This is a genomic window from Salipaludibacillus sp. CUR1 (genome assembly GCF_021028955.1).
Classification (GTDB): Bacteria; Bacillota; Bacilli; order Bacillales; family Salisediminibacteriaceae; genus Salipaludibacillus.
Genome location: NZ_JAIWPE010000094.1, coordinates 1 through 55,932, shown reverse-complemented (window position 1 = coordinate 55,932; position 55,932 = coordinate 1). Strand labels below are relative to the sequence as shown.

Annotated in this window: 71 protein-coding genes, 1 rRNA gene and 2 other annotated features (1 of these 74 only partly in view); of the genes, 1 reads left to right on the top strand and 71 read right to left on the bottom strand. The window is 43.8% G+C overall.

Annotation, left to right across the window (positions count from 1 at the left end; all coding sequences use genetic code 11):
• On the bottom strand, nt 1–130 hold the start of the coding sequence (locus K8O68_RS16005) for a hypothetical protein (protein ID WP_230897811.1). The gene continues 356 nt to the left of window position 1, outside the view; only the first 130 of its 486 coding nucleotides appear in the window; it begins with the start codon at nt 128–130; the stop codon falls past the left edge of the window.
• A gap of 438 nt (nt 131–568) precedes the next feature.
• Here K8O68_RS16005 and K8O68_RS16000 point away from each other — a divergent pair, with 438 nt between their 5' ends.
• Entirely contained in the window at nt 569–1,240 is a 672-nt protein-coding gene (locus K8O68_RS16000; RefSeq protein ID WP_230897810.1) for a DUF6944 family repetitive protein, read from the top strand.
• 11 nt (nt 1,241–1,251) lie between these two features.
• On the opposite strand, the gene rpsI is transcribed toward K8O68_RS16000, so the two are convergent.
• The 70 genes from rpsI to rrf form a co-directional block, all read right to left on the bottom strand.
• On the bottom strand, nt 1,252–1,644 hold the full coding sequence (gene rpsI, locus K8O68_RS15995; RefSeq protein ID WP_230897809.1) for a 30S ribosomal protein S9: 393 nt from the start codon (nt 1,642–1,644) through the stop codon (nt 1,252–1,254).
• 20 nt (nt 1,645–1,664) lie between these two features.
• Nucleotides 1,665–2,102: a 50S ribosomal protein L13 gene (rplM, locus tag K8O68_RS15990; RefSeq protein ID WP_093052571.1), complete on the bottom strand. Its 438-nt coding sequence runs from the start codon at nt 2,100–2,102 to the stop codon at nt 1,665–1,667.
• 149 nt (nt 2,103–2,251) lie between these two features.
• Entirely contained in the window at nt 2,252–3,028 is a 777-nt protein-coding gene (gene truA / locus K8O68_RS15985; RefSeq protein WP_230897808.1) for a tRNA pseudouridine(38-40) synthase TruA, read from the bottom strand.
• 14 nt (nt 3,029–3,042) lie between these two features.
• The gene (locus K8O68_RS15980; RefSeq protein ID WP_230897807.1) at nt 3,043–3,846 is read right to left on the bottom strand and encodes an energy-coupling factor transporter transmembrane component T family protein; all 804 of its coding nucleotides are present in this window, start codon (nt 3,844–3,846) and stop codon (nt 3,043–3,045) included.
• Nucleotides 3,839–4,720 (bottom strand): energy-coupling factor transporter ATPase, encoded by an 882-nt coding sequence (locus K8O68_RS15975; protein WP_230897806.1) that lies wholly within the window; start codon nt 4,718–4,720, stop codon nt 3,839–3,841. The genes K8O68_RS15980 and K8O68_RS15975 overlap by 8 nt, the downstream gene beginning before the upstream one ends.
• Entirely contained in the window at nt 4,681–5,535 is an 855-nt protein-coding gene (locus K8O68_RS15970; RefSeq protein WP_230897805.1) for an energy-coupling factor transporter ATPase, read from the bottom strand. Before K8O68_RS15970 ends, K8O68_RS15975 begins: the two co-directional genes overlap by 40 nt.
• A gap of 240 nt (nt 5,536–5,775) precedes the next feature.
• Nucleotides 5,776–6,138 (bottom strand): 50S ribosomal protein L17, encoded by a 363-nt coding sequence (gene rplQ, locus K8O68_RS15965; RefSeq protein WP_230897804.1) that lies wholly within the window; start codon nt 6,136–6,138, stop codon nt 5,776–5,778.
• A 72-nt stretch (nt 6,139–6,210) separates the two neighbouring features.
• On the bottom strand, nt 6,211–7,155 hold the full coding sequence (locus K8O68_RS15960; RefSeq protein ID WP_093052589.1) for a DNA-directed RNA polymerase subunit alpha: 945 nt from the start codon (nt 7,153–7,155) through the stop codon (nt 6,211–6,213).
• A gap of 177 nt (nt 7,156–7,332) precedes the next feature.
• Complete coding sequence (gene rpsK, locus K8O68_RS15955) at nt 7,333–7,725, bottom strand: 30S ribosomal protein S11 (RefSeq protein ID WP_230897803.1); 393 nt, start codon at nt 7,723–7,725, stop codon at nt 7,333–7,335.
• Nucleotides 7,726–7,747: 22 nt separating this feature from the next.
• Nucleotides 7,748–8,113: a 30S ribosomal protein S13 gene (rpsM, locus tag K8O68_RS15950; RefSeq protein WP_230897802.1), complete on the bottom strand. Its 366-nt coding sequence runs from the start codon at nt 8,111–8,113 to the stop codon at nt 7,748–7,750.
• Between the two features lie 21 nt (nt 8,114–8,134).
• A complete protein-coding gene (gene rpmJ / locus K8O68_RS15945; protein ID WP_003322638.1) occupies nt 8,135–8,248 on the bottom strand; it encodes a 50S ribosomal protein L36 in 114 nt (37 codons plus the stop codon).
• A 47-nt stretch (nt 8,249–8,295) separates the two neighbouring features.
• Nucleotides 8,296–8,514 carry a translation initiation factor IF-1 gene (gene infA, locus K8O68_RS15940; protein WP_010896341.1) on the bottom strand — a complete coding sequence of 73 codons (219 nt, stop codon included), beginning with the start codon at nt 8,512–8,514 and terminating at the stop codon, nt 8,296–8,298.
• A 4-nt stretch (nt 8,515–8,518) separates the two neighbouring features.
• Nucleotides 8,519–8,821 (bottom strand): KOW domain-containing RNA-binding protein, encoded by a 303-nt coding sequence (locus K8O68_RS15935; protein ID WP_230897801.1) that lies wholly within the window; start codon nt 8,819–8,821, stop codon nt 8,519–8,521.
• Nucleotides 8,822–8,834: 13 nt separating this feature from the next.
• Nucleotides 8,835–9,593, bottom strand: coding sequence for a type I methionyl aminopeptidase (map, locus tag K8O68_RS15930; RefSeq protein WP_230897800.1), 759 nt, complete (start codon nt 9,591–9,593; stop codon nt 8,835–8,837).
• Entirely contained in the window at nt 9,590–10,243 is a 654-nt protein-coding gene (locus tag K8O68_RS15925) for an adenylate kinase (RefSeq protein ID WP_230897799.1), read from the bottom strand. The genes map and K8O68_RS15925 overlap by 4 nt, the downstream gene beginning before the upstream one ends.
• 58 nt (nt 10,244–10,301) lie before the next feature.
• Complete coding sequence (gene secY / locus K8O68_RS15920) at nt 10,302–11,594, bottom strand: preprotein translocase subunit SecY (RefSeq protein ID WP_230897798.1); 1,293 nt, start codon at nt 11,592–11,594, stop codon at nt 10,302–10,304.
• Nucleotides 11,594–12,034 carry a 50S ribosomal protein L15 gene (rplO, locus tag K8O68_RS15915; RefSeq protein ID WP_230897797.1) on the bottom strand — a complete coding sequence of 147 codons (441 nt, stop codon included), beginning with the start codon at nt 12,032–12,034 and terminating at the stop codon, nt 11,594–11,596. Before rplO ends, secY begins: the two co-directional genes overlap by 1 nt.
• A gap of 27 nt (nt 12,035–12,061) precedes the next feature.
• Entirely contained in the window at nt 12,062–12,250 is a 189-nt protein-coding gene (gene rpmD, locus K8O68_RS15910) for a 50S ribosomal protein L30 (RefSeq protein WP_093052614.1), read from the bottom strand.
• A 14-nt stretch (nt 12,251–12,264) separates the two neighbouring features.
• Entirely contained in the window at nt 12,265–12,762 is a 498-nt protein-coding gene (gene rpsE / locus K8O68_RS15905) for a 30S ribosomal protein S5 (protein WP_093052617.1), read from the bottom strand.
• Nucleotides 12,763–12,787: 25 nt separating this feature from the next.
• Nucleotides 12,788–13,150, bottom strand: coding sequence for a 50S ribosomal protein L18 (rplR, locus tag K8O68_RS15900; RefSeq protein WP_230897796.1), 363 nt, complete (start codon nt 13,148–13,150; stop codon nt 12,788–12,790).
• Nucleotides 13,151–13,183: 33 nt separating this feature from the next.
• A complete protein-coding gene (gene rplF, locus K8O68_RS15895; RefSeq protein ID WP_230897795.1) occupies nt 13,184–13,720 on the bottom strand; it encodes a 50S ribosomal protein L6 in 537 nt (178 codons plus the stop codon).
• 31 nt (nt 13,721–13,751) lie between these two features.
• Nucleotides 13,752–14,150 carry a 30S ribosomal protein S8 gene (gene rpsH, locus K8O68_RS15890; protein ID WP_093052626.1) on the bottom strand — a complete coding sequence of 133 codons (399 nt, stop codon included), beginning with the start codon at nt 14,148–14,150 and terminating at the stop codon, nt 13,752–13,754.
• Between the two features lie 27 nt (nt 14,151–14,177).
• The gene (rpsN, locus tag K8O68_RS15885; RefSeq protein ID WP_093052629.1) at nt 14,178–14,363 is read right to left on the bottom strand and encodes a 30S ribosomal protein S14; all 186 of its coding nucleotides are present in this window, start codon (nt 14,361–14,363) and stop codon (nt 14,178–14,180) included.
• A 29-nt stretch (nt 14,364–14,392) separates the two neighbouring features.
• Nucleotides 14,393–14,932: a 50S ribosomal protein L5 gene (rplE, locus tag K8O68_RS15880; protein ID WP_230897794.1), complete on the bottom strand. Its 540-nt coding sequence runs from the start codon at nt 14,930–14,932 to the stop codon at nt 14,393–14,395.
• A 29-nt stretch (nt 14,933–14,961) separates the two neighbouring features.
• On the bottom strand, nt 14,962–15,273 hold the full coding sequence (gene rplX / locus K8O68_RS15875) for a 50S ribosomal protein L24 (RefSeq protein ID WP_093052794.1): 312 nt from the start codon (nt 15,271–15,273) through the stop codon (nt 14,962–14,964).
• A 63-nt stretch (nt 15,274–15,336) separates the two neighbouring features.
• A complete protein-coding gene (gene rplN / locus K8O68_RS15870) occupies nt 15,337–15,705 on the bottom strand; it encodes a 50S ribosomal protein L14 (RefSeq protein ID WP_093052635.1) in 369 nt (122 codons plus the stop codon).
• A 46-nt stretch (nt 15,706–15,751) separates the two neighbouring features.
• Nucleotides 15,752–16,015, bottom strand: coding sequence for a 30S ribosomal protein S17 (gene rpsQ / locus K8O68_RS15865; RefSeq protein WP_093052637.1), 264 nt, complete (start codon nt 16,013–16,015; stop codon nt 15,752–15,754).
• Nucleotides 16,016–16,036: 21 nt separating this feature from the next.
• Nucleotides 16,037–16,240, bottom strand: coding sequence for a 50S ribosomal protein L29 (gene rpmC / locus K8O68_RS15860; protein ID WP_093052640.1), 204 nt, complete (start codon nt 16,238–16,240; stop codon nt 16,037–16,039).
• On the bottom strand, nt 16,230–16,664 hold the full coding sequence (gene rplP, locus K8O68_RS15855; protein ID WP_093052643.1) for a 50S ribosomal protein L16: 435 nt from the start codon (nt 16,662–16,664) through the stop codon (nt 16,230–16,232). The genes rpmC and rplP overlap by 11 nt, the downstream gene beginning before the upstream one ends.
• 2 nt (nt 16,665–16,666) lie before the next feature.
• On the bottom strand, nt 16,667–17,326 hold the full coding sequence (rpsC, locus tag K8O68_RS15850; RefSeq protein ID WP_230897793.1) for a 30S ribosomal protein S3: 660 nt from the start codon (nt 17,324–17,326) through the stop codon (nt 16,667–16,669).
• 2 nt (nt 17,327–17,328) lie between these two features.
• Nucleotides 17,329–17,670 (bottom strand): 50S ribosomal protein L22, encoded by a 342-nt coding sequence (rplV, locus tag K8O68_RS15845; protein WP_093052648.1) that lies wholly within the window; start codon nt 17,668–17,670, stop codon nt 17,329–17,331.
• Between the two features lie 21 nt (nt 17,671–17,691).
• Nucleotides 17,692–17,967, bottom strand: a complete 276-nt coding sequence (rpsS, locus tag K8O68_RS15840) for a 30S ribosomal protein S19 (protein WP_093052651.1) — start codon at nt 17,965–17,967, stop codon at nt 17,692–17,694.
• A gap of 60 nt (nt 17,968–18,027) precedes the next feature.
• Nucleotides 18,028–18,858, bottom strand: a complete 831-nt coding sequence (gene rplB, locus K8O68_RS15835) for a 50S ribosomal protein L2 (protein ID WP_093052654.1) — start codon at nt 18,856–18,858, stop codon at nt 18,028–18,030.
• 32 nt (nt 18,859–18,890) lie between these two features.
• A complete protein-coding gene (rplW, locus tag K8O68_RS15830; protein WP_093052656.1) occupies nt 18,891–19,181 on the bottom strand; it encodes a 50S ribosomal protein L23 in 291 nt (96 codons plus the stop codon).
• Nucleotides 19,181–19,804 (bottom strand): 50S ribosomal protein L4, encoded by a 624-nt coding sequence (gene rplD, locus K8O68_RS15825; protein WP_230897792.1) that lies wholly within the window; start codon nt 19,802–19,804, stop codon nt 19,181–19,183. Before rplD ends, rplW begins: the two co-directional genes overlap by 1 nt.
• A gap of 26 nt (nt 19,805–19,830) precedes the next feature.
• On the bottom strand, nt 19,831–20,463 hold the full coding sequence (gene rplC, locus K8O68_RS15820; protein ID WP_230897791.1) for a 50S ribosomal protein L3: 633 nt from the start codon (nt 20,461–20,463) through the stop codon (nt 19,831–19,833).
• A gap of 38 nt (nt 20,464–20,501) precedes the next feature.
• Nucleotides 20,502–20,810: a 30S ribosomal protein S10 gene (rpsJ, locus tag K8O68_RS15815; RefSeq protein WP_230897790.1), complete on the bottom strand. Its 309-nt coding sequence runs from the start codon at nt 20,808–20,810 to the stop codon at nt 20,502–20,504.
• A 591-nt stretch (nt 20,811–21,401) separates the two neighbouring features.
• Nucleotides 21,402–22,592, bottom strand: a complete 1,191-nt coding sequence (tuf, locus tag K8O68_RS15810) for an elongation factor Tu (RefSeq protein WP_230897789.1) — start codon at nt 22,590–22,592, stop codon at nt 21,402–21,404.
• A 117-nt stretch (nt 22,593–22,709) separates the two neighbouring features.
• Nucleotides 22,710–24,788, bottom strand: a complete 2,079-nt coding sequence (gene fusA, locus K8O68_RS15805; RefSeq protein ID WP_230897788.1) for an elongation factor G — start codon at nt 24,786–24,788, stop codon at nt 22,710–22,712.
• 135 nt (nt 24,789–24,923) lie between these two features.
• Entirely contained in the window at nt 24,924–25,394 is a 471-nt protein-coding gene (gene rpsG, locus K8O68_RS15800) for a 30S ribosomal protein S7 (protein WP_093052675.1), read from the bottom strand.
• A 51-nt stretch (nt 25,395–25,445) separates the two neighbouring features.
• On the bottom strand, nt 25,446–25,865 hold the full coding sequence (gene rpsL / locus K8O68_RS15795; RefSeq protein WP_093052678.1) for a 30S ribosomal protein S12: 420 nt from the start codon (nt 25,863–25,865) through the stop codon (nt 25,446–25,448).
• Nucleotides 25,866–25,977: 112 nt separating this feature from the next.
• Nucleotides 25,978–26,226 carry a 50S ribosomal protein L7ae-like protein gene (locus K8O68_RS15790; protein ID WP_230897787.1) on the bottom strand — a complete coding sequence of 83 codons (249 nt, stop codon included), beginning with the start codon at nt 26,224–26,226 and terminating at the stop codon, nt 25,978–25,980.
• 81 nt (nt 26,227–26,307) lie between these two features.
• Nucleotides 26,308–29,922 (bottom strand): DNA-directed RNA polymerase subunit beta', encoded by a 3,615-nt coding sequence (rpoC, locus tag K8O68_RS15785; protein ID WP_230897786.1) that lies wholly within the window; start codon nt 29,920–29,922, stop codon nt 26,308–26,310.
• Nucleotides 29,923–29,958: 36 nt separating this feature from the next.
• Nucleotides 29,959–33,498, bottom strand: a complete 3,540-nt coding sequence (gene rpoB, locus K8O68_RS15780) for a DNA-directed RNA polymerase subunit beta (protein ID WP_230897785.1) — start codon at nt 33,496–33,498, stop codon at nt 29,959–29,961.
• Between the two features lie 392 nt (nt 33,499–33,890).
• Nucleotides 33,891–34,493: a class I SAM-dependent methyltransferase gene (locus K8O68_RS15775; protein ID WP_230897784.1), complete on the bottom strand. Its 603-nt coding sequence runs from the start codon at nt 34,491–34,493 to the stop codon at nt 33,891–33,893.
• A 156-nt stretch (nt 34,494–34,649) separates the two neighbouring features.
• Nucleotides 34,650–35,012: a 50S ribosomal protein L7/L12 gene (gene rplL, locus K8O68_RS15770; protein WP_230897783.1), complete on the bottom strand. Its 363-nt coding sequence runs from the start codon at nt 35,010–35,012 to the stop codon at nt 34,650–34,652.
• Between the two features lie 61 nt (nt 35,013–35,073).
• Nucleotides 35,074–35,574: a 50S ribosomal protein L10 gene (rplJ, locus tag K8O68_RS15765; RefSeq protein WP_230897782.1), complete on the bottom strand. Its 501-nt coding sequence runs from the start codon at nt 35,572–35,574 to the stop codon at nt 35,074–35,076.
• Between the two features lie 36 nt (nt 35,575–35,610).
• Nucleotides 35,611–35,757: a sequence feature (ribosomal protein L10 leader region), on the bottom strand.
• 37 nt (nt 35,758–35,794) lie between these two features.
• Entirely contained in the window at nt 35,795–36,538 is a 744-nt protein-coding gene (rplA, locus tag K8O68_RS15760; RefSeq protein WP_093052696.1) for a 50S ribosomal protein L1, read from the bottom strand.
• Nucleotides 36,539–36,615: 77 nt separating this feature from the next.
• Entirely contained in the window at nt 36,616–37,041 is a 426-nt protein-coding gene (rplK, locus tag K8O68_RS15755) for a 50S ribosomal protein L11 (RefSeq protein WP_230897780.1), read from the bottom strand.
• A 167-nt stretch (nt 37,042–37,208) separates the two neighbouring features.
• Entirely contained in the window at nt 37,209–37,742 is a 534-nt protein-coding gene (gene nusG, locus K8O68_RS15750; protein WP_093052702.1) for a transcription termination/antitermination protein NusG, read from the bottom strand.
• A gap of 64 nt (nt 37,743–37,806) precedes the next feature.
• The gene (secE, locus tag K8O68_RS15745) at nt 37,807–37,977 is read right to left on the bottom strand and encodes a preprotein translocase subunit SecE (RefSeq protein ID WP_370640540.1); all 171 of its coding nucleotides are present in this window, start codon (nt 37,975–37,977) and stop codon (nt 37,807–37,809) included.
• Nucleotides 37,978–38,032: 55 nt separating this feature from the next.
• A complete protein-coding gene (rpmG, locus tag K8O68_RS15740) occupies nt 38,033–38,182 on the bottom strand; it encodes a 50S ribosomal protein L33 (protein ID WP_093052705.1) in 150 nt (49 codons plus the stop codon).
• Nucleotides 38,183–38,343: 161 nt separating this feature from the next.
• On the bottom strand, nt 38,344–39,027 hold the full coding sequence (sigH, locus tag K8O68_RS15735) for an RNA polymerase sporulation sigma factor SigH (RefSeq protein ID WP_235788527.1): 684 nt from the start codon (nt 39,025–39,027) through the stop codon (nt 38,344–38,346).
• Nucleotides 39,028–39,128: 101 nt separating this feature from the next.
• Nucleotides 39,129–39,641 carry an NYN domain-containing protein gene (locus K8O68_RS15730; protein WP_093052711.1) on the bottom strand — a complete coding sequence of 171 codons (513 nt, stop codon included), beginning with the start codon at nt 39,639–39,641 and terminating at the stop codon, nt 39,129–39,131.
• Between the two features lies 1 nt (nt 39,642).
• Complete coding sequence (gene rlmB, locus K8O68_RS15725; RefSeq protein ID WP_230897779.1) at nt 39,643–40,398, bottom strand: 23S rRNA (guanosine(2251)-2'-O)-methyltransferase RlmB; 756 nt, start codon at nt 40,396–40,398, stop codon at nt 39,643–39,645.
• A 4-nt stretch (nt 40,399–40,402) separates the two neighbouring features.
• Nucleotides 40,403–40,813, bottom strand: a complete 411-nt coding sequence (locus tag K8O68_RS15720) for a Mini-ribonuclease 3 (RefSeq protein ID WP_230897778.1) — start codon at nt 40,811–40,813, stop codon at nt 40,403–40,405.
• Complete coding sequence (gene cysS, locus K8O68_RS15715) at nt 40,814–42,214, bottom strand: cysteine--tRNA ligase (RefSeq protein ID WP_230897777.1); 1,401 nt, start codon at nt 42,212–42,214, stop codon at nt 40,814–40,816.
• A gap of 33 nt (nt 42,215–42,247) precedes the next feature.
• Nucleotides 42,248–42,901 (bottom strand): serine O-acetyltransferase, encoded by a 654-nt coding sequence (gene cysE, locus K8O68_RS15710; RefSeq protein ID WP_230897776.1) that lies wholly within the window; start codon nt 42,899–42,901, stop codon nt 42,248–42,250.
• Nucleotides 42,902–43,019: 118 nt separating this feature from the next.
• Nucleotides 43,020–43,251: a binding site (T-box leader), on the bottom strand.
• Between the two features lie 11 nt (nt 43,252–43,262).
• A complete protein-coding gene (gltX, locus tag K8O68_RS15705; RefSeq protein ID WP_230897775.1) occupies nt 43,263–44,717 on the bottom strand; it encodes a glutamate--tRNA ligase in 1,455 nt (484 codons plus the stop codon).
• Between the two features lie 73 nt (nt 44,718–44,790).
• Nucleotides 44,791–45,264: a 2-C-methyl-D-erythritol 2,4-cyclodiphosphate synthase gene (ispF, locus tag K8O68_RS15700; protein WP_230897774.1), complete on the bottom strand. Its 474-nt coding sequence runs from the start codon at nt 45,262–45,264 to the stop codon at nt 44,791–44,793.
• Nucleotides 45,261–45,959, bottom strand: coding sequence for a 2-C-methyl-D-erythritol 4-phosphate cytidylyltransferase (ispD, locus tag K8O68_RS15695; protein ID WP_230897773.1), 699 nt, complete (start codon nt 45,957–45,959; stop codon nt 45,261–45,263). Before ispD ends, ispF begins: the two co-directional genes overlap by 4 nt.
• A 29-nt stretch (nt 45,960–45,988) precedes the next feature.
• Complete coding sequence (locus tag K8O68_RS15690) at nt 45,989–47,077, bottom strand: PIN/TRAM domain-containing protein (protein ID WP_230897772.1); 1,089 nt, start codon at nt 47,075–47,077, stop codon at nt 45,989–45,991.
• A gap of 197 nt (nt 47,078–47,274) precedes the next feature.
• Complete coding sequence (gene disA, locus K8O68_RS15685) at nt 47,275–48,357, bottom strand: DNA integrity scanning diadenylate cyclase DisA (protein ID WP_230897771.1); 1,083 nt, start codon at nt 48,355–48,357, stop codon at nt 47,275–47,277.
• Entirely contained in the window at nt 48,332–49,735 is a 1,404-nt protein-coding gene (gene radA / locus K8O68_RS15680; protein WP_230897770.1) for a DNA repair protein RadA, read from the bottom strand. The genes disA and radA overlap by 26 nt, the downstream gene beginning before the upstream one ends.
• Before the next feature lie 174 nt (nt 49,736–49,909).
• Nucleotides 49,910–52,351, bottom strand: a complete 2,442-nt coding sequence (gene clpC / locus K8O68_RS15675) for an ATP-dependent protease ATP-binding subunit ClpC (protein ID WP_230897769.1) — start codon at nt 52,349–52,351, stop codon at nt 49,910–49,912.
• A gap of 23 nt (nt 52,352–52,374) precedes the next feature.
• Complete coding sequence (mcsB, locus tag K8O68_RS15670; RefSeq protein WP_230897768.1) at nt 52,375–53,445, bottom strand: protein-arginine kinase McsB; 1,071 nt, start codon at nt 53,443–53,445, stop codon at nt 52,375–52,377.
• A gap of 2 nt (nt 53,446–53,447) precedes the next feature.
• Nucleotides 53,448–53,987 (bottom strand): protein-arginine kinase activator protein McsA, encoded by a 540-nt coding sequence (mcsA, locus tag K8O68_RS15665; RefSeq protein WP_230897767.1) that lies wholly within the window; start codon nt 53,985–53,987, stop codon nt 53,448–53,450.
• Between the two features lie 16 nt (nt 53,988–54,003).
• Nucleotides 54,004–54,480, bottom strand: a complete 477-nt coding sequence (locus K8O68_RS15660; RefSeq protein WP_230897766.1) for a CtsR family transcriptional regulator — start codon at nt 54,478–54,480, stop codon at nt 54,004–54,006.
• A 167-nt stretch (nt 54,481–54,647) separates the two neighbouring features.
• Nucleotides 54,648–55,361, bottom strand: a complete 714-nt coding sequence (locus K8O68_RS15655) for an MgtC/SapB family protein (protein WP_230897765.1) — start codon at nt 55,359–55,361, stop codon at nt 54,648–54,650.
• Between the two features lie 472 nt (nt 55,362–55,833).
• A 5S ribosomal RNA gene (rrf, locus tag K8O68_RS15650) occupies nt 55,834–55,932 on the bottom strand; the annotation flags it as partial.

Below are 55,932 nucleotides of genomic sequence, written 5' to 3'. Positions count from 1 at the left end.
GTTGAAATTCAATGAAACAGCTGCTGCGGTCCCAGTTATAGTTATAAACTTCAATTTTCAACCGTTTCATCACTTTCTTAAGCCTTCTTTCACAAATATACTGCTCTTTATGCGGAACCCATTTAAACATCCCATTCACCTTCCTTATTATGCTCGAGATTATACGCTTACCTTATGTAATAATACATTCTCTAAATTAGACACAATCCCTGTATTAATCGTTTTACAGTCATCGACTTATTTTTACAAGGGAAAAAGGAAAACCTTATCAATATATACCTGATAGCTCCTTTCCTACATCTGATTCAGGGAATAATAAGTATATTTTAACTTAATTTGTAAAATAATGTAGAAATATTTTTAGCAAAATCACAAGGTAATTTAAAATTCATGCTGACTTTAATCTTTTCCTTTAATTTATTATTAACTATAATATCTCTTTCGGCATATGCTTCAATAACCACTCTAATCTTGTCTCTAGTTAGAGCCTTAGCAGGGAGGGAACGGAAAACAATATTAGTTGTTCACCTAATAAAAAACCCTTTTTACATAAAGAGGTTCACAGCCCTTGCAATCGACAAACATTATCAGACCAAACATTAAGGCGGTGGCAGAAGTGACAGATGAACAGTTAAAACTGTTTACCGGAGCGTGGTTAGACGCAACAGGCAGTACCCTTTCTGCCAGTGCAGCAGCAGGAAATTTGGCAGGATTAAATGAAATAAATAACAAACTGACAGCAGTCGGTGAGGGTTTACAAGCGGCAGGAGCCCTAATCATTGGGACGGTTTCAGCCGATGATCCTTTAGACTTTGCCGGCAACTGGATAGATGGTGCCGGAGCAGCAACATCGTCTTTAGCAGCCTATTTGCAATATATTGATGAAGAAAATGGTGCAGACAATATTCGGCTCGACATATTAGGGGATTCCCTCCAATCAATGGGAGCCTCTATTAGTGCCTTATCTGATTATTCAACAGGTGAAACAGGCATAGCTGCCGGTAATGCGCTTCAAGGGTTAGGAGCCGGTTTAGAAGCCATTGGAGGGACGTATGAATTAAGAGAAAAAGAGGAAGCTCAGTTGTTAAATACGGTTGGTGCAGCCTTACAAGCAATCGGAGCCACCCTTAATGCAATTCTCGTTACGAGGGATATTCTTCTGGAAGTTAACTGCAGGTGGCGGTCCGTCCTTTACAAAAACAAAAAAGACTCCCAACCAAAATTGGTTGAGAGGCTTTGAAGTGTTGATAATTAACGCTTCGAGAACTGAGGAGCACGACGAGCTGCTTTAAGACCGTATTTCTTACGCTCTTTCATACGAGCGTCACGAGTCAGGAAGCCTGCTTTTTTGAGTGGTCCACGGAATTCCGGATCTGCTTCAAGCAATGCGCGTGCCACACCGTGACGGATCGCGCCTGCCTGGCCTGTGTATCCACCGCCGTCAACGTTAACAAGCACGTCATAAGTGCCTTCTGTTTGAGTTTCAGCTAATGGCTGTTTCACAATAACTTTTAATGTTTCAAGGTCAAAGTAGTCGTTGATGTCTCTTTTGTTGATCACGATTTTGCCATCTCCTGGTACGAGACGCACACGTGCAGTTGAGTTCTTACGACGACCTGTACCGTAGTATTGAACTTGTGCCAAGAAAATTCCCTCCTTCTATATTAACCGCGTAATTCGTAAGTTTCTGGCTTTTGCGCTGCGTGTGGATGCTCGCTTCCTGCGTATACGTTAAGTTTCTTAGCCATCTGACGGCCTAGAGAACCTTTTGGAAGCATTCCTTTTACTGCAAGCTCGATAAGTTGTGTCGGCTTACGGTCACGCATTTCTCCTGCACTCATTGATTTCAATGAACCAGGGTAACGGCTGTGACGGTAGTACATTTTGTCCTGAAGCTTGTTTCCTGTTAGATGAATCTTCTCCGCATTGATAATGATCACATGATCTCCTGTATCAACATGCGGCGTAAATGTCGGCTTGTTCTTGCCGCGAAGGATGCTGGCAACTTCTGATGCTAAGCGTCCAAGTGCTTTTCCTTCAGCGTCTACAACGTACCATTTACGCTCAACGTCTTGTGGCTTTGCCATATATGTTGTACGCAATTTATTTCCCTCCTAGTCAAACTGTCCAAAAAATATCCTACATTCCAACGTTCGATTCCGTACCCGGGGCTAGTGGGCATAAGAATACCATAGACCATCATATAATATATGAATGCCTGTGTCAATAAAAAATACACTAGGATTCGTTGTTATTGAAAATTTTTTATATGATCGTCCATTTTTTTCTGTTCATAGAACACTTGAGCTAAATACAACCCGCATGCCGGGGCCGTTTTTCCCGCCAGGGCCCTGTCTTCTGCGGCCAGAATCTCAGGTATTTCCCCGGGGTTCCGATCGCCCGCCCCTGCTTCAATTAAAGTCCCCGTAAGGACTCTTACCATCTGGTAGAGAAAGCCGCTTCCGGTAAACCGCAATGTCCAGTCATCTTTTTGTTTCGCAATATTAATCACGAATAGCGTTCTCACCTTATCGACCACATCCGTTTTAGGCGACGAAAAACTTGTATAGTTATGAGTGCCGGTCAGATAGGCTGCTGCCTCCTGCATTGCTTCTATATCCAGTTTTTTGGGGAGATGGTGGACATAGTGCCTCTCAAATACATTGCGTTCAGGCGCTGTATTGATTCGATAAATATACTCCTTCCCTAATGCCTCATACCGGGCATGGAATGAAGAGGGGACATACTGGCAGCTGTGAACGTGTATATCTTTCGGAAGAAGAGTGTTCAAAGCTTTTGGCCACCGGTCTTCCGGGATAGCCAGCGGTGAATCAAAATGCACCGGCTGTCTGATTCCGTGTACTCCTGAATCTGTCCGTCCTGAGGAAACTGATTTCCAGCCATCCGCTTTATGTATTTTTCCGAGCGCCTGCTCTATTTCTCCCTGGACAGAACGGTCATTCGGCTGACGCTGATACCCGTGAAATCCGGACCCGTCATAAGACAAGTGGGCTAAGATTCTTTGCATGCACACTCTCACCTCTATTCAAAAAATCGGAATATAACTGTCAGTACCGCAAAGGCAATAAATAAACTGAGCGCTCCTGTATCTAAAGGCTTCCATTTCAGCTGTCTGAATTTAGTCCTGCCTTCACCGCCGTTATACCCGCGTGCTTCCATAGCAACAGCCAGATCCTCCGCACGCTTAAATGACTGCACAAAGAGAGGGATCAGCACCGGTATTAAAGCTTTCAGCCTTTTCCATAAGGAACCTTCGGAAAAGTTAGCTCCCCGGGCCATCTGGGCTTTTACTATTTTTGCAGTTTCTCCGAGCAGCGTTGGAATAAACCTTAAAGCGATCGACATCATCAGCGCCAGTTCGTGAGTAGGAACATTCACCTTTTTTAACGGCTTCATAAGTGTTTCTATCCCGTCTGTTAAATCAATAGGAGTCGTAGTTAAAGTCAATAAAGAAGCCATAAGAATGAGCAGGAAAAGCCTTAAGGCAATCAGGCTTCCCTCGATAACCCCGCCGGAATAAATTGTCAGCAGCGGCCATTCCACCAGTACTGTCCCTTCCCTTGTCATAAAAAGATGCAATATGAAAGTAAAAAAGATAATAATTGCGATAAAGCGCATTCCTTTTATGAAATAGCCAAATGGTATTTTGGACATAGAAAAGGCTGTAAAAGTGAGAATTACTGCCATACCGAGAATAAACGGGTGGCGCGTTAAAAATAAAAAGACGATAAAAAGCAGAACGATAATCAGTTTAGAACGGGGATCCATTTTATGAATCACCGATTCTTTAGGAACATACTGGCCTATAATCACATTATCAAACACGGTCACTCACACCCCTTTTCCTAAGAAACCCCAGAACCTGGTCAACTGTTTCTTCGAGTGTAAATGCGGCAGTGCTTATGTCTTCGCCTGATTGTTCCCTCAGCATTGAAAGGAGCTTAACAGACTCGGGGACGGACAGCCCCATCGCTTCAAGTTCACCTGCTTTTGAAAAAACCTGGTGTGGGCGGCCCTGATCCTTAACAGTTCCTTTATCCATGAGAACTATTTCATCGGAATATCGGGCCGCATCCTCCATTTGGTGCGTCACAAGTATAATTGAGCGCTCCTTCTTTTCCTGGAACCAGTCGTAAAACAGTTCCATCATTTTAACCTGTCCCTCCGGATCAAGACCTGCGGTCGGCTCATCTAAAATGAGCAGTTTCGGATTAAGAGCCAGCACTCCCGCAATTGCTACTCTGCGCATCTGGCCGCCGCTCAAATCAAACGGGGAACGGTCAAACATGTCAGGATGAATACCTGCCAGCTCAAGATACTCCTTTGCCCTATTTTCAGCTTCAAGCTTAGTAAGGCCAAAATTTACCGGACCGTAGGCCACATCAGAAAGCACTGTTTCATGAAACAACTGATGTTCAGGAAACTGAAAAACTATGCTCGCATGCCTTCGCAGCTCATATAGATGCTTCTGTTTCGTCTCTGGACGAATCGTCCAGTCTCCTACCGTCACAGTACCGGATGAAGGCTTAATCAAGCCGTTTAAATGCTGGATAAACGTAGATTTACCTGATCCTGTATGGCCGATGACCGAGGTAAACCGGCCTTCAGGGATAGTTATATTCAACCCTTTGAGAGCTTCCTTTTCAAAGGGGGTGTTTTTCATATATTTATATGTGAGGTTGTCTGCTTTAATCTGCATAGCGCTTCCACCAACTCCTCTTCGGTTAACACGTTATCAGGCAATCGAACGTGATATTTGCGAAGTTCCTGAGCAACTTGCACCGCGAAAGGAGTCTTTAATTGAGCCTGGTGCAGAGCAGATTCATTTGTCAGGATGTCCTGCGGTGTGCCATCCTGCTCAATGCGGCCTTCTTTCAGGACGATAATACGGTCCGCTGATACCGCTTCTTTTACATCATGAGTAATTGTAACGATTGTCAGGTTCTCTTCTTCACGCAGCTTTTGTACGGTGGCTATCACTTCTTGCCGCCCCATGGGATCGAGCATGGAAGTGGCTTCATCCAGTACAATTATCCGCGGCCGCAGAGCCAAGGCTCCGGCTAAGGCGACCCGCTGTTTCTGGCCTCCTGACAGCCGGTGCGGCTCCTGTTTCTCCAGCCCCGATAAACCAAGACGGCTTATGCTTTCATAAACCCTCTTCTGCATCTCATCATAAGGCACCCCGGCGTTTTCAAGACCGAATGCTACGTCATCTTCCACTGTAGGGGCAACAAGCTGGTTATCAGGGTTTTGAAAAACCATACCTACCTGCCTGCGTATAAAAGGGTGCTGACCGGGATCGTTCGTTAGACGGCCGCATGCCATGACTTCCCCTTCTTCAGGCACGTGCAGCGCATTGAAGAACTTAGCCAAAGTGGACTTGCCAGAGCCGTTATGGCCTAACACCGCCAGCCATTCCCCGCTTTTAACTTCGAGAGAGAGATCTTTTAATACGTAAGGAGCATGCTCGTGATACCGGAAACTTAGTCCTTTTACTTTAATATCATAAGTCATACAAAGGCTCCTCTCATGATGGTCGCAAGGCTGCGGATTGTTTAATTACCGGGCTGCACACTAATCCCGCCGTAATACAGCAAAACTTCGATCCTGAGAAATAAACTTACAGGGTGCCTTGACTTATCTCCCACTTGGAGAAAGCCGGTTGCAGGACAATCGGGTACAAAAAAAGGGCACAGACCAGCATCTGTTTCCAGACGCGGTGTCCCGCCCTTTGAAGAATCAATGCGTCATGAGTTATACAAGCTCAATGATAGCCATTTCTGCACCGTCTCCACGGCGAGGTCCAAGCTTAAGAACTCGTGTATAACCGCCTTGACGATCTTCGTAGCGCTTAGCTACATCATCAAATAGTTTTTGAATTGCATCTTGTCCAGTTTCTTCATCTGCAATTTCATTACGTACATAAGCAGCTACTTGACGACGAGCATGTAAGTCACCACGTTTACCTAACGTGATCATCTTTTCAACGATTGAACGAAGCTCTTTCGCTTTCGGTTCTGTCGTTTCAATGCGTTCGTTAATAATTAAATCAGTCGTTAAGTCACGGAATAGTGCTTTACGGGCACTGCTGTCACGACCTAATTTTCTGTATCCCATGTTAGTCCCTCCTTCTCTGATGAATCTCTATTCTCAGCCCGATCTGACTGGCAGACCGTAACCGGAACAGAATTATTCTTCATCTCGAAGACCAAGATTGAGTTCTTGCAGTTTTTCCTGTACCTCTTCAAGTGACTTTCGTCCAAGGTTACGAACTTTCATCATGTCTTCTTCTGATTTTTGTGTCAGTTCCTGTACTGTATTAATTCCCGCACGCTTTAAGCAGTTGTAGGAACGTACAGACAAGTCTAACTCTTCTATCGTCATTTCGAGGACTTTTTCTTTTTGATCCTCTTCTTTTTCAACCATAATCTCGGCATGCTGTGCCTGATCGGTTAAACCGACGAAAATGTTCAAATGCTCAGTAAGAATCTTTGCTCCAAGGGAGACAGCTTCTTCAGGACGAATACTGCCGTCAGTCCAAACATCCAGTGTCAGCTTATCAAAGTTTGTAATCTGACCTACACGTGTGTTTTCAACTTGGAAGTTCACACGGGAAACTGGTGTAAAGATGGAATCCACAGGGATTACCCCAATTGGCAAATCATCTGAATTATTGTTTTCTGCCGGCACATATCCCCGGCCTCTGGCTGCTGTAATTTTCATTTGGAATTGAGCACCCTTAGAAAGAGTAGCGATATGCAGATCCGGGTTTAAAACCTCCACATCACTGTCATGCATAAGATCAGCTGCAGTGACGACCCCTTCACCTTGAGCATCAATTTCCAAAGTCTTCTCTTCATCCGAGTAAATTTTCAGTGCCAGTTTTTTTAGATTGAGCACGATTGTTGTGACGTCTTCAACGACACCTTCAATCGTAGAAAATTCATGAAGTACTCCGTTAAACTGGACGCTTGTTACAGCAGAACCAGGTAAAGACGAAAGTAGGATTCTGCGGAGGGAATTTCCAAGCGTTGTTCCGTATCCGCGCTCAAGAGGTTCTACGACAAATTTACCGTACGTAGCATCGTCGCTTAATTCAACCACTTCAATTTTCGGCTTTTCTATCTCGATCATTAAACAAACCCTCCTTCAAAACGTCGAAACCCCGGTTGTGAAATAGGCACAACCGGAATCCCTCATTGGGCACACCTAGACCTGTCACGAACCGTCAATATATTTCCGTATCCATAGCGGACATTGGCTCTTACACCATTATTGACAAGGGTATGGAAATTCATACCTCTGCTGCGACTATACTCTACGACGTTTTGGTGGACGGCAGCCGTTATGAGGAACCGGTGTGACGTCTTTAATCATGTTCACTTCAAGACCTGTAGCTTGAAGGGAACGAATAGCAGCTTCACGTCCGGCACCAGGGCCTTTTACTGAAACTTCTACAGACTTCATGCCATGCTCCATCGCTGCTTTTGCTGCAGTTTCAGCAGCAGTCTGAGCTGCGAAAGGAGTAGACTTACGTGAACCTTTAAAGCCTAAAGCTCCGGCACTTGCCCAAGAAATGGCATTCCCTTGAGGGTCTGTGATCGTAACAATCGTATTATTGAAAGTTGAACGAATGTGCGCAACTCCGGACTCTATATTTTTACGTTGACGACGCTTTGCACGAGTCGTTTTTGGTTTAGCCATAATCGAACATGACCTCCTTTACTTATTTTTTCTTATTAGCAACCGTACGACGAGGTCCTTTTCGTGTACGTGCATTGTTCTTTGTTTTCTGTCCTCGGACAGGCAATCCACGGCGATGACGGATACCGCGGTATGATCCGATTTCGATCAAACGCTTAATATCAAGAGAAACTTCACGGCGAAGATCCCCTTCTACTTTAATCCCGTCAACAACTTCACGGATTTTACCTAATTCATCTTCAGTTAAATCACGGACGCGTGTGTCTTCAGATACACCCGCATCTTTGAGAACCTGGCTAGCTCTGGACTTGCCGATTCCGAAAATGTACGTGAGAGAGACGACAACCCGCTTATCACGAGGAATGTCGACACCAGCAATACGTGCCATGCTTTTACACCTCCTGTGGTTTTACCCTTGCTTTTGTTTGTGTTTAGGATTTTCGCAAATTACCATGACGGTACCTTTTCGGCGAATAACTTTGCATTTTTCGCAAATTGGTTTCACTGATGGTCTTACCTTCATGTTTTCTACCTCCTTATAATGCGGAGTGACTGTCATAACCTGTCAGTTTATTTATAACGATACGTGATACGACCACGAGTCAGATCATACGGAGATAATTCTACAGTAACCTTGTCTCCAGGTAAAATACGAATGAAGTGCATACGGATTTTTCCTGAGACATGGGCAAGAATTTTGTGCCCGTTTTCCAGCTCTACGCGAAACATAGCGTTTGGAAGCGGCTCTATGACCGTTCCTTCTACTTCAATTACATCTTCTTTGGCCATGAATTTACTCTCCTTCCTTCAGTAAATTATCATCAATATATGTTGAAATTGCAAACCGCAATTTGGCATTGGTTACACGGCCCGTTTCAACAATGCTATTCTTCACTTCAGGAGCAATGATGTTTACTCTCTCGATGTGCTGAATGTTTTTCTTTTTTGCACGGTCAACTTTTCTTTTATCCCCGTCAGCAATCCGTACAAAACGTTCATCCAGAACTTCAATAATGAAAGCAAATTGATCTTTGTCCCTTCCATTCAGAACTCTCACAAGTTCTCCAACTTGTGGAATCGATTCAGGATCTTTCATTTGTTGACCACCTTTATCCCTTATGCGGGGCTTTTGTCAATATTTCATATCCTGTGTCGACAATAGCGATTGTGTGTTCAAAATGGGCACACATTTCCCCATCCGTGGTAACGACGGTCCAGTTATCTTTCAATGTTCGGACATGACGCCTGCCCGCATTAACCATCGGTTCGATAGCCAGAACCATTCCTTCTTTCAGTCTCGGCCCTTTCCCGGGCGGACCAAAATGGGGGATTTGCGGGTCTTCATGGAGACTTTGACCAACCCCGTGACCGACATACTCTCTCACAATGGAAAAACCATGTGCTTCTGCATACGTTTGAATCGCATGAGAAATGTTTGACAGTCTTGCACCAGGTTGAGCTTCAGCAAGTCCTTTATAGAGTGACTCTTCGGTGACTTCGAGGAGCTTGCCAGTCTTTTCATTGATTGTTCCCACCGGATACGTCCAGGCGGAATCACCGTGGTAGCCCTGGTAGTCGGCGCCGATATCAATACTGATAATGTCGCCGTTTTTCAGAGCCCGGTCTCCCGGAATTCCGTGTACCAATTGATCATTTACTGAAGCACAGATGCTGCCAGTAAATCCATTATAGCCTTTAAAAGATGGAATCGCATCATTGTTTCGAATGAAAGTGTCTGCGATGTGGTCCAGTTCCTTCGTCGTGATCCCAGGTTCAATGTGTTTTTGAAGCTCCTGATGAGTCAAAGCTACGATTTCTCCTGCATGACGCATGATATCAAGCTCTCGCGGAGTCTTACAAATGATCATTGATTGCTTCCTTTCAGAAGCTGATCAATATCTTCAAAAACGTCTTGGATGTCTTTCTGGCCGTTAATGTTACGAAGGTAGCCTTTTTCACTGTAAAAGTCAACTAGCGGCTGTGTTTGCTCCAAATTGACTTCTAAACGTTTTTCAACCGTTTCAGGCTTGTCATCATCCCGTTGAATCAAGTCACTTCCGTCTTTATCACATTTACCCTGTACCTTGGGAGGATTAAAGATCTCATGGTAAGCTGTTCCGCAATCAGGGCAGATCCAGCGACCAGTCAGACGTTTGAAAAGATCCTCTTTTGGTACTTTGATATATAAAACATGATCCAATTGACGATCAAGTTCATTTAAAATTTCTTCCAGCGCTGATGCCTGGGCGACAGTACGAGGAAAGCCGTCAAGTAAAAAACCATCCTTGCAGTCATCTTTGCTTAAACGCTCTTTCACAATTCCGACCGTCACTTCGTCTGGCACAAGGTTTCCCTCATCCATAAAAGCTTTGGCCTTAAGGCCTAATTCTGTTCCATTTTTAATAGCTGCACGGAACATATCTCCGGTTGAAATGTGGGGAACGCCATATTTATCAACGATTTTATCTGCTTGAGTACCTTTTCCTGCACCTGGAAGTCCCATTAAGATTAGATTCATTGTAATCCCTCCACCGTTTTAACCTACGATCGAAGGCAAAGGGAGATTGCCTCCCTTATTATTTAATAAAGCCTTTGTAGGATCGTTTAATTAATTGACTCTCAATTTGTTTCATCGTGTCCAGTGCCACACCAACAACGATCAATAAACCGGTGCCTCCTATTTGAACAGCTGGAGGTAGTCCAGCCACTTCTGTAAAGAAGACTGGTATGGTTGATACTGTTGCCAGGAACAGAGCTCCGACGAATGTCAAACGATAAAGGATTCGAGTAATATATACTTGTGTTGTCTTACCGGGACGAATTCCAGGAATGTAACCACCCTGTTTTTTAAGGTTATCCGCCATTTGCTCAGGGTTAACCTGAACGAATGTATAGAAATACGTAAACCCGATGATTAACGCCGCGTAAACAACAAGTCCAAACGGCTGCGTGTAATCAAAGTTACGAGTAACCCAACCAGCTATCGCACTCTCATCTCCGAAGAATCCTGCCACTGTGGGCGGGAAAATAAACAGAGACATCGCAAAGATAACTGGAATAACCCCGGCTGAGTTCACCTTTAACGGCAAGTGAGTCGATTGACCCCCCTGCGGCTTCCCAGCAACCAATCGCTTGGCGTATTGAACAGGAATCTTTCTAAGGGCCTGTTGTACAAAAATAACTCCGACGACGATCGCTAAAAGTGCCAAGAGAAGTAACAATACGGTTACGATGTTAATAAACAAGGCATCTCCTGCGTCTTCGAATTGAGTTACATAAATTTGATTAACTCCATTCGGAATCCCAGCAGCAATCCCGGCAAAAATCATAATCGATATCCCGTTACCGACTCCGTTTGCTGTTACCTGTTCACCCAACCAGAGCAGAAAGGCTGTTCCTGCGGTTAAAGTCAAAGCAATCAGCAAATAAGTAGTCATGGACGGGTTAGGTACAAGACCTTCAAAAATGTTATTGAAACCAATAGACATTCCTAAGGCTTGAATAAACGCGATTACAATCGTTCCGTATCTTGTTACTTGGGCCAGCTTTTTACGACCTGCTTCGCCTTGTTTCGACCACTCAGCGAACTTAGGGACTACATCCATCCGCAACAACTGAACGATAATGGATGCAGTAATGTACGGCATAATCCCTGTCGCAAAAATAGAGAAGTTTTCAAGTGCTCCTCCGCCAAAGGTATTCAGAAAACCAAAGGCGTTCATTTCTCCACCAAAATCCAATATATCAGCGTTCACTCCCGGAGCCGGGATATGGGCACCGATACGGAAGACGATTAACATCGCTAAGGTGAATAATATTTTGTTTCGTAAATCACCAACACGAAAAATATTGGAGATTGTCTGGAACATTAAATCACCTCAGTCGTTCCGCCAGCGGCTTCAATCGCTTCCTTTGAAGATCCTGAGAATTTATGAGCTTTTACTGTAAGCTTACGGTCAAGAGTCCCGTTGCCGAGAATCTTAATTCCGTCTTTTTCGTTCTTAACTACACCTGATTCTACAAGTAGTTCAGGTGTAACTTCTGTACCCTCATCGAAACGGTTTAGCGTTTCAAGGTTTACGATGGCGTAAGTTGTACGGTTAGGGTTTTTGAATCCGCGTTTTGGCAAACGGCGGAAAATAGGCATTTGTCCACCTTCAAAACCTGGTCGTACTCCTCCACCAGAACGGGCGTTTTGACCTTTGTGGCCTTTACCGGCAGTTTTACCATTACCAGTGGCAATACCGCGGCCTTTACGCTTGCGTTCTTTACGTGATCCTTCAGAAGGTTGTAATTCGTGAAGTTGCATGTTGACACCTCCTCAACTGTTTATCAATTAAGCTTCGATTTCTTTCACACTGATAAGGTGGGAAACTTTGTTTACCATTCCTCGCATTGCTTCGTTATCCTCTTGCACGACAGTGTGATTGACTTTACGAAGACCTAAAGTCTTCACAGTCACACGCTGATCTTCAGGGCGTCCGATCAGGCTTCGTTTGAGGGTAATTTCTAGTTTTTTTGCCATGCCAAAATCCCTCCTTAACCTAGCAACTCTTCTACAGATTTGCCGCGTAGTTTTGCAACATCTTCTGGACTCTTCAAGCTTTCAAGCCCTTGAATTGTCGCACGTACCATGTTAATAGGGTTATTTGACCCTAAGGATTTAGACAGAATGTCACCTACACCAGCTAACTCAAGTACCGCACGGACAGGTCCGCCTGCGATAACTCCGGTACCTTCAGAGGCCGGCTTAAGCAGCACACTGCCTGCACCAAACTCACCAGTGATCTGGTGGGGAATTGTAGTTCCTTGAATTGGTACGCGAATTAAGTTTTTCTTACCGTCTTCGATAGCTTTTCGAATAGCTTCAGGCACTTCCAATGCTTTACCCATTCCAAAACCAACGTGTCCGTTTTTATCTCCAACGACAACGAGTGCGGCGAAGCGGAAACGACGTCCACCTTTAACAACCTTCGCTACACGGTTGACCGTTACGACTCTTTCTTCAATTTCCAATTTAGTTGGATCGATACGCAATGTATTTCCCTCCTTTTAGCCTTGATTAAAACTTAAGACCTGCTTCACGTGCAGCGTCTGCAAGTTCTTGTACACGACCGTGGTAGAGGTAACCGCCACGATCAAATACTACGGATTCATGACCTTTTTCAAGGGCACGCTTTGCTACAAGTTCGCCAACTTGACGAGCTGCGTCTTTGTTCCCGCCGTTTTCAATGTTGAGTTCTTTATCTAAGCTTGAAGCACCTGCTACAGTAACGCCTGCTACGTCATCAATGAGCTGTGCGTAAATGTGCTTATTAGAACGGAAAACATTTAAGCGGGGACGTTCGGCAGTTCCAGTGATCGAACGACGAACGTGGGCGTGTCTTTTCTTACGTACCGCGTTCTTGTCAGTCTTCGAGATCATTGAACGTCATTCCTTTCTTTCCGTTATTAGGGATTACTTCCCTGTCTTACCTTCCTTACGTCGTACATATTCGCCTGCATAACGAACACCTTTTCCTTTGTAAGGTTCAGGTCTTCTTGTAGAACGAATATTTGAGGCAAGTGCTCCAACACGTTCTTTATCGATACCTTTAACGATAATTTCTGTATTAGAAGGTACTTCAATTTCAAGTCCGTTATCTGCTACAAACTCTACAGGGTGAGAAAGACCTACGTTTAAGACTACTTTGTTTCCAGTCTTTTGCGCACGGTAACCAACCCCTACAAGTTCAAGCTTCTTTTCAAAGCCTTTCGTTACGCCTTCAATCATGTTGTTGATCATGCTGCGTGTTGTGCCATGAAGGGAACGGTGCTCTTTATGATCAGAAGGACGCGCAACAGTGATCGTGTTGTCTTCCTGTTTCACGATCATATCGTGGTGAATTTCGCGCTGAAGTTCACCTTTTGGTCCTTTTACAGTAATTGTTGTATTGTCGATTTTCACTTCTACTCCGGAAGGAACCTCAACTGGTTTTAAACCAACTCGAGACATGCCTTACACCTCCATTCTGTTACGTACTTTATTACCAAACGTAAGCGAGTACTTCTCCGCCTACTTTTTGTTGACGAGCTTCTTTATCAGTGATAACGCCTGTTGATGAAGAAATAATCGCGATTCCCAGTCCACCAAGTACTCGTGGCAGTTCATCTGACTTAGCATAAACGCGTAAGCCCGGCTTACTGATTTTCTTAAGTCCGGTGATAACTTTTTCGTTATTGGCACCATACTTAAGGAAAATACGAAGGATACCTTGTTTGCTATCCTCAATGTATTCATAATCGCGAATGAAACCTTCGCGCTTTAAAATGTCAGCAACTTCTCGCTTAATTGTTGAAGCTGGAAGCTCCAAACTTGTGTGTCGAACTGTATTCGCATTGCGAATGCGAGTTAGCATATCAGCAATTGGATCTGTCATGACCATCGTATTTACCTCCTTCCCTAAACGGAATTACCAGCTAGCTTTTTTAACGCCCGGAATTTGACCTTTATATGCAAGTTCCCGGAAGCAGATACGGCAAAGTTTAAATTTGCGAATGACACTGTGAGGGCGTCCACAACGTTCGCAACGTGTGTATTCCTGTACATTAAACTTTTTAGTACGCTTCTGTTTTGCGATCATCGATTTTTTCGCCAAGGTCTTCACTCCTCTCTTTGGCAAACTTGTTATTTTTGAAACGGCATGCCCATCTGAGTGAGAAGTTCGCGTGCTTCTTCGTCAGTATTAGCCGTAGTGACAATTACGATATCCATACCGCGAACTTTATCTACTTTGTCATACTCGATTTCTGGGAAAATCAATTGCTCTTTAACTCCCAAAGTATAGTTTCCACGTCCGTCAAATGCTTTTTTAGAAACACCGCGGAAGTCACGTACACGCGGAAGGGAAACAGCGATTAGCTTATCCAGGAATTCATACATACGCTCACCGCGCAGTGTAACCTTGGCACCGATCGGCATACCTTCACGAAGTTTGAATCCGGCGATGGATTTCTTGGCTTTCGTGATTAACGGCTTTTGACCAGTAATCAGTGTGAGTTCCTCAACAGCTTTATCAAGAACTTTAGAGTTCTGTACTGCATCACCGACACCCATGTTTACAACGATCTTTTCTACACGTGGTACTTCCATAACGGAAGAGTAGTTAAATTTCTCTGTTAAAGCAGGAGTGATATCCTGATTGAACTTTTCTTTCAAACGACTCATTGAGTTGACCTCCTTTCAGCCACTGGCGCTTACTTATCTAAAGACTCGCCAGATTTTTTCGCGATTCTAACTTTCTTTCCATTTTCTTCTTTATATCCAACGCGTGTTGGTTCACCCGTTTTTGGATCAATTGGCATCACGTTTGAGACGTGGACAGGCGCTTCTTGATTCAAAATACCACCTTGTGGATTTGATTGGGACGGCTTAGCATGTTTTTTTACCATATTTACGCCTTCCACAAGCACACGGTTTTGGTTCGGGTATGCTTCAAGAATTTTACCTTCTTTGCCTTTGTCTTTTCCAGAGATGACTTTGACGTTATCTCCTTGCTTGACGTGCAATTTCGGTTGAGACATGAGGGCACCTCCTCTTAAGACGAATATTTCCGTTCATATGATTTATCATTAAAGAACTTCAGGAGCTAAAGAAACGATCTTCATAAATTGATTCTCACGTAATTCACGTGCAACCGGTCCGAAGATACGTGTTCCTCGCGGGCTCTTATCGTCACGGACGATCACCGCTGCGTTTTCGTCAAACTTAATGTAAGATCCGTCTTGACGGCGAGCACCGCTCTTTGAACGAACGATTACCGCACGGACAACTTCACCCTTCTTGACAACGCCACCAGGTGTTGCTTGCTTTACAGAACAGACAATTACGTCTCCAATGTTAGCTACTTTACGTCCGGATCCTCCAAGAACTTTAATACATTGCACTTCACGTGCTCCTGAGTTATCGGCAACTTTTAATCGGCTTTCTTGCTGAATCATTGACTTCTTTACCTCCCTTCAGGTAAGCAAAACATAAACTTTTAAGTTAAACGATGATAGATTCCTCTACGATTTCTACGAGACGGAAACGCTTATCCTTGGATAAAGGCTTAGTTTCCATGATTCGTACAACATCACCATTTTTGGCGGAGTTATTTTCATCATGCGCTTTTAACTTTTTAGAGTATTTTACACGCTTTCCATAGAGCGAGTGCATTTTATACGTTTCTACAACAACTGTGATGGTTTTGTCCATCTTGTCAGATGTTACGCGACCAACATAGCTTTTGCGGTTGTTACGTTCTTCCACTGTGCAAACCTCCTCTCAGGACTATTCGTTCGTGATACCGAGTTCTCGTTCACGTAAAACTGTTTTTGCACGGGCAATTGATTTTTTCACTTCGCGAATACGGGCTGGATTATCAAGCTGTCCAGTCGCAAGCTGAAAGCGAAGGTTAAATAGTTCTTCTTTCAAAGACTTGGATTTTTGTTCGATTTCTGCAGTGGTAAGGTTGCGAATCTCATTAGCTCTCATTTGCGTCACCACCCACTTCTTCACGTTTTACAAATTTAGTTTTAATCGGCAGCTTGTGAGAAGCAAGACGTAGTGCTTCACGAGCTACTTCTTCGGATACCCCAGCTATTTCAAACATAATTTTCCCTGGCTTAACAACTGCCACCCAGCCTTCAGGCGCCCCTTTACCGGAACCCATTCGAACTTCTAAAGGTTTTGATGTATAAGGCTTATCCGGGAAAATTTTAATCCATACTTTACCTCCACGCTTCATATAACGTGTCATGGCAATACGTGCAGATTCAATTTGTCGGTTAGTGATCCAGGAAGCTTCAAGAGCTTGCAAACCATATTCACCGAATGTTACTTCTTTTCCGCCTTTCGCACGGCCGCGCATTTTCCCACGGTGTTCACGACGGAATTTAACACGTTTAGGCATTAGCATGATTAATTTCCTCCTTCCTCTTCATTCGTTCCTTTCGTTGGAAGGACCTCACCTTTGTAAATCCACACTTTAACACCGAGCTTACCGTAAGTTGTATCTGCTTCTGCAGTTCCGTACGCTATGTCAGCTCTTAAAGTGTGTAGAGGAACAGTTCCTTCGCTGTATGATTCAGAACGAGCAATATCGGCACCGCCAAGACGACCAGAAACTTCTGTTCTAATCCCAAGTGCGCCTGCACGCATCGTACGTTGAATAGATTGTTTCATCGCACGACGGAATGAAATACGATTTTCTAATTGACGAGCAATGTTTTCAGCAACAAGTCTGGAATCAAGATCTGGTTTCTTGACTTCATTGATGTTGATGTGTACACGCTTGCCGGTTAATTGATTTAGAGCTTTACGTAATGCTTCTACTTCAGAACCACCTTTACCGATAACCATTCCTGGCTTGGCAGTGTAAATCGTTACGTTCACACGGTTAGCCGCGCGCTCGATTTCAATGGTGGAGATTGAAGCTTCACTAAGACGCTTCTCCAGGTATTCACGAATTTTGATATCTTCGTGAAGCAGGTCAGCATAATCTTTATCAGCGTACCATTTTGACTCCCAGTCGCGAATAACGCCGACACGAAGTCCATTAGGATTTACTTTTTGACCCACACTTATCCCTCCTTCTTTTCTGTAAGAACGACCGTTATATGGCTCGTACGTTTGTTGATCCGGCTCGCACGTCCCATTGCACGTGGGCGGAATCTTTTTAGTGTAATACCTTCATCTACATATGCCTGGCTGACAACTAAATTGTCAGGTTCCATTTCATAGTTATGCTCTGCGTTCGCAATGGCTGAGTTTAGAAGCTTCTCGATTACAGGAGATGCTTTTTTTGGTGTCAGACGTAAAATAGAGATTGCTTCACCAATTTCTTTACCACGAATTAAGTCTGCGACTAAGCGAACTTTGCGAGGAGCAATACGCACTTGTTTTGCAACTGCTTTTGCTTCCATGAATAGTACCTCCCCTCTTTATTAACGTCGTGTTTTCTTATCGTCTGAAGCATGGCCTTTGTACGTTCTGCTTGGTGCAAACTCACCAAGTTTGTGTCCTACCATATCTTCTGAAATATATACTGGTACATGCTTACGTCCGTCATATACCGCGATTGTGTGACCAATGAATTGTGGGAAAATTGTTGAACGACGGGACCAAGTCTTAATGACTCGCTTGTTGTCATCATCCATCGCTTCTACTTTCTTCATTAAATGATCATCGACAAAAGGTCCTTTTTTCAAGCTGCGACCCATAATGGTACCTCCCTTCGTGATTGACCTACGGTTCCACCTGAGAACCGTAGAACAACCCCGTTATTTTTTGCGACGACGCACAATATATTTATCCGTGTCTTTGTTTTTCTTACGAGTCTTATATCCAAGAGTTGGTTTACCCCATGGAGACATCGGTGATTTAAGACCGATTGGCGCACGTCCTTCACCACCACCGTGAGGGTGATCTACAGGGTTCATAACAGAACCGCGGACTGTAGGGCGCTTGCCTAACCAGCGTGAGCGGCCGGCTTTACCGATGTTTACAAGCTCATGTTCTACGTTTCCAACCTGGCCGACTGTCGCACGGCAAGTTGCAAGAATCAGACGAGTTTCACCTGAACGGAGTCTTACAAGAACATAGTCTCCTTCTTTACCTAGAACCTGTGCTTCAGCTCCTGCAGAACGGACAAGCTGTCCGCCTTTTCCTGGACGAAGCTCAATGTTGTGGATAACAGTACCAACTGGAATATCTCTTAATTGAAGAGCATTACCAACTTTGATGTCGGCATCTTTTCCAGACATGATTTCCATACCAACTTTAAGATTTTTAGGAGCAAGGATATAACGCTTTTCTCCATCTGCATAGTTGATAAGTGCGATGTTTGCAGAACGGTTTGGATCGTATTCGATCGTAGCAACGCGCCCTGGAATTCCATCTTTGTCACGCTTAAAGTCAATAATTCGGTATTGACGCTTGTGACCGCCGCCTTGGTGGCGAACTGTTAATCTGCCTTGGTTATTTCGACCGCCGCGCTTGTGTAATGGAGCTAGTAATGATTTTTCCGGCTTATCTGTTGTCAGGTCCTGAAAATCAAGAGTAGTCATTCCGCGACGACCGTTAGTGGTCGGTTTGTACTTTTTAATAGCCATCAGAGTTTCCCTCCTTCTCTATAGATTATTGTTTACGCACCTTCAAAGAATTCTAGTTCTTTGCTGTCCGCTGAAAGTTCAACAATGGCTTTTTTGCGCTTGCGAGTATAGCCTGTATAACGTCCGAAACGCTTAAACTTCCCTTTGTAGTTCATCGTATTTACGTTAACTACTGTTACGCCGAAAATTTCTTCCACAGCGTCTTTGATCTGTGATTTATTCGCACGAGGATCTACCTCAAACGTATATTTCTTGTCAACCATTAAGTCCGCTGAGCGTTCTGTAATGATGGGGCGCTTAATAATATCTCTTACGTCTGCCATTATGCAAGCACCTCCTCTACTTGTTTCACAGCATCCTGGGTAATGATGAGCTTCTCATGGTTAAGAAGATCGAGAACATTAACTCCATCTGCTGTTACAAATTTTACTCCCGGAAGGTTACGTACAGATAATGCAACCGCATCGTTGTAATCGTTGGAAACAACAAGTGCTTTTGTATCTGCTGTTAATCCGGCAAGGATCTGCTTCATTTCCTTAGTCTTTGGTGCTTCAAGGCTCAATCCTTCCACTACGCGAATATTTTCCTCATTCACTTTGGAAGAAAGAGCAGATCTTAAAGCTAAACGGCGTTGTTTCTTAGGCATCTTATATCCGTAGCTGCGCGGTGTAGGTCCGAATGTTACTCCACCACCAACCCAGATAGGCGAACGGATAGTTCCGTGACGGGCACGGCCTGTTCCTTTTTGTCTCCAAGGCTTGCGTCCGCCGCCGCGAACGTCTGAACGGCCTTTTGTTGAATGTGTACCTTGACGTTGAGATGCTTGCTGCATCACAACTGCGTCGTATAGAACACTTTCATTAGGCTCTATACCAAAAATATTGTCTGAAAGTTCAATATCGCCAACTTGTGAGCCAGTCTGGTTATATAGTGTAACTTTTGGCATCTGGGCTCCTCCTTTCCTTTACAAAATTACTCAGCAGCTTTAATTGCTGATGTGACAGTCACGTAGCTTTTCTTCGCTCCAGGAACATTCCCTTTAACAAGAAGAATATTACGTTCTGTATCTACTTTTACGATCTCAAGATTCTGGATAGTGACTTGCTCTCCACCCATACGTCCAGGAAGCAACTTACCTGGTCTTACGTGGTTTGGATCCACAGGACCCATTGAACCAGGGCGGCGGTGATAACGGGAACCGTGGGACATCGGTCCGCGGGACTGGTTATGACGCTTAATTGCACCAGCAAACCCTTTACCTTTTGATGTTCCGGTTACGTCTACCGTATCTCCTTCAGCAAATGTATCAACTTTGACTTCCTGACCAACCTCGTAATCCGCTGCACTTACATTGCGGAATTCTTTAATGAAGCGCTTAGGGGCAGTATTTGCTTTTGTAGCATGACCCTTTGCAGGCTTGTTTTGACGATTTTCCTTTTCGTCTGCAAAACCTAGCTGGATCGCTTCGTATCCTTCGCCTTCTGCAGTTTTTCTTTGAAGAACTACGTTAGGTTCAGCTTGAATAACAGTTACAGGAACTGCTTCTCCAGTTTCAGAGAAAATTTGGGTCATACCTAATTTTCTACCTAAGATTCCTTTGGCCATTCGTCACACCTCCTATTATTTCTTTTCATATTTTAAAATTACAATTTGATTTCAATGTCAACGCCTGACGGCAGGTCCAATCTCATTAACGCATCAACAGTTTGCGGTGTTGGGTCAATGATATCGATTAGACGTTTATGTGTACGCATCTCGAATTGCTCACGAGAATCTTTGTACTTGTGTACGGCTCTAAGAATTGTATAAACAGATTTTTCTGTTGGAAGCGGGATAGGACCAGATACACCGGCACCTGAACGCTTAGCTGTTTCTACAATTTTCACCGCAGATTGATCTAGAATTCTGTGATCATACGCCTTTAATCGAATACGAATCTTCTGTTTTGCCATTAGATTACCTCCTTTTTCGCCCATTTTTGGAAATAGACTTGCTCCCCGAAAATTTCCTAGCACCCTCCCATGGCAAAGGGGCCGGGTGTGTCAGCAACCTTCCGGATCTGTGCCTGTCAGTGACCAACATTAAACATTATACAAGAATGAAAATGCGTATGCAAGGATTTTTTTAAAAAATCTCTTCCGGCCACACTTTGAATATTATACTAGGTTGATTAATGAATTTCAAGGAGTGACAGAAAGTGATTTTTTACCAGCCTTTCTGTAAAGTCAAAAGTCTATACTTAATGAATGAAATTGATTTGGTTTTGGACCCACTCTCTGGCTTCGTCTATTATGCAGAGCTCTTCCTTTGAGTGTGAATGTTTAAGTTATTTTCTGTGGACCTTTACTGCCCGGGGTCTTTCCGTGATCATTAAATAGACAGCTTTATTTGTTCTATAATCTCCAGCTGGTTTCTTCTATTATATACGCCGCCCTTTTTCAACCTGTAAATTTGGCATTAAATGATCTGCAATGAACGCAAAAAAACCGGCAGGCAGACTTACGTCCACCTTGCCGGTTTATTAGAGTTAACTATAACTCGTATTACTTAGTGATTGTTGCTACAACACCAGCGCCTACAGTACGTCCACCCTCACGGATAGAGAATTTAGTACCTTCTTCGATAGCGATTGGTGAAATTAGCTCAACGTCCATTTCAACGTTGTCCCCAGGCATAACCATTTCTACACCTTCAGGAAGTTGAACAACACCAGTTACGTCCGTAGTACGGAAGTAGAACTGTGGACGGTAGTTAGTGAAGAATGGAGTGTGACGTCCACCCTCTTCTTTTGATAGAACGTATACTTCAGCTTTGAACCTAGTGTGTGGAGTGATTGAACCTGGCTTCGCAAGAACTTGGCCACGGTTGATGTCTTCACGGGATACACCACGTAGAAGGGCACCAATGTTGTCACCAGCTTCTGCATAGTCAAGAAGCTTACGGAACATCTCAACACCAGTTACTGTAGTCTTTTTAGACTCTTCTTCAAGACCGATGATTTCTACTTCATCACCAACGTTAAGCTGTCCACGCTCAACACGTCCTGTAGCAACAGTACCACGGCCAGTGATTGAGAATACGTCCTCAACTGGCATCATGAATGGCTTGTCTTTGTCACGGTCAGGAGTTGGGATATAGTCGTCCACTTGCTGCATTAGATCAAGGATCGCTTGCTCGTGGTCTGCATCTCCTTCAAGAGCTTTAAGAGCTGAACCTTTAACAACTGGAATGTCGTCGCCAGGGAAGTCGTACTCAGAAAGAAGGTCACGCACTTCCATTTCTACTAATTCAAGAAGCTCTTCGTCGTCTACCTGGTCAGTTTTGTTAAGGAATACAACGATTGAAGGTACACCAACCTGACGGGAAAGTAGAATGTGCTCACGAGTTTGCGGCATTGGGCCGTCAGCAGCAGATACTACAAGGATAGCTCCGTCCATTTGCGCAGCACCAGTGATCATGTTTTTAACATAGTCAGCGTGTCCTGGGCAGTCAACGTGTGCATAGTGACGAGAATCAGTTTCGTACTCAACGTGTGCAGTTGAGATAGTAATTCCACGCTCACGCTCTTCAGGCGCTCCGTCGATTTGGTCATACGCCATCGCAGAACCTTTACCTGATTTTTTGTGAAGCACGTGAGTGATAGCTGCAGTTAATGTAGTTTTACCGTGGTCAACGTGTCCAATTGTACCAATATTGGCATGCGTTTTGGAACGATCAAATTTTTCTTTTGCCATGATCGAAATCCTCCTTAATGTTTATAAAAGTTTTTATTTTTAGGAGAAAGATGAAAGATTAAACTCTGTCACCTTTCTAAGCTTACAACAAAATTTTTACCGGCACAATCTTTCTTCTTACTGTCCGGAAGTTTTTTTAATAATCTCTTCAGAAATACTCTTTGGTACTTCTTCATAGTGATCAAAGTGCATGGAATACTGTCCACGACCTTGAGTATTTGAACGCAGTGAAGTGGCATAGCCGAACATTTCAGCAAGTGGCACCATTGCGCGAACAATTTGTGCGTTGCCGCGGGCATCCATACCTTCTACTCGTCCGCGACGGGAAGTTACATCACCCATAATGTCTCCCATATATTCTTCCGGAATAACGACTTCAACTTTCATAATCGGCTCAAGAAGAACTGGGTTACATTTGTTCTTAGCTTCTTTAAGTGCCATAGATGCGGCTACTTTAAAGGCCATTTCGTTAGAGTCGACATCGTGGTAAGATCCGTCGAAAAGACGTGCCTTAACATCAACTAACGGGAAGCCTGCAAGAAGACCGTTATCCAGGGAATCTTTAACACCGGATTCAACAGAACCAATGTATTCACGAGGTACTACCCCGCCGACGATGTTATCTTCAAATTCAAACCCGGCGCCTTCTTCGTTTGGAGAGAATTCGATCCATACGTGACCGTACTGACCGCGTCCACCTGACTGACGGACAAATTTCCCTTCACACTTGGCTGCCTGGCGAATTGTTTCACGATAAGAAACCTGTGGGGCGCCAACATTAGCTTCCACTTTGAATTCACGTTTCATACGATCAACGATAATATCAAGGTGAAGTTCACCCATACCTGCAATGATCGTCTGGCCAGTTTCTTCATCAGTGTGAGTCTTAAATGTTGGATCCTCTTCTGCCAGCTTGGCTAACGCCATACCCATTTTGTCCTGGTCAGCCTTTGACTTAGGCTCCACAGACAATGAAATAACAGGGTCAGGGAATTCCATTGATTCAAGGATAACAAGATTTTTCTCGTCACATAGCGTGTCACCGGTAGAAGTATCTTTCAGCCCAACACCCGCGGCAATATCGCCGGAGTAACAAGTCGGAATTTCTTCACGGTGGTTCGCATGCATCTGCAGAATACGTCCCATACGCTCACGCTTCCCTTTAGAAGAGTTACGAACGTAAGAACCTGCATTTACAGTTCCGGAATAAACCCGGAAGAAAGTCAGCTTACCAACATAAGGGTCAGTGGCAACTTTAAATGCCAATGCCGCAAACGGCTGATCGTCACCTGATTTACGGACGACTTTTTCGTCTGTTTCAGGAACGTGGCCCTCGATGTCTGCAACATCTGTAGGAGCTGGAAGATAATCCACAACCGCGTCCATCAGCAGCTGAACACCTTTGTTTTTGAAGGCAGAACCACAAAGAACAGGATAGAACTCAACGTCACACGTTCCTTTACGAATCGCAGCTTTAAGTTCAGCCTCTGTGACTTCTTCACCTTCTAAGTATTTCATCATTAAATCTTCATCCAACTCAGAAACAGCTTCAACGAGCTTTTCCCGGTATTCATCCGCTTGAGCTTTATACTCTTCCGGAATCTCACGGGCTTCACTTCGTGTCCCTAAATCATCAAGATAGAAGAACGCCTGCATTGTTACGAGATCAATAATCCCCTCAAAGTCATCTTCTGCACCGATCGGCAGCTGAATCGCAGCAGCGTTAGCCCCTAAACGGTCAGAAAGTGTACCAAGGGAATAAATGAAGTCCGCACCAAGTTTGTCCATCTTATTAACAAAGACGATACGCGGTACGCCGTATGTTGTCGCTTGACGCCATACAGTTTCTGTTTGCGGTTCAACTCCGGATTGAGCATCCAGAACCGCTACAGCACCGTCGAGTACACGCAGTGAACGCTCAACTTCAACTGTGAAGTCTACGTGTCCTGGTGTATCGATAATGTTAATACGGTGGTTTTTCCATTGAGCAGTTGTAGCCGCAGACGTAATGGTGATCCCACGCTCTTGCTCCTGGTCCATCCAGTCCATCTGGGAACCGCCTTCGTGAGTTTCGCCAATTTTATGAATACGGCCTGTATAGAAAAGAATACGCTCTGTCGCAGTTGTTTTACCGGCGTCAATATGAGCCATAATCCCGATATTACGGGTCTTTTCTAAGGAGAACTCTCTTGCCATAGGTCAATTTCTCCTTCCTTTTACTTAAAGATGTTTAGTTGTAATTAAGCATGGTCAATTCAGAGAGGAGTTATGCCTCCCCTGTGAATTGAGACCGGATAATTGATTAGTTTAAAGGTCACTTCATTTAGAAGTTTACCAGCGGTAGTGAGCGAATGCTTTGTTCGCTTCAGCCATTTTGTGAGTGTCCTCACGCTTCTTAACAGCTGAACCAGTATTATTCGCTGCATCTAAAATCTCATTAGCCAGACGCTCTTCCATCGTCTTTTCACCACGAAGGCGAGCATAGCTTACCAACCAGCGAAGCCCTAGAGTCGTTCGACGGTCAGGCTTAACTTCGATCGGCACCTGATAGTTAGCACCTCCGACACGGCGTGCTTTAACTTCAAGTACTGGCATGATATTTTTTAATGCTTGTTCAAAAACTTCCTGTGGCTCGTTGCCACTTCGTTCGCGAACAAGGTCGAATGATTTATAAAGAATAGTTTGCGCTTTACCTCTCTTGCCATCAACCATGATGCGGTTGATCAGACGAGTAACCAGCTTGGAATTATAAATCGGGTCAGCCAGCACGTCTCTTCGAGGTACAGGTCCTTTACGAGGCATTGAAGTCCCTCCTTTCAATCTTGGTTAAGGATTTATCATCCTTGAATTTCATTATTTCTTAGCTTTAGGTCGCTTAGTTCCATATTTGGAACGGCCTTGCATACGGTTCTCAACACCGGCAGTATCAAGAGCTCCACGTACGATATGGTAACGTACCCCTGGTAAGTCTTTTACACGTCCGCCGCGGATTAATACAACACTGTGTTCCTGAAGGTTGTGTCCGATTCCAGGGATGTAAGCAGTAACCTCAATTTGGTTCGTTAAACGAACACGGGCATACTTACGAAGGGCTGAGTTCGGCTTCTTCGGCGTCATTGTACCTACACGAGTACATACACCACGCTTTTGCGGTGAATCTTCATCAGTCTGTACTTTTTTGAAGCTGTTATAACCTTTATTTAAAGCTGGAGAGTCGGATTTTTGACCTTTTGATCGGCGACCCTTTCGCACTAATTGGTTAATTGTAGGCATGTTTGTTCCTCCTTTCTTTTTTAAAATATGCAAGCCCACTGGTCCAGGTGGTTCACAAATGGGTAAAAGGAAAGTTTTTACCAGCGGGCGCTGCCGCCGGCAAAAACTTTTTTCACTTTTTAATTGCTACAATTGCTGCATTCACATCAATTCCGCACGCTTTTCCAAGCTGCTTCATCGAATCGACAGTGTGAATGACAACACCTTTATCTTCAGCAAGAACTATCGCCTTTTCCAAGACTTGCCGATCAGCGTCATCTGCAACAATCAGCTCTTTAACCTGCTCGTTTTCCAGTGCCTTTAACGTCTGCTTAGTGCCTACGACTTTATTTGCTGCCTGGACTACTTTTTCATAAGACATGACTTATCCTCCAAAGCATCAGGTATTTGGCACACTTAGATATAGTACCACCATGGTTTTTGCATGTCAACACTTTATTTATTAATTATCAGATGCTGTCGCTTCTTCTACAAGTTCCTCTGTTTCAGAGGCTTCCGTATCAGAAGCTGCCATTTGCCGGTAACGCTGCATACCGGTACCTGCAGGTACGAGTTTACCGATGATAACATTCTCTTTCAAACCTACCAGTTCATCCCGTTTTCCTTTGATCGCTGCATCTGTAAGGACACGCGTTGTCTCCTGGAAGGATGCGGCTGATAAGAAGGAATCTGTTTCTAACGATGCTTTGGTAATTCCAAGGAGTACCGGGCGGCCTGAAGCAGGTCGGCCGTTTCTCAGCAGGATATCACGGTTTGCGTCGTTAAACTGGTGGATTTCTACGAGAGATCCAGGCAAGACATCTGTATCCCCAGCGTCTATAACGCGGATTTTTCTCATCATCTGGCGAACCATCACTTCAACGTGCTTGTCACCAATTTCCACCCCTTGCATACGGTAAACTTTCTGGACTTCTCTTAACAGGTATTCCTGTACGCCCTGAACACCGGATACGATAAGGAGTTCTTTCGGATCAATCGAACCTTCTGTCAGTTCCTGACCAGGCTTCACTTCATCCCCAACATTTACTTTCAGTCTTGCGCCGAATAATGTTGGATAGCTTCGTGTTTCAATTGACCCTTGAACCACTATTTCTTTCTTATCATTAACTTCTTTAATGTCGATTACTTTACCTTCGATTTCAGAAATAACAGCCTGCCCTTTAGGGTTTCTGGCCTCAAAAACTTCCTGGATTCTCGGAAGACCCTGAGTAATGTCGTCTCCGGCTACACCGCCTGTGTGGAAAGTACGCATAGTTAACTGGGTACCCGGTTCACCGATCGACTGTGCTGCGATAATTCCTACCGCTTCTCCTACTTCTACTTCTGAACCTGTAGCAAGGTTTCGTCCATAACACTTTTTACACACACCATGCTTCGTATCACATGTGAAGGCAGAACGGATTAAAACTTCCTCTACCCCTGAATCCTCAATGGTTTTCGCCATATCTTCAGTGATATTCTGGTTTCTTTCTGCAAGTACTTCCTTCGTTTCCGGATGGTAAATCCGCTGGAATGACACTCGGCCTACAAGACGGTCATATAGACTTTCGATTACTTCATTTCCTTCTTTAATCGCTTTAACAAGAAGGCCGCGGTCAGTTCCACAGTCATCAGACCTTACAATAACGTCCTGAGCCACGTCTACGAGACGACGGGTAAGGTAACCTGAGTCAGCCGTTTTAAGTGCTGTATCCGCAAGACCTTTACGCGCCCCGTGAGTTGAAATAAAGTACTCAAGTACCGTCAGACCTTCACGGAAACTTGATTTGATCGGAAGCTCGATAATACGTCCGGACGGGTTGGCCATGAGACCACGCATCCCGGCAAGCTGGGTGAAGTTAGAGGCGTTACCACGCGCACCTGAATCACTCATCATGAAGATAGGGTTAGTAATATCAAGTGTGCCGAGGAGTTTTTCCTGAATAACGTCCTTAGCTGCACTCCAGATTTCGATAACTTTGTCATACCGCTCGTCTTCTGTAATCAGACCGCGGCGGAACTGTTTCATAACCCGCTGTACTTTAGTTTCAGCTTCATCGAGAATTTCCTGCTTGTCTTTAAGAACGACGATATCAGAAACACCGATTGTAATACCCGCTTTTGTGGAGTAATAGAAACCTAAGTCCTTCATTTTATCAAGCATAACGGAAGTTTCCGAAATCTTAAACTTCTTAAATACTTCCGCGATGATATCTCCTAAGAAACCTTTCTTAAACGGAAGAACAAGCTCTCTGCTTTTAAGTTCTTTTTTAATATCCGTTCCTTTTGGAACAAAATACTTTTCCGGAGTCTCAATTTCAAGGTTAAAAGCAGTCGGCTCATTAACAAACGGGAATGAGTCTGGAAGAATTTCATTAAAGATAATTTTCCCTACTGATGTCAGAATTAAGTGATCTTCAAATTCCGGCTTGAAGTTGGACTTGCCGAGTGATGAAACAGGAACAGCAATCCGGGTGTGAAGATGGACATAACCATTTTGGTATGCGGTCAATACTTCATTAGGATCTTTATAAATATTCCCTTCTCCCACTGCACCTTTTCTCTCAAGTGTTAAATAGTAGTTCCCTAAAACCATGTCCTGTGACGGCGTAACAACTGGTTTTCCGTCTTTCGGATTAAGGATGTTTTGAGCAGCAAGCATGAGTAGACGGGATTCAGCCTGTGCTTCAGCCGAAAGCGGCACGTGAACAGCCATCTGGTCACCATCAAAGTCTGCGTTATAGGCAGTACATACGAGCGGGTGCAGCTTAATGGCACGGCCTTCAACTAATGTTGGTTCGAAAGCCTGGATTCCCAGTCTGTGAAGTGTCGGCGCACGGTTTAACAGAACAGGGTGCTCTCTTATTACCTCTTCAAGAACGTCCCAAACTTCCGGATGTACGCGTTCTACCTTACGCTTGGCGCTTTTAATATTATGGGCTAACCCCTTGCTTACAAGTTCTTTCATAACAAAAGGCTTAAACAGCTCAAGGGCCATTTCTTTCGGCAGTCCGCACTGGTACATTTTCAGGTGAGGACCTACCACGATTACGGAACGGCCGGAATAGTCAACACGTTTACCAAGAAGGTTTTGCCGGAAACGCCCCTGCTTCCCTTTAAGCATGTGGGAAAGGGATTTTAACGGCCGGTTTCCTGGCCCTGTAACCGGACGTCCGCGGCGGCCGTTATCTATAAGCGCGTCTACGGCTTCCTGAAGCATCCGTTTTTCGTTCTGCACGATAATATTAGGAGCTCCTAAATCCAACAAACGTTTTAAACGATTATTACGGTTAATTACACGACGATAAAGGTCGTTAAGATCGGACGTGGCAAAGCGTCCGCCATCCAATTGCACCATCGGGCGCAGTTCCGGCGGAATAACCGGCAGCACATCAAGCACCATCCACGATGGATAGTTGCCGGAGTGACGGAAAGCTTCGAGGACTTCGAGCCGTTTAATTGCTCTTGTACGGCGTTGTCCCTGAGCTGTTTCCAGTTCTTCTTTAAGAAGGTTCGCTTCTTTATCGAGGTCGATATCCTCAAGTAATTTCCGGATAGCTTCAGCACCCATTTGGGCAGAAAAAGATCTGCCGTATTTGTCAATATAGTTGCGGTACTCTTTTTCTGAAAGAAGCTGTTTCAGTTCAAGCGGTGTATCCCCGGGATCTGTGACTACGTAAGAAGCGAAGTAAATAACTTCTTCCAGTGACCGTGGAGACATATCGAGTACGAGTCCCATACGGCTTGGAATTCCTTTAAAGTACCAGATGTGAGACACAGGGGCAGCAAGTTCAATATGCCCCATACGCTCACGGCGGACTTTGGCGCGTGTGACTTCTACACCGCACCTGTCACAGACGACCCCTTTGTATCTTACACGCTTATATTTTCCGCAATGGCATTCCCAGTCCTTTGTAGGACCAAAAATGCGCTCGCAGAATAAACCGTCTTTCTCCGGTTTTAACGTCCGGTAGTTGATTGTTTCCGGTTTTTTAACTTCTCCTCTGGACCAAGATCTGATCTTGTCAGAAGAGGCAAGGCCAATTTTCATATATTCAAAATTATTAACATCTATCAAGGGGCTAACCTCCCTTTCAACATTCAAGTTCTCCCGTTATGCGTTAGATTCTCCGCTGGACTCCAAGTTCAGGTTAAGCTTATCGTTTGACTGGTCTTCTTCCTCGTCAATTTCAAGCATATCAATTTCTTCATCATTGCTTGAGAGCATTTTAACGTCCATACCAAGACTTTGCAGTTCTTTTATAAGGACTTTAAACGACTCAGGAACACCCGGTTCAGGAACATTTTCACCTTTAACAATCGCTTCGTAAGTTTTCACACGACCGATTGTATCGTCAGACTTAACTGTAAGAATCTCCTGAAGCGTATAGGCAGCACCGTATGCTTCCAGAGCCCATACTTCCATTTCCCCGAAACGCTGCCCACCGAACTGGGCTTTACCGCCGAGCGGCTGCTGGGTTACAAGAGAGTACGGTCCAGTAGAACGGGCATGCAGCTTATCGTCAACCATGTGAGCCAGTTTAATCATATACATGACACCTACTGAGACCCGGTTGTCAAATGGTTCACCGGAACGTCCGTCATAAAGGACTGTCTTACCATCCCTGGCCATGCCTGCTTCTTCAATTGTGCTCCAAACATCTTCCTCACGGGCACCATCAAATACCGGAGTGGCGATATGGATACCCAGTTGTCTGGCTGCCATACCCATGTGCAATTCAAGCACCTGTCCGATATTCATACGTGAAGGAACACCTAACGGATTAAGCATAATATCTATTGGTGTACCATCCGGCAAGTAAGGCATATCTTCTTCCGGAAGGATACGGGAAATAACCCCTTTGTTACCGTGTCGGCCGGCCATTTTATCGCCTTCGTGAATCTTACGCTTCTGGACGATATAAACACGGACCAGCTGGTTAACGCCTGGAGGAAGTTCGTCTCCGTCTTCCCGGTTAAATACTTTTACATCAAGAACAATTCCGTCTCCCCCGTGCGGCGCCCGCAGTGAGGTATCCCGGACTTCACGGGCTTTTTCACCGAAAATGGCGTGAAGAAGACGTTCTTCTGCCGTTAACTCAGTAACCCCTTTAGGAGTGACTTTTCCGACGAGAATATCACCGTCTTTTACTTCTGCGCCGACCCGGATAATGCCGCGTTCATCAAGATTTCTCAAAGCATCTTCACCGACGTTAGGAATATCCCGGGTGATCTCTTCAGGTCCAAGCTTTGTATCTCGGGATTCTGATTCATATTCTTCAATATGAATAGAAGTATAGACGTCGTCTTTTACGAGACGTTCACTCAGGATAATAGCATCCTCATAGTTATAGCCGTCCCAAGTCATAAACCCTACAAGAACATTTTGTCCAAGGGCCATTTCACCTTTTTCCATAGACGAACCGTCAGCAAGAATCTCGCCTTTTTCAACGATCAGCCCTTCACTGACAATCGGACGCTGGTTATATGATGTTCCCTGGTTGGAACGTTCAAATTTCATCAGGTTATAACGGGTGACATTTCCTTCAACTTCTTTGCCGTCGACTTCTTCAATCGTTCGTACATCAACGTATTTCGCACTTACCCGTTCAACACGGCCTTTCGTTCTCGCTACTACAGCGGCACCGGAGTCTTTAGCTGATACATACTCCATACCGGTACCTACGAGAGGAGACCTCGGTTCCAGAAGCGGAACTGCCTGCCGCTGCATGTTTGCACCCATAAGCGCACGGTTAGAGTCGTCATTTTCCAGGAATGGAATACACGCTGTCGCCGCAGAAACAACCTGCTTAGGAGATACATCCATGTAATCGACGCGGTCCCGCGGAACGATGATGTTCTCACCACGGAAACGGCAGATGATATTTTCATCTATAAATGACCCATCTTCGTCGAGCTTCGCATTCGCCTGGGCTACTACATAGTTATCCTCTTCATCAGCTGTAAGGTAATCCACCTGGGCAGATACCTTGCCTGAGTCATGGTCAACTTTACGGTACGGAGACTCAATAAAGCCAAACTGGTTAACTTTAGCAAAGCTGGACAAGGAGTTAATTAACCCGATGTTCGGACCCTCAGGTGTCTCAATCGGACACATACGGCCATAGTGGGAATAGTGTACGTCACGTACTTCGAAGCCTGCACGTTCCCTCGTCAAACCACCAGGCCCAAGAGCAGATAAACGGCGTTTATGCGTTAATTCCGCCAGTGGGTTAGTCTGGTCCATAAACTGGGAAAGCTGGGAACTTCCGAAGAACTCTTTAATTGACGCGATCACAGGGCGAATATTAATTAGCGCCTGCGGCGTGATCATGTTAGCGTCCTGAATAGACATTCTTTCACGAACGACTCGTTCCATACGGGAAAGGCCGATTCGGAACTGGTTCTGGAGCAATTCGCCAACCGAACGCAGACGACGGTTTCCTAAGTGGTCGATATCGTCTGTGTTTCCTACCCCATGAAGAAGGTTAAAGAAATAACTGATAGACGAAATGATATCAGCCGGCGTAATATGTTTAATGGACTTATCAATTTCACCATTAGCAATAACTTTAATCGGCTGGTCGTCATCTCCTTGAGAATAAATCATGACTGACTGGAGATCGACATCTTCATCGTCAATTACCCCTCCCTGGAGGTTAAGACGGCGGAAGCCTACGTTATTTTCAAGGTAAGGGATTAATTTGTCAAGGACACGCCGATCAATAAGTGTGCCTTCTTCCGCTAAAATTTCACCCGTTTCAGGGTCTACAAGTGTTTCAGCTAAACGCTGATTAAACAGTCTGTTTTTAATATGAAGCTTCTTATTCATTTTATAACGACCGACGTTAGCCAGGTCGTATCTTTTAGGATCGAAAAAGCGGGATTCCAGTAAGCTTTTCGCACTTTCTACTGTTGGAGGTTCTCCCGGGCGTAAACGCTCATAGATTTCCAGAAGCGCTTTTTCAGAGCTGTCTGTGTTATCCTTTTCAAGCGTATTCCGCAAATATTCATCTTCTCCCAATAAGTCAATGATCTCTTGATCAGTGCCAAATCCAAGCGCACGTAATAGAACCGTTGCGGGAATTTTCCGTGTACGGTCAATTCTTACATACACGACATCTTTTGCATCGGTTTCAAGTTCGAGCCATGCACCACGGTTTGGAATAACTGTTGTGGTGAAGCCGCGCTTTCCGTTTTTGTCCATTTTTTCACTGAAGTACACACTTGGTGAACGAACAAGCTGCGAGACAATAACGCGCTCGGCACCGTTAATAATAAATGTACCTGTGTCTGTCATGAGAGGAAAATCTCCCATAAACACTTCCTGCTCTTTCACTTCACCTGTTTCCTTATTAATAAGGCGGACTTTTACACGAAGTGGCGCAGAATAAGTCACGTCTCGTTCTTTCGACTCGTCTACAGGGTATTTTGGTTCTCCTAAACTGTAATCAATAAACTCGAGAACTAAATTTCCTGTAAAATCTTCAATTGGTGAGATGTCCTGAAACATCTCTCGAATACCCTCATCAAGAAACCATTGATAAGAAGCTGTTTGAATTTCAATTAAGTTTGGAAGATCCAGAACTTCATTGATTCGTGCATAACTTCTTCTCTGGCGGTGGCGTCCATACTGAACTAGTTGACCTGTCAACTCATTCACCCCTCAAACCTAGCGTTTTTATCATCAAAAGGACCGCATGGCGTTTATTGCAAAAATCCTTTGACAGATACGTAATAACATCGTACTATTTTCTAAAGAAAAGAGGATTTCATATAAAAATTGTAGAATAAAGTAAAAGGAAAAGCAGAAAATATAAAATAAAGAAAAAAAGGGTTCTGAGGTCTTTTGTCTGAAAAACATAAAAGACGTTCATAGTTTGTCCAAATCACCCTTTTTTATACATTCCCTTTTTATTTAAATCTACTTTATTTCCAAGAAATCTCCGTCACTCATGCTGAAGATGTTTAACAGAGCATAAGAACCCTATTTTCATCTTCATGTTCATACGCATTAAATAATGCTAACACAACCGGCAAATTCAGTCAATGTTTTTTTGCTTTGAAAATAAAATATCCTTTTGATTTGTTTTCCACTGTTACATCAAAGTTCAACTCTTCAAGCTTCTTCTGTGTTGAAGGCGCTCCCTGCTTCTTCTGAAGCACCACCCATAATTCCCCATTTTCTTTCAACACGTCTCTTGCCTGTTCATAAAGAGCGAAAACTGTCTCTTTTCCTGCTCTGACAGGCGGGTTGGTAATAAGGGCAGCAAAAGTGTCTTTCTCACATCCGTCCAGCAGATTATTTTGATCGATCTTAATATTGCCTGCCTGATTTAACCGGGCATTTTTTTCAGATAACTGAACCGAACGCTCATTAATATCGACCATATGAATCGGGCGTTCAGGGAAGGATTTCGCAATAGAAATACCAATCGGCCCCCAGCCGCACCCTATATCTCCGATAGGCCCGCTGATGTCCGGCTCCCGAAAAGTTTCTAACAGTAAGCGCGTGCCATAATCAAGGCCGCTCTTCGAAAAAACACCTCTGTCGACATAGAAACGAAAGGATTGCCCTCTGATTTCTTCGCGAATTTCCTTCTGATTGCTTTCCACTGCCGGCTTCTTTGAATAATAATGGTCTGCCACAGATTATCCCTGCCTTTCTTATTGGCTCTGTTTAATATTTACTGCAGGCTAAGTTATTAAAATATCACTACTTCTTTTCAAGAGAGCCAAAGTATACAGAAAACCCGCTTTGGCATCCAAAGCGGGTTTTCGTTTAATCTCCGTAAAGAGCGGAAATTACTTAAGTTCGATAGAAGCGCCTGCTTCTTCAAGCTTGCCTTTGATTTCTTCAGCTTCTTCTTTGTCAACGCCTTCTTTAACTGGAGCCGGAGCACCGTCAACAAGCGCTTTTGCATCTTTAAGTCCAAGACCAGTGATTTCACGTACAACTTTGATAACACCGATTTTAGAAGATCCGGCACTCTCAAGAACTACGTCGAATTCAGTTTGCTCTTCTTCAGCTTCAGCGCCGCCTCCGCCAGCAACTGCAACTGGAGCCGCAGCCGTTACGCCGAATTCTTCCTCAATAGCTTTTACTAAATCATTTAGTTCTAAAACTGACATTTCTTTAATCGCATCGATCATTTCTTGCTTAGTCATGATTAAATTCCTCCTGTTTAAAATATATTATGCCGTCAGGCACTGATTGGACAAGGTTTGTTTACGCACCTTGCTCTTCTTTTTGTTCTGCAACTGCTTTTGTCGCCAATGCAAAGTTGCGGATTGGAGCTTGCATAACGTTGAGTAGCATAGAAAGCAACCCGTCGCGGGATGGAAGCTCCGCAAGAGCCTTGACTTCCTCTAAAGAAGCTACACGTCCTTCAATGATTCCAGCCTTAAGTTCTAACGCGTCGTGCTCTTTGGCAAAGTTGTTAAGAATCTTTGCAGGAGCCACCACATCGTCATTACTGAATGCAATCGCTGTAGGTCCCTTTAGCTGATCATCGATTTCTGTTAATTCAACAGCTTCAGTTGCACGGCGCACCATTGTGTTTTTGTAAACTTTAAAGTCTACGTTCGCTTCACGCAGCTGTTTACGAAGTTCAGTTACTTCAGCTACGTCCAAACCACGATAGTCAACTACAATTGTAGATTGACTTTCTTTAAGTTTAGTTGCGATTTCGTCAACAATCTGACTTTTCTTTTCAATCACTGTGCTCATTCTGACACCTCCTATTGAAGATTGTTCATACCGTTTGCGAGCCATAAAAAAGCCCCCATGCGCAGACATGGAGGCAGTATAATCTATTCCCTATATAACATAGGTATTCGACGCTACAAACCTCGGCAGGAAATTAAGCACATTGCGTGCACCTGCTGTCTACGGCATGATCGATTAAATTCACAATCAACAGTATAACTCCCTGAATCAGGGAAGTCAACTACAGTTTATATCCTGATACATTAATTTTTAAGCCAGGCCCCATTGTAGCAGCAAGGGAAACGTTACGAAGGTAAGTTCCTTTTGCAGCCGCAGGTTTAGCTTTCATTAAAGTATCCATCATTGTTTTAAAGTTTTCAACGAGCTTGTCATTGTCGAAAGACGTTTTCCCAAGTGGAACGTGGATATTTCCAGCTTTATCAACGCGGTATTCTACCTTACCCGCTTTGATTTCATTGACGGCTTTTTCCACTTCGAAAGTAACAGTGCCAGTCTTAGGGTTAGGCATTAAACCTTTTGGCCCTAATACTCGTCCAAGCTTACCAACTTGAGCCATCATGTCAGGAGTAGCAACCACGACATCAAAGTCAAGCCATCCCTGGCTAACCTTATTAATCATGTCTTCTTCTCCTACGAAGTCAGCTCCGGCAGCTTCCGCTTCTTTCGCTTTATCTCCCTTTGCGAAAACAAGAACTCTTTGAGTTTTACCAGTTCCGTTTGGAAGAACGACTGCTCCACGGATTTGCTGGTCTGCTTTCTTAGGGTCAACGCCAAGACGCGCAGCCAATTCAACTGTTTCGTCAAAATTAGCGACTGCTGTCTTCTTAACAAGTTCAATCGCTTCTTCTACATTATACACTTTCTCACGATCAACGAGTTTCAGTGCATCTTCATACTTTTTACCTCTTTTAGTAGCCAATGTTGTTTCCTCCTTAATTGTGGTTTTAGCGGTTAGACCTCCCACTAATAAAGGTTGCGATACCTGGCATCAGGCAGGACCCTCGTCCTTCTCGCAACCTCCATTTACCTGCACAGGTTTAATTAGTCTTCAATAGTAATTCCCATGCTTCGGGCTGTACCTTCAACCATACGAATCGCTGCATCTACATCTGCTGCGTTCAGGTCAGGCATTTTTGTTTCCGCGATTTCTTTTACTTTATCACGCTTCAATGTAGCGACCTTGTTGCGGTTAGGCTCACCAGAAGCCGTATCAATACCAGCTGCTTTCTTCAGAAGAACGGCAGCAGGTGGAGTTTTAGTGATAAATGTAAATGAACGGTCTTCAAATACCGTGATTTCTACAGGAATGATCAAGCCCGCCTGTTCTTGCGTACGAGCGTTAAATTCCTTACAGAATCCCATAATATTAACACCTGCTTGACCAAGTGCTGGCCCAACTGGTGGCGCTGGATTCGCTTTACCAGCAGGAATTTGTAATTTTACTACCTTAATGACCTTTTTAGCCACGCGACACACCTCCTTAAGTCCGTGATGTGGTAAACCGAGCTTTTGCTCTCCCACTCATTACCCTGCTTGTTTGCAGGAAAAAACGTGAACAGAATGTCCACGTTGATTAACAACATTCAAATTTTATCACTTCATAACTAAGATAGCAAGAATTTTTCTTAAGAGAATTAAATTTTTTCTACCTGATTGAATTCCAGCTCTACTGGAGTTTCCCGGCCGAACATATTAACGTGTACTTTTAATTTCTGCTTTTCAGCTGAAATATTTTCAATCGTACCGATAAAGTTCGCAAATGGTCCTTCTTTAACCTTCACGGACTCCTTCAGTTCGAAGTCTACTTCAGGCGCAGGAGCTTCTACGCCCATCTGACGTAAAATAGCGTCTACTTCTTCAGGCAGAAGCGGCGTCGGTTTGGCTCCGCCGCCAGAAGAACCGATAAATCCGGTAACACCTGGAGTATTTCGGACAACATACCAGGAATCATCTGTCATCACCATTTCTACGATGACATACCCTGGAAAGACCTTCTTCGTTACTTGTTTTGATTTTCCATCTTTAATTTCTGTTTCTTCTTCTACCGGGACGATGACTCGAAATATTTTATCGGTCATACCCATTGATTCCACACGTTTTTCCAAATTCGTTTTTACTTTATTCTCATATCCGGAATATGTGTGAACTACATACCAATTCTTCTCCATGATTGTTCAGGACTGTGACGTCCTTCCCTCCTCTGACGGATTCATATTTTCGTAAATGATCCCATTAACCTGTGATCAAACGAATAAGCGATGAAATTCCGAAATCCGCAATTGCGAAGAAAATCGCAATGAAAATGACTGTCACTGAAACTACCACGGTATATTTCGTCAATTCTTTTCGGTTAGGCCATGACACCCGCTTCATTTCTGTCGATACGTCTTTTAAAAATTTCACCGGTTTTTTTGCTTTTGCTGTCTCTGCCACTAAAAACACCCCCCAATGCACTCAGTTACTTCGTTTCAAGATGCGCTGTATGCTTTCCGCATGTCTTGCAGTATTTATTTATCTGAAGTCGCTCTGATTGGTTTTGAGCTGTTTTTGTCGTAGAATAATTTCGTGAATGACAATGCTGGCAGGCAAGAATCACTTTCTGTGACATAGCCAACTCTCCTCTTTAACATACACTCATACACACTAGTAAAATTTATCACACGCCGGTCTGCCGTGTCAATCATGCCTTGTCACTATCATAGACTTTCCTTCAGCGTTTTAACCTTAAATTTAAAAAAACAGGGCAAGCCCTGTTTTTAAAAGTGAGAATTACAGTTTTACACCTTTTAATTCTACGTATCTTTCAAGCTTTCGTTTGACCCGCTGAAGAGCATTGTCTATTGATTTGACATGCCGGTTAAGATCAGCGGATATCTCCTGGTAGCTTCTTCCGTCCAAATAGTGCATGAGCACTTTCCTCTCCAGGTCGCTTAAAATCTCTCCCATTTTGTCTTCAATATCATCAAACTCTTCCTGGTTAATCAGCAATTCCTCAGGATCGCTTAACTTAGATCCGCAAATTACATCGAGAAGGGTACGGTCCGATTCCTCATCGTAAATAGGTTTGTCCAGAGAAACATAAGAATTAAGCGGAATATGCTTTTGGCGTGTAGCTGTTTTAATTGCGGTGATAATTTGCCTCGTTATACATAATTCTGCAAATGCTTTGAACGAGGACAGCTTGTCCCCTTTAAAATCACGAATAGCTTTAAAGAGTCCGATCATACCTTCCTGAACAATGTCTTCATGATCCGCTCCAATTAAAAAATACGAACGGGCTTTTGCCCGCACAAAGTTCTTGTACTTATTAATCAAGTACTCCAGCGCACCGCTGTCCCCTTCCCGTACATATTGCACGAGACTTTCATCGTCTAATTGCCGAAACTTATCCTGAAGCCCGGTCTCAATGAGGTTTAAAGCCACCGCAATCCCTCCGCCCTGTCTTTTTCTCATAAGAAAAGCCAGTCAATCTCAAGTAAATGGAAGCGCATAAATTAAAGAATTGTCTAAATATAACATCAGTATACAGGAAGAAATTAAAAAGCGTCAAGATGTCATCTTTGCCCCCGGCGCCATTTTTCAAAAATTTCAGCCATCTCTTCTGTTATGGGGAGCTTCGTTTTTGCTGTCGCTTTTTTTGTCTTTTTTACTTCTTTCTCAATGCCTCGTTCGATCTGTTTCATCTCTGTCCTAAGCTCACGGGCCGACTTTCTGTAGGCTCCGCTCGCAAAAATAACTCTCTGTTCAACAAAATCGGAGGTCGCTACATAGATCTGTGTGTCGACCCTTTTCCATTCCTTCACAAGTTTTTCGATTCGTTCATCCGCGGTCTCTTTTTCCCTTGTATAAATAATGTTTAGCGCGTAGTTATTATATTTCTTGCCAAGGCCCGGGACCATGTGGGCATCAAATATAACTGTCACTTCAACCCCTGTATACGCCTGGTATTCGGCCATTTTCTCTATAAGCTGGTCTCTGGCCGACTCAAGGTCCGACGTTTGGAGTGCTTTCAGTTCCGGCCAGTCTCCTATAATGTTATAGCCGTCTACCAGCAGCACCTTTCTCATCCTAGTTCATCTCCGGAGAAGGGCGCCGCCGGAGCACTTCATACATCAGAAGACTTGCAGCTACTGAGGCATTAAGTGATGTAACTTTGCCTGCTAATGGAATGTTTACAAGAAAATCACATTTTTCCTTTACAAGCCGGCTCATACCCTTACCTTCACTCCCAATAACAAGGCAAAGAGGCATATTAACATCCACTTCGCGATAATCTGACTCACCCCGCGCGTCTGTTCCAATAAACCACAATCCCTGTTTTTTTAATTCCTCGATTGTTCTCGCGAGATTAGTCACCCGGGCAACAGGGACATGCTCTATAGCTCCCGCAGAAGACTTTGCTACTGTGGAAGTCAAACCTACTGATCGTCTTTTAGGTATTATAACTCCATGGGCGCCAGCTGCATCTGCCGTCCTTAGTATTGATCCAAGGTTATGAGGATCTTCGAGCTCATCCAGCAGCAAAAAAAACGGTGATTCGCCTTTTTTTGCAGCTCTGTCGAATAGTACCTGAATATCCTGATATTCATAAGCGGCAATTTGAGCTGCTACCCCCTGATGATTATCAGTGTCCACCATCTGATCCAGCTTTTTCTTAGGAACAAACTGCACTTGCACTTTTTTCTTTTTACTTAAGCTGATAACCTGATTCATCTGCCCTTTCTGAGAACCTTCGGCTATCCAAATTTTATTTATAGTATGATCCCCTTTTAAAGCTTCCAGAACGGGATTTTTACCCGCAATTAAATCTTGTTTGCCTGACATGTTATCACTCCTTTCTTTCAATCATTTCAAAACTTTTTAAGACGAGCTCATCCATTCTTTTTTCGCGTCCTGTTACGTATAAATAACCAATGAGGGCTTCATACGCTGTGCTCAAATTGTAAGTGGCACGGTCCGTGTTTTTAGGAACAGTTCCTGATCGGGCATTCCTGCCCCGTTTGACAATCGCCAGTTCTTCTTCGGAAAATATTCCTTCATCTAATAAGGCCCTGAGAACAAAAGCCTGCGATTTAGCAGAGACATACTGTGTCGCTTCTTTGTGGAGTTTATTAGGCCGGACTTGTCCGCTCGAAATCAGGCGGTACCGGACATAAGTGTCCAACACCCCATCCCCCATATAAGCCAGCGCCAAAGGGTTTAACTGTTCCGGCTCGCGGATTTCTTTGTTCAGTTTCATTTACTGCCCTCTTTTCCAGCGCGTTCCTTGTGGCGTATCTTCCAGAATTATGTTCTGGTCTTTTAACTGGTCTCTGATTTCATCTGCTCTCGCAAAGTCCCTGTTCTTTCTTGCTTCTATTCTTTCTTCTATTAGTTGTTCAACCTCTTCATCAAGCAGTTCCTCTTCCCCGAGACGGACACCTAATACAAACGCCATATCATCGAATTCTGTAAGGAAAGCCTTCAAAACACCCTTGTTTGTTTGCTTCTCTTCAAGATATTTGTTTGCTGTTTTAACTAAGTCAAACATGGCAGCTACCGCATTAGCGCTGTTAAAGTCGTCGTCCATGGCTTCCGTAAATTGCTCACGGTACTTTTTAATCTCTTTTAACCACCGGTCTGTACTTTCTCCCAGATCAGCTGTCTCTTCCAGTCTGTGAGAGACATTCAGGTAAGTTGTTTTGATCCGTTCCAAGCTGCTTTTTGCACTATTAAGCTGTTCGTCACTAAAGTTAATTGGACTGCGGTAATGGGCATTCACAATAAAGAAGCGGACGACTTCAGGATCGAACTGTCGAATAATGTCATGAACTAATATAAAGTTCCCGAGCGATTTCGACATTTTCTCGTTATCTATATTAATATAGCCGTTATGAATCCAGTAATTCGCCATTTTCTTTTCATTTAAAGCTTCGGACTGGGCGATCTCATTTTCATGGTGGGGGAAGGCAAGATCCTGTCCTCCGGCATGAATATCAATGGTCTCCCCTAAATATTTCTTTACCATAGCCGAGCATTCGATATGCCAGCCTGGCCGCCCTTTCCCCCATGGGCTGTTCCAGGATATTTCGCCCGGTTTTGCTGATTTCCATAATACGAAATCAAGAGGGTCTTCTTTCTTTTCGCCAACTTTAATTCTTGCGCCTACTTGAAGGTCATCAATTGACTGATGAGAGAGCTGGCCGTAAGTATCAAATTTTCGCGTTCTGAAATACACATCGCCTTCAGATTCGTAAGCATACCCTTTTTCTGTCAGGCGATCAATAAACTCAATAATCTCCGGCATCGTATCCGTTACCCGCGGGTGCTCATCTGCGGGTTTGACACCCAGAGCTCCTGTATCTTCATGATAGGCTTTGATAAATCGTTCGGCTATCGCCATAACGTCCTCGCCCATTTCTTCTGCAGCTTTTATTATTTTGTCATCCACATCTGTAAAGTTTGAAACATACTGTACATCGAATCCCCGGTATTCAAAATACCTGCGGATCATATCAAATACTACTGCCGGGCGGGCATTACCGATATGGATATAGTTGTAAACCGTAGGCCCGCAAACATACATTTTAATTTTTCCTTCTTCCATAGGCTCAAACGTTTCTTTTCTTCTAGTTAACGTATTATACAGTTTAATCGCCATACAGGTTTCCTCCTCAGTATATCGTTCAACAGGTCAGCTTTTTTGGGATTGCTCCCTTTTCAGTTCTTTTATTTCTTTCTTTACGCGCAATAACTCTTGTTCAAGAGCTCTGAATTTATCTGATACTGGGTCTGGAAGATTGATATGATCCAGATCGTTTTGCACTTTCACCCCATCCTGGACGACAATTCTGCCAGGTATACCAACGACAGTAGAGTTAGGCGGGACTTCTTTTAAAACGACAGAACCTGCTCCTATCCGGGAATTTTTTCCGATTCTCATGGACCCGAGAACTTTTGCCCCTGTAGCCACAAGAACATTATCTTCCAGGGTCGGATGCCGTTTTCCTTTTTCTTTTCCTGTTCCGCCCAATGTGACGCCTTGAAATATCGTCACATTATTCCCTATCTCACACGTCTCACCTATAACCACTCCCATTCCGTGGTCAATAAAGAGCCTCTGTCCGATTCTCGCTCCAGGATGAATTTCGATTCCAGTAAAAAAGCGGCTGACCTGGGACAGAAAACGGGCAATAAAATAAAGTTTCCTGTTCCACAACCAATGCGCCAGGCGATGACACCAGACCGCATGCACCCCGGAATAATTTATAATGACTTCTAAACGGTTACGGGCAGCAGGGTCCTGGTCCAGCACCACATCAACATCATTTCTTAAGGTTTTAAACAAAGACAGTCCCTCCTTTCAAGTATGCTTTTATTCAGGCTCCGCTCCGGATATTCAAAACTCGGCTTATCTTTATATAGAGCCAAAAGTATAAAAAAGCGCCTCTGTGCCCTTACGAGGACACAGAGACGCTTGATCGCGCGGTTCCACTCTGTTTGAGTACGTATTGGTACTCCGCTTTGAAAGATAACGGTCTTTCCATTCCGCCATCCCTATTAAGAAACCGCAGTTCCTGTTCAGGAAATGGACTCAGAGGTGCATTTCAAAAGACATTATCTTAAGCCACTTTCAGCCGCGGTGACTCTCTCTTTGAAGAATGGTGTCTTCCTACTTCTCCTCGTCAGTGTTTTAGCTATTTATTATTTTAAAGCAAACTGTCTAAGCGTTTTTTGACGACAGTGCGTCCTAAAAGAGAAATGGTTTGAAGAAGATCGGGACCATGGGTCTGTCCTGACACCGCTGCACGAATAGGCATAAACAGATTTTTTCCTTTATGGCCGGTTTCTTTCTGTACAGCTTTTATCGCTTTTTTAATTTCCTCAGCTTTAAAATCTTCCACTTCCTCTAATTTACCTTTAAAGGCGCGGAGCACTTCAGGCACCTGTTCTCCGGCTAAAACCTCTTTAGCCTCTCCATTATAATCGATTTCTTCTTTAAAGAACAACTCTGTCAACTTAACAATTTCTGCCCCGAAGCTCATTTTCTCCTGGTGAAGAATGATTAAGTCATACGCCCATTTTTTCTGCTCGTCAGTCATCATCTCAGGAAGACGCCCGGCTTTTACCAAATGAGGAAGAGCAAGCCAGACAACGCGGTCTTCATCCGCTTCCTTCATATACTGGTTATTCATCCATGCAAGCTTTTGGGTATCAAAAACTGCCGGAGCTTTAATAACTCTGTCCAAGGTAAACTGTTCGATCAGTTCATCCTTTGTAAGGATTTCCTCTTCTCCGCCTGGAGACCAGCCTAATAAAGATATAAAATTCACAATTGCTTCAGGTAAATAACCTAGATCGCGGTACTGTTCAACAAACTGAATGATTGATTCATCTCTTTTACTCATTTTTTGCCTGTCTTCATTTAAGATAAGGGAAGCATGAGCAAATACCGGAGGCGTCCAGCCTAATGCTTCAAATAATAATACTTGTCTTGGAGCATTGGACAGATGTTCTTCTCCACGGATGACATGGGAAATTTCCATAAGGTGATCATCAATCACTACGGCAAAATTATAAGTTGGAATTCCGTCCTGGCGTACAATAACAAAATCGCCAATCCCGTCACTGTCGAATGTTACTTTGCCCCGTACCTTGTCATCTACTGTAATTTCCTGCCCCTGTGGTACAAGAAAGCGGACAACAGGTTTCCGGCCTTCTTCTTCATAAGCTTTCTTTTGCTCTTCAGTAAGGTTCCGGTCGCGGCCGCTGTATTTCGGTGTTTCTCCACGCGCCCTTTGTTCTTCACGTTCAGCTTCCAGTTCTTCCTCCGTCATATAACAGTGGTAAGCTTTGCCTTCCTGAATCAGCTGTTCGACGTATTTTTTATAAATATCCAGCCTTTCCATGCTCTGGTACGGCTCATGAGGGCCGCCGACATCTACACTTTCATCCCACTCAATGCCTAACCATTTTAGGCTTTCCATCAGTTTTTCGGTCGCTGCATCTACATTTCTGGCCTGGTCAGTATCTTCAATCCGAACGATAAATTTCCCTTTTTGGTTTCGCGCAAAAAGATAGTTAAAAAGAGCAGCGCGTGCTCCGCCAATATGTAAATGTCCCGTTGGACTCGGAGCAAACCTCACACGTACTTCTTGACTCATAGTATGACACCTTCCATTCTAATGTTCATTTATTTTATTCTACCATTTTTACATTACAAGGTTCCATTGAGAATTATACTTTTACCAGCAAAACAACTGCCTGGGAAGCGATGCCTTCTTCACGTCCAGTGAACCCCAGTTTCTCTGTCGTTGTCGCTTTCACATTTACTTGAGAAACTTCGGATTCCAATAATTCGGCAATTCTCTTCTGGATAGCAGGTATATGAGGTGCCATTTTTGGTTTTTGAGCCATAATCGTACAATCAACATTACCTAATGTATAACCGTGCTGCTTGACGATCTCCCAGACATGGCTAAGAAGCCTGGCAGAGTCAGCGTCTTTAAACTCAGAATCAGTATCAGGGAAATGCTTACCGATATCCCCTTCTCCAACTGCTCCTAAACATGCATCAGCAATAGTATGTAAAAGTACATCAGCATCTGAATGGCCTAACAGGCCTTTATCGTGGGGAATGTTAATTCCTCCAAGGATAAGAGGGCGTCCCTCTACGAGCTGATGGACATCAAAGCCTTGTCCTATTCTCAATTATGTTCATCCTCCTTACGCTTTTTAATAATGGCCTCAGCAAAAAGCAGATCTTCAGGAGTAGTTATTTTCAGATTTTCATAATCCCCCTGGACAATTTCCACCGGACGATTAAGGTACTCCATTAAGCTTGCATCATCCGTGCCCAAAAAACCATCTCTTTCAGCCTTTTCATGAGCATAGCGTATTTCCTCAAGATGAAAAGCCTGGGGTGTCTGAACTGACCATAAACTTGAGCGGTCAATCGTCTGTGTTATCTGTTTTTGCTCTACCAGTTTAATTGTATCCTTAACAGGGACACCTGTCACTGCCGCTCCCTTATCATTGGCGACTTCTACCAGCTGGTGAATAACTGCGCGCCTTATAAACGGCCTTGCCCCGTCATGTATCAGCACGACAGGGTTTCCTTCAATAACTTTCAGTCCTTCAAATACGCTCTGCTGACGCTCTTTGCCGCCTTCTACAATGCGGACCGCCTTAGTAATATTATACTCATTAATAAGCTCTTGAATCTGATTTATTTCCTGTTTATTTACTGCCAGGATTATCTCAGTACATAGAAGATCCTCCTCAAACACACGGAGCGTGTGAATCAGGAGGGGTTCATTGTCTATTTTTAAGAATTGTTTATTCTTACCGGCATTCATCCGTTTTCCTTGGCCTGCCGCTGGAATAACTACATGATAATTTCGCATGAGAACTCCTTTATTATATCTATTGGGCCTTAAAGTGCTTTCTCCATCAGTTTTGGTTTGGCAAAAATCATTCGTCCGGCTGAGGTTTGCAGCACACTGGTCACGATGACCTCAATATTCTTGCCAATATAACTTCTTCCTTCCTCGACGACAATCATTGTGCCATCGTCCAAATAAGCTATACCTTGATTTTGTTCTTTGCCGTCCTTAATAACTTGCACTCCCATTTCTTCACCGGGCAGGACAACAGGCTTGACCGCATTTGCGAGATCATTAATATTAAGAACATCCACGCCTTGCAAGTCGCACACTTTATTTAAATTAAAGTCATTAGTAACAACAAATCCCCCGAGCACTTTTGCCAGTTTCACAAGTTTGCTGTCTACTTCCTGAATTTCCTCAAAATCACCTTCATAAATTTCAACTTTTACGGTCAGCTCTTTTTGAATTTTATTCAAGATGTCTAAGCCGCGCCGGCCACGGTTTCTTTTTAGAACATCAGAAGAGTCTGCAATATGCTGGAGTTCTTCCAGAACAAATTCCGGAATAATCAATGTTCCTTCTATAAAGCCTGTCTGGCAGATATCTGCGATTCTTCCGTCAATAATTACGCTGGTATCAAGAATCTTAAGTTTTCCGTGAACTTCTTCTTCAGATTCTTCAGCGCTTTTCTTGGAATTTTTTGAGCCGGGAAACAGCCCCATTAATTCATCACGCTTCTGATAACCAACCTGAAAGCCTAAGTAACCAAAAAACAACGTAAGAATAAGCGGCAAAACAGAACTTAAAACAGGGATCTCCACACTGTTTAAAGCAACGGTAATCAGAAAGGCTAACATCAGACCAATGACCAGGCCCACCGTGCCAAACAGAAGGTCTGTCACCGGAAATTTAACAAGTGTATCTTCTGCAAGCCGGATAAAACTGACAATGTTATCTACAAACAGATAAAGAGATAAATATAATATAAGTGCACCTAATACTGCTCCAAAATAACCGTTAATCAGCCACTCCGGGGTGCCGTTAATATTTAGAAAATGAATAAGATCAGGTATAAACAGATAACCGACAGTACCACCTATAAACAGAATTACCAATTGTACAATTTTGCGAAGCATAAACTTCACCTCCTTCTAGTTATTATAGACAAGACCCCGAATTCCAAACATAAAAGGTTAAATTTCACAAAAAATTACATATTCAAGCATATAAATACCTTATCACCGGGTAATTACATTGTCAATAATACTAAATAATCCATTATATCTATTTAAAATCTTTTCGTCAATAGATGATTTTTTTAGACACCATTCATTTAAATGTGCCGGTCTATGAAAAGCTGCTCCTGAATCCTTGTTAAACCGTCTTTTATTTTTTTGGCTCTCGCCTCCCCAATACCGTCCACTTCATCAAGTTCTTCAATGCTTGCTCTCATTATATAAGGCAGCTCCTTGAATCTGTTTATCAGGTTACTTACAACCATGGGCGGGATACGTGGGATTTTATTTAAAATCCGGTAGCCTCTCGGACAAACAGCCTGTTCCTGAAGGTTAGTGATCTTCCCGTACCCAAGGAGCTTAACGATTACATGGTCATCCAGCAGCTCATCATTTGACAGACGTTTTAATTTTTTTAACGTTTCCACAGGGTCCTGTTTTTCGTCTTTTATATAATCTTTAATTAAAAGCAAGGCTTCATTCTCCATGTTAAGAACCAGCTCTTCCAGCTGCATAGAGATAAGCCGTCCTTCGTTTCCTAATTCATTCACGTAATTGAGTATTTCTCCTTTAATTCTTAAAACCATTTCTACCCTGTGCATCACCTGGGAAACTTCGTGGAAGGTCACAAGTTCTTCAAATTCCAATGCGCCAAGGTTAGTTATACTTTGATCAAGTACGGATTTATACTTTTCCAGTGTCTGAATGGCCTGATTTGCTTTTGTTAAAATGACACCGATATCTTTAAGTGCATATCTGTACTCTCCCTGGTAAAGGGTAATCACATTCCGCCTCTGGGAAATGGAAATAACCAGGTTGCCAGTCTGTTTAGCTACTCTTTGTGCCGTTCTGTGGCGAATCCCGGTTTCAGTGGAATAAATCGTATTTTCCGGGACGAGCTGTGTATTAGCGTAAAGGATCCGCCCGCCGTCTTCGCTTAAAATGATTGCTCCGTCCATTTTAGCCAGTTCATAAAGATAAGCAGGGGAGAAATCACTATTTATAAAAAATCCGCCGTCCACAAGGTTAATCATTTCTTCATTATAACCAAGGACTATCAAGCCGCCGGTTTTTGCCCGAAGGACATTGTCGATGCCTTCCCGAAGAGCTGTCCCGGGCGCTACTAGATGCAGCACATTGCTTATAAAATTTTCATCATAATTCGAACGTTGGTGATCCACTCGATATTCCTCCTAACGTGACTTCGATTGCTTCATTTACACTGGTGACACCCACTACTTCTATCCCTTCAGGGGGCGTCCACCCTCCTGCCGATTTCTCAGGAATAATTACACGTTCAAAACCGAGTTTGGCCGCTTCAATGACCCGCTGTTCAATACGTGTTACACGTCTTACTTCTCCAGTCAGGCCGACTTCCCCTATAATTACATCTGCCGGGGCTGTTGGTGAATCCCGGAAACTTGAAGCAATGGAAACAGCGATCGCCAGATCTATTGAAGGTTCGTCCAGACGGACGCCTCCCGCTACCTTTACATAAGCATCATGATTTTGGAGCATCATACCGACCCGTTTTTCCAATACTGCCATAATTAAAGAAATACGATTATGGTCAATTCCAGTGGCCATTCTTCTTGGATTCCCGAAGCTTGTAGGAGAGATCAGTGACTGTATTTCTACCAGAACTGTCCTTGTCCCTTCCATTGAGGCAACGACAGCGGAACCAGCCGCTCCTGATGATCTTTCTTCAAGGAATATCTCTGAAGGATTCAGCACTTCCTCGAGACCAGCCTCTTTCATTTCAAAAATCCCAATTTCATTGGTTGACCCAAACCTGTTTTTTACCGCTCTTAAAATACGATAGGTATGGTGGCGCTCTCCTTCAAAGTAAAGTACGCAATCAACCATATGCTCTAAAATCCGCGGTCCTGCAATAGAACCTTGTTTGGTTACATGCCCGACAAGAAAGATAGCAATTCCTTTTGTTTTAGCTATGCGCATAAATGCCGATGTACATTCCCTTACTTGTGAAACACTTCCTGGTGCACTTGTTACACCTTCAAGATAAACTGTTTGAATAGAGTCAATGATAATGAGCGTCGGATTCATCTCTTCAATCACTTTCTCGATATGTTCCACATCAGTTTCGGCTAAAACAAACAACTGGTCATTCCCAATGCCAAGTCTGTCTGCTCTCAACTTTGTCTGTTTAACCGATTCCTCACCTGATATATAAAGGACCCGTTCTTTTCGTTCAGAAAGTGTGGCGGAAAGTTGAAGAAGCAAGGTGGATTTCCCTATCCCCGGATCGCCCCCGACCAGAACGAGAGATCCAGGAACAATTCCGCCTCCTAATACGCGGTTAAGCTCTTTTATATGTGTACTGATTCTTTCTTCTTCAGTTCGTTCGATTGTGGTTATAGGCTCAGGTTTTGCGGTTCTTTTGCCACCCGTTACAAAGCCCCGCTTTCTTCCGGCTGGCTCTGCTTCTATCTCTTCCACTAATGTGTTCCAGTTCTGGCAGCCTGGACATTTTCCCATCCACTTAGTGGACTCATAGCCACAATCCTGACAGACAAATTTTGTTTTGCGTTTAGCCATTTACACGACCTCTTTTCCTTGAACATCCTGTTTATTTATTTTATCACGGCTAGGTAAGGATGATGAAGGAAAAGCAACCGCTAGTAAAAATATAAAGGGAGAAGTCGCAGTATACACTTTGACTTCCCCCCTGTTATAAACTTAACCTGCTTGTCGCTCCAGCAAAATTTACTTTTAATTTCCTGCAGAACTCACGGTGTATTCGCCCTCTTTGACATCCAGTTTTACAGATTCACCTTTTTTGATGTTTCCGCGCAGGAGCGCTTCAGATAAGCGGTCCTCAACTTGTTTTTGCAAGGCCCGTCGAAGAGGACGCGCTCCGTATTCCGGGTCAAACCCTTCGTCTGCAATTTTTGCTTTCGCTTCTTCTGTTAATTCAAACTCAATATCCTGCTCTGCAAGCCGCTTAGTAAGCTCATTAGCCATGAGTGAAACAATTTCTTTAATGTGTTCTTTTTCAAGGGAATGGAAGACAATAATTTCATCGATACGGTTCAGGAATTCAGGACGGAAGCTTTTCTTAAGTTCGCCCATGACTTTCCCTTTCATATCTTTATAGTCCTGTCCGTCCCGCTGAGCAGTAAACCCTAAACTTTTCTCCTGTCTCAACGTGCTCGCACCCACGTTTGAAGTCATAATAATCGCCGTATTCCTGAAGTCTACCCTGCGGCCTTTTGAATCAGTCAGGAAGCCGTCTTCAAGGACTTGTAAAAGAATATTAAATACTTCCGGATGCGCTTTTTCAACTTCATCAAGAAGAATGACTGAGTAAGGTTTGCGACGGACTTTCTCTGTTAACTGCCCGCCTTCTTCGTGGCCCACATAACCAGGAGGTGAACCGACAAGACGGCTTGTCGTATGTTTCTCCATAAATTCGGACATATCAATTCGGATAATGGCATCTTCATCACCAAATAAAGACTCAGCTACTGCCCTGGCGAGTTCTGTTTTACCAACCCCGGTAGGTCCAAGGAAAATAAATGAACCAATTGGTCGTTTAGGGTCTTTCAGCCCTGCCCTTGCCCGGCGAATAGCTTTTGAAACGGCCTGGACGGCTTCTTCCTGTCCGATGACACGGTTATGAAGAATTTCTTCCATTCTGAGCAGACGATCTGTCTCTTCTTCGGCCAATTTACTGACAGGAATTCCCGTCCATGTTGATACAACTGAAGCAATATCTTCTGTGGTCACTTCTGAGTTCTCCTGACCCTGCTTTTCTTTCCACTCATTTTTCATAGTTTGAAGCTCTTCCCGCAATTTCTGCTCTTTATCACGCAAGGAGGCTGCTTTTTCAAACTCCTGGCTTTGAACCGCTGCATCCTTTTCTTTACGGAGCTCTTCCAGGCTCTGTTCCTTTTCTTTCAAATTAGGAGGCGCTGTATAAGAACGCAGACGAACTTTGGAAGCTGCTTCATCTATTAAATCAATCGCTTTGTCCGGAAGGAACCGGTCAGATATATAACGGTCTGACAACTGCACCGCTGCCTCAATCGCATCATCAGTAATAGTGACGCGGTGGTGCGCTTCATACCGGTCTCTCAGGCCACTTAAAATCTGGACAGACTCATCACTAGTCGGTTCATCAACCTGAATCGGCTGAAAACGTCTTTCCAAGGCTGAATCTTTCTCAATATATTTACGGTATTCATCAAGCGTGGTAGCACCTATACACTGAAGCTCTCCCCTTGCCAGTGAAGGTTTCAGAATATTGGAAGCGTCAATCGCACCTTCTGCACCACCAGCTCCAATCAACGTATGAAGCTCATCAATAAACAGGACAACGTTGCCTGCCTGCCGAATCTCTTCCATCACTTTCTTCAACCGGTCTTCAAACTCCCCGCGGTATTTAGTTCCAGCTACCACAGTTCCCATATCGAGAGTCATAACCCGTTTATTCCGCAGTGTCTCAGGAACTTCATTGTTAATGATCTGTTGAGCAAGCCCTTCTGCGATAGCTGTTTTACCTACGCCCGGCTCACCAATTAAAACAGGGTTGTTTTTAGTACGCCGGCTGAGAATCTGTATAACCCGCTCTATCTCCTTGGCACGGCCGATAACCGGGTCAATTTGATCTTCTTTGGCAATAGCGGTTAAATCACGGGCAAGACTGTCAAGAGTAGGCGTGTTGGCATTAGCGGCCCCTGTACCTGCAGAAGACTGCTGCTGGCTGTTGGCTGACTCGCTTGATCCGAGCAGCTGCAGAACTTGCTGCCTTGCTTTATTCAGGCTGACACCCAAGTTATTTAAAACTCTGGCTGCCACCCCTTCTCCTTCCCTGATCAGTCCGAGAAGAATGTGTTCTGTCCCTACATAAGAATGGCCAAGCTTTCTCGCTTCATCCATAGACAGCTCAATAACTTTTTTAGCCCTTGGTGTATAATGAATTTGTTTTGTACTTTCTTCTCCGCGGCCAATCAGATTTTCCACTTCAGTCTGAATCTTTTCAGATCCAAGTCCTAAAGCCGACAGTGCTTTAGCCGCAATCCCTTCTCCTTCACTGACTAAACCTAACAGAATATGTTCTGTGCCTATATTGCTGTGGCCTAATCTTCCTGCTTCTTCCTGGGCCAGTGCTAAAACTTTTTGTGCGCGTTCAGTAAATCTTCCAAACATCATTTACTTACACCTCCATCTTATAATTAACCGTTTGTTTCAAGGTTGAATCTTTCTCTTATGACAGCTGCCCTTCGTTCATCCCTCTGTTCTGAGTTCAGCTTTTCCCCTGCATATTGCTGGAGAAAACCGGGCTGAGTCAAAATCATTAATTCGTTAAGAATCTTGCCATTTACATTTTTTATTAACCCCATATCAATCCCGAGTCTCACGTCCGACAGCCTTTGCATCGCTTCTTTTGATTCCATTCTTCTGCTGTAGGCAAGGATGCCGTAGGAACGGTAGATTCTATCTTCCAATTTATTTTGTGACTGTTCAAGCAGGGTTTCTCTTGCTGCCCGTTCCTGCTGGATAAGCTGTGTGACGACGTTGCGTAAATCTTCTACAATATCTTTTTCCGATTTTCCGAGAGTTGTCTGGTTGGAAACCTGAAACAGGTTCCCCCGAGCTTCGCTGCCTTCGCCGTAAATACCACGGACGACAAGGCCCAGCTGGTTGATAGCCGGAAGGATGCGGTTCAGGTTTTTCGTAAGAACAAGTGCCGGCAAATGCATCATGACAGAAGACCTGAGGCCTGTACCCACATTCGTAGGACAGGTTGTTAAGTACCCTCGTTTTTCATCAAAAGCGAAATCCAGTTTTTCTTCCATCCAGTCATCCATATCATTGGCATATTTAAGCCCTTCATCTAATTGGAAACCTGACAAAAGACATTGAATCCGTAAATGGTCTTCTTCATTAACCATCACACTCAGTGACTCATCTTCACTGAGAAGCACAGCTCCAGCTTTAGAATCAGTTGCAAGATTGGGACTTATCAGATGCTTTTCCACCAGCACCCGCTTTTCATTAGTCTTTAAATTATTCATTTTGAGGAGTTCCAGCTGTCCAAACCTGCGGTGAGAATGCCCCGCAAATTTATCTTCCACCTTTCCCACAATCTCTTCCAGCTGTTCCTTATCTGCCAAAAGAGGATAGGTCACATCCTGCAGGTTTCGGGCAAGGCGGATCCGGCTGCTTATAACAATATCAGCTTCCGGCCCTTCATTTTTCATCCAGGGACTGACTGCTTCATTAATAAAAGGCTGTAATGACATACTCACGCTCCCCCCTTATTATTCAGGCTTTCTTCTAAAGAGCGGATACGGTCCCTCGTTTCTGCAGCTTTTTCAAACTCTTCCTGCTCTATCAGCTTTTTCATTTTCTCTTTTAAATTTTCAATTTCGCGGTGTACGTGCAAATCTTTGCCTTTCCGCTTAGGTATTTTACCGGAGTGTACCGAGTTTCCTCCATGTATTCTTTTAAAAACCGGTTCTAACTTTTGGTTAAAAGTCCGGTAACAATCGGCACAGCCCAGCCTTCCCACTTTGGCAAACTGCTTGTATCCCATCCCGCAACTCGGGCACTTTAAGTCAGGCTGAGTTTTTTTATAGGGTTGAGATTGTGAAGCAGATATTGATTGACCTGCATCCAAAAGGCCTGAAAGCAATTGATGAATTGAAAAGTTGTTTGAACCCTGGAACTGGTCTCCTTTATCTTTGGCACACGTTTCACACACATGAATTTCAGTTTTCTCCCCATTGATGATTTTCGTGAAATGCAAGCTGGCCGGGCGTTCCTGGCACTCTTGGCAGAGCATATCATCCCCTCCTCATCTAAGGTTTATTAAACTCTTTATACTTCAGGGCAGTCAGCATAGCTTTTAACATTTGAGCCCGCAATTCGTCTCTGAAAGGAAGTTTAATATGAATAACCTCTCTGTCCATCACGCTCTTCATAAGGTTTGCTTCTCTTTGCGTGACAGCTTCCTCTTCTAAAAGACGTGCAATCATATTATTGGCCGCAGTCTGGGAAACGCGGCTTCCGCTAAGTTCAATTAACTGGTCAAACAATGCGAGCTGATTATCTGCTTTGACTTTAATAATACGGATATACCCTCCGCCTCCCCGTTTACTTTCGACCATATAGCCTTTTTCTACAGTAAACCGGGTGCGGATCACATAATTTATTTGAGAAGGAACGCAATCAAACTGTTCGGCTAACTCACTTCGTTTTACTTCAATAACCTCTTCTCTGTTTCCTTCTAAGATTGTCTTGAGGTAATGCTCAATCAGATCAGAAATATTCCTCACCGCATCCCCCTCCTTTGCCCGCAAAGCAGATGCTTATAAATTTAATATAAACTTTATATTGACTTTGACTATATTTGACTTTGTCTCTATTATATCGTTTTTTTTAAAAGGTGCAACTAATTTGATGTGCACCTTATTTATTTTCGTCAATCTTATTCGTTTTCATTCTATTCTTTCTCTATTAATACTTGTTTTACGAAAGAAAGCCTATGTAACTCATCCAGCACTGCATTAATTGCATTCTCATTTTTATATTCCACTAATAAACGATATTCAATCATTGGATTTTCGTTATATATATTTTGTTTTTCCGTTTTCATACTATGAATACTAATGTGATTTGCTTCTAAAATCTGTACCATTTCATTTAGCCGGCTATTTTCTTCTTCTGCCATAATGGTAAGTGTTTTTTTCAGCGCATGTTCTCCTTTACGAAATCTTACTTTTCCAAGAAAAAACAAACTCAAAATCACAATAATGGTCGTTAAAAAAGCGGCACCGAACATTCCTGCCCCTACTGTCAGGCCTATGCCTGCAACCACCCAGATGGAAGCTGCCGTCGTTAACCCCCGGATTGAGTATCCTTGAACTAGAATCGTTCCAGCTCCCAAAAAACCGATTCCTGAAATGACATATGAAGCCAGACGGGAAGGATCATACCTGACCACTTCTGTGTTTGCAGCCAAATAATCCTGAAACCCGAAAAAAGCTAATAGCATCACCAGGCACGATCCCACACTCACTAACATATGCGTACGGAATCCAGCCGAGTGATGACTAATTTCTCTTTCTAATCCAATGAGACCACCTAATAATGCTGCTACAAACAGCCTCGTCGCCATAATAACTAATTCGTTATCCATTATACCAGCCCACTCCATCTATGTTTCACTCCTAATAAAGGTTACAATTTTTGGCCTATGGTTCATTATTATTCCACAGTAGACATTCAATACCCTTTAAAAAGTTATATAAATCATGGGTTTAATTAAAGGGCTTTTACAGCGAAAATTGGCGATTTGGGCAGTAATGGACGGCTTCAGAAACGATTTTTTATTGCCTATCGTGGAAAAGGAGGGGTCGAGCAGCTGAATTAGGTGGTCTAACAGCTAATTTTGAGTTCTATCGGCGAAAATGAGGGGTCTATCAGCGAATTTTGGGTTCAATCAGCGAAAATCACGTTCTATCGGCGAAAATAGATGCTCAATCAGCGAAATTTGAGTTCTATCAGCGATAATCGATGCCCAATCAGCGAAACACCTGTCCAAAAAAAGTAATCAGCTTTTAGCCGGAAAGGTTTAAGGTATTTTTTAAAAACACAAAAAAGACATCCTCTTCTGAGAATGCCTTTGAGCCCAGCGACGTCCTACTTTCACAGGGGGAGATCCCCCAACTATCATCGGCGCTGGAGAGCTTAACTTCCGTGTTCGGCATGGGAACGGGTGTGACCTC

Excerpts from the sequence above, each read along its gene's own strand:
- truA (WP_230897808.1), bottom strand. The coding sequence starts at position 3,028 with ATGCAAAGAATCTTAGCCCACTTGTCTTATGACGGGTCCGGATTTCAC.
- K8O68_RS15975 (WP_230897806.1), bottom strand. The coding sequence starts at position 4,720 with ATGCAGATTAAAGCAGACAACCTCACATATAAATATATGAAAAACACC.
- K8O68_RS15970 (WP_230897805.1), bottom strand. The coding sequence starts at position 5,535 with ATGACTTATGATATTAAAGTAAAAGGACTAAGTTTCCGGTATCACGAG.
- rplQ (WP_230897804.1), bottom strand. The coding sequence starts at position 6,138 with ATGGGATACAGAAAATTAGGTCGTGACAGCAGTGCCCGTAAAGCACTA.
- K8O68_RS15960 (WP_093052589.1), bottom strand. The coding sequence starts at position 7,155 with ATGATCGAGATAGAAAAGCCGAAAATTGAAGTGGTTGAATTAAGCGAC.
- rpsK (WP_230897803.1), bottom strand. The coding sequence starts at position 7,725 with ATGGCTAAACCAAAAACGACTCGTGCAAAGCGTCGTCAACGTAAAAAT.
- rpsM (WP_230897802.1), bottom strand. The coding sequence starts at position 8,113 with ATGGCACGTATTGCTGGTGTCGACATTCCTCGTGATAAGCGGGTTGTC.
- rpmJ (WP_003322638.1), bottom strand. The coding sequence starts at position 8,248 with ATGAAGGTAAGACCATCAGTGAAACCAATTTGCGAAAAATGCAAAGTT.
- infA (WP_010896341.1), bottom strand. The coding sequence starts at position 8,514 with ATGGCCAAAGAAGATGTAATTGAAGTAGAAGGAACGGTCATAGAGCCG.
- K8O68_RS15935 (WP_230897801.1), bottom strand. The coding sequence starts at position 8,821 with ATGAAAGATCCTGAATCGATTCCACAAGTTGGAGAACTTGTGAGAGTT.
- map (WP_230897800.1), bottom strand. The coding sequence starts at position 9,593 with ATGATCATTTGTAAGACTCCGCGAGAGCTTGATATCATGCGTCATGCA.
- K8O68_RS15925 (WP_230897799.1), bottom strand. The coding sequence starts at position 10,243 with ATGAATCTAATCTTAATGGGACTTCCAGGTGCAGGAAAAGGTACTCAA.
- secY (WP_230897798.1), bottom strand. The coding sequence starts at position 11,594 with ATGTTCCAGACAATCTCCAATATTTTTCGTGTTGGTGATTTACGAAAC.
- rplO (WP_230897797.1), bottom strand. The coding sequence starts at position 12,034 with ATGCAACTTCACGAATTACAACCTTCTGAAGGATCACGTAAAGAACGC.
- rpmD (WP_093052614.1), bottom strand. The coding sequence starts at position 12,250 with ATGGCAAAAAAACTAGAAATTACCCTCAAACGAAGCCTGATCGGACGC.
- rplR (WP_230897796.1), bottom strand. The coding sequence starts at position 13,150 with ATGATCTCGAAGACTGACAAGAACGCGGTACGTAAGAAAAGACACGCC.
- rplF (WP_230897795.1), bottom strand. The coding sequence starts at position 13,720 with ATGTCTCGAGTTGGTTTAAAACCAGTTGAGGTTCCTTCCGGAGTAGAA.
- rpsH (WP_093052626.1), bottom strand. The coding sequence starts at position 14,150 with ATGGTCATGACAGATCCAATTGCTGATATGCTAACTCGCATTCGCAAT.
- rplE (WP_230897794.1), bottom strand. The coding sequence starts at position 14,932 with ATGAGTCGTTTGAAAGAAAAGTTCAATCAGGATATCACTCCTGCTTTA.
- rplN (WP_093052635.1), bottom strand. The coding sequence starts at position 15,705 with ATGATTCAGCAAGAAAGCCGATTAAAAGTTGCCGATAACTCAGGAGCA.
- rpmC (WP_093052640.1), bottom strand. The coding sequence starts at position 16,240 with ATGAGAGCTAATGAGATTCGCAACCTTACCACTGCAGAAATCGAACAA.
- rplP (WP_093052643.1), bottom strand. The coding sequence starts at position 16,664 with ATGCTAATGCCTAAACGTGTTAAATTCCGTCGTGAACACCGTGGGAAA.
- rplV (WP_093052648.1), bottom strand. The coding sequence starts at position 17,670 with ATGGAAGCAAAAGCAGTTGCAAAACAAGTGCGTATTGCTCCTCGCAAA.
- rpsS (WP_093052651.1), bottom strand. The coding sequence starts at position 17,967 with ATGGGTCGCAGCTTGAAAAAAGGACCTTTTGTCGATGATCATTTAATG.
- rplB (WP_093052654.1), bottom strand. The coding sequence starts at position 18,858 with ATGGCTATTAAAAAGTACAAACCGACCACTAACGGTCGTCGCGGAATG.
- rplW (WP_093052656.1), bottom strand. The coding sequence starts at position 19,181 with ATGGCAGACGTAAGAGATATTATTAAGCGCCCCATCATTACAGAACGC.
- rplD (WP_230897792.1), bottom strand. The coding sequence starts at position 19,804 with ATGCCAAAAGTTACACTATATAACCAGACTGGCTCACAAGTTGGCGAT.
- rplC (WP_230897791.1), bottom strand. The coding sequence starts at position 20,463 with ATGGCCAAAGGAATCTTAGGTAGAAAATTAGGTATGACCCAAATTTTC.
- rpsJ (WP_230897790.1), bottom strand. The coding sequence starts at position 20,810 with ATGGCAAAACAGAAGATTCGTATTCGATTAAAGGCGTATGATCACAGA.
- tuf (WP_230897789.1), bottom strand. The coding sequence starts at position 22,592 with ATGGCAAAAGAAAAATTTGATCGTTCCAAAACGCATGCCAATATTGGT.
- fusA (WP_230897788.1), bottom strand. The coding sequence starts at position 24,788 with ATGGCAAGAGAGTTCTCCTTAGAAAAGACCCGTAATATCGGGATTATG.
- rpsG (WP_093052675.1), bottom strand. The coding sequence starts at position 25,394 with ATGCCTCGTAAAGGACCTGTACCTCGAAGAGACGTGCTGGCTGACCCG.
- rpsL (WP_093052678.1), bottom strand. The coding sequence starts at position 25,865 with ATGCCTACAATTAACCAATTAGTGCGAAAGGGTCGCCGATCAAAAGGT.
- K8O68_RS15790 (WP_230897787.1), bottom strand. The coding sequence starts at position 26,226 with ATGTCTTATGAAAAAGTAGTCCAGGCAGCAAATAAAGTCGTAGGCACT.
- rplL (WP_230897783.1), bottom strand. The coding sequence starts at position 35,012 with ATGACTAAGCAAGAAATGATCGATGCGATTAAAGAAATGTCAGTTTTA.
- rplJ (WP_230897782.1), bottom strand. The coding sequence starts at position 35,574 with ATGAGCACAGTGATTGAAAAGAAAAGTCAGATTGTTGACGAAATCGCA.
- nusG (WP_093052702.1), bottom strand. The coding sequence starts at position 37,742 with ATGGAGAAGAATTGGTATGTAGTTCACACATATTCCGGATATGAGAAT.
- rpmG (WP_093052705.1), bottom strand. The coding sequence starts at position 38,182 with ATGTCACAGAAAGTGATTCTTGCCTGCCAGCATTGTCATTCACGAAAT.
- sigH (WP_235788527.1), bottom strand. The coding sequence starts at position 39,027 with ATGAGAAAAAGACAGGGCGGAGGGATTGCGGTGGCTTTAAACCTCATT.
- K8O68_RS15730 (WP_093052711.1), bottom strand. The coding sequence starts at position 39,641 with ATGAGAAAGGTGCTGCTGGTAGACGGCTATAACATTATAGGAGACTGG.
- rlmB (WP_230897779.1), bottom strand. The coding sequence starts at position 40,398 with ATGTCAGGCAAACAAGATTTAATTGCGGGTAAAAATCCCGTTCTGGAA.
- K8O68_RS15720 (WP_230897778.1), bottom strand. The coding sequence starts at position 40,813 with ATGAAACTGAACAAAGAAATCCGCGAGCCGGAACAGTTAAACCCTTTG.
- cysS (WP_230897777.1), bottom strand. The coding sequence starts at position 42,214 with ATGGCGATTAAACTGTATAATACGTTAACTAGAAGAAAAGAAACGTTT.
- gltX (WP_230897775.1), bottom strand. The coding sequence starts at position 44,717 with ATGAGTCAAGAAGTACGTGTGAGGTTTGCTCCGAGTCCAACGGGACAT.
- ispD (WP_230897773.1), bottom strand. The coding sequence starts at position 45,959 with ATGCGAAATTATCATGTAGTTATTCCAGCGGCAGGCCAAGGAAAACGG.
- K8O68_RS15690 (WP_230897772.1), bottom strand. The coding sequence starts at position 47,077 with ATGCTTCGCAAAATTGTACAATTGGTAATTCTGTTTATAGGTGGTACT.
- radA (WP_230897770.1), bottom strand. The coding sequence starts at position 49,735 with ATGGCTAAACGCAAAACAAAATTTGTCTGTCAGGATTGTGGCTATGAG.
- clpC (WP_230897769.1), bottom strand. The coding sequence starts at position 52,351 with ATGATGTTTGGAAGATTTACTGAACGCGCACAAAAAGTTTTAGCACTG.
- mcsB (WP_230897768.1), bottom strand. The coding sequence starts at position 53,445 with ATGTCATTACAGCCTTTTATTAATGAAGCAGTCAGTCCCTGGATGAAA.
- mcsA (WP_230897767.1), bottom strand. The coding sequence starts at position 53,987 with ATGCTCTGCCAAGAGTGCCAGGAACGCCCGGCCAGCTTGCATTTCACG.
- K8O68_RS15655 (WP_230897765.1), bottom strand. The coding sequence starts at position 55,361 with ATGGAGTGGGCTGGTATAATGGATAACGAATTAGTTATTATGGCGACG.